The organism is Arthrobacter sp. Y3224198 (assembly GCF_059090025.1).
The window spans coordinates 1-41,055 of record NZ_JBNHFG010000024.1 but is presented as its reverse complement, the minus strand read 5'-3'; the positions used below and the strand labels follow the sequence as shown (position 1 = coordinate 41,055).

General features: G+C 66.9%; 39 protein-coding genes and 1 riboswitch. Of the genes, 27 read left to right on the top strand and 12 right to left on the bottom strand.

What is annotated here, in order from left to right; all coding sequences use genetic code 11:
• The first annotated feature begins 255 nt into the window (after window positions 1-255).
• The 5 genes from AC5RUF_RS12630 (at window position 256) to proC (ending at window position 7,626) form a co-directional block, all read left to right on the top strand.
• Window positions 256-1,878, top strand: a complete 1,623-nt coding sequence (locus AC5RUF_RS12630; RefSeq protein WP_494130794.1) for a DUF7059 domain-containing protein — start codon at window positions 256-258, stop codon at window positions 1,876-1,878.
• Window positions 1,879-2,059: 181 nt separating this feature from the next.
• A complete protein-coding gene (gene topA / locus AC5RUF_RS12625; RefSeq protein ID WP_493997189.1) occupies window positions 2,060-4,795 on the top strand; it encodes a type I DNA topoisomerase in 2,736 nt (911 codons plus the stop codon).
• A 27-nt stretch (window positions 4,796-4,822) separates the two neighbouring features.
• Window positions 4,823-5,842 (top strand): Ppx/GppA family phosphatase, encoded by a 1,020-nt coding sequence (locus AC5RUF_RS12620; protein WP_494130793.1) that lies wholly within the window; start codon window positions 4,823-4,825, stop codon window positions 5,840-5,842.
• A 1-nt stretch (window position 5,843) separates the two neighbouring features.
• Window positions 5,844-6,692: a sugar phosphate isomerase/epimerase family protein gene (locus tag AC5RUF_RS12615; RefSeq protein WP_493997191.1), complete on the top strand. Its 849-nt coding sequence runs from the start codon at window positions 5,844-5,846 to the stop codon at window positions 6,690-6,692.
• An 88-nt stretch (window positions 6,693-6,780) separates the two neighbouring features.
• A complete protein-coding gene (gene proC, locus AC5RUF_RS12610; protein ID WP_494130792.1) occupies window positions 6,781-7,626 on the top strand; it encodes a pyrroline-5-carboxylate reductase in 846 nt (281 codons plus the stop codon).
• 355 nt (window positions 7,627-7,981) lie between these two features.
• Here proC and AC5RUF_RS12605 read toward each other — a convergent pair whose 3' ends face one another.
• Together AC5RUF_RS12605 and AC5RUF_RS12600 are read right to left on the bottom strand one after the other, a co-directional pair.
• Window positions 7,982-8,620, bottom strand: a complete 639-nt coding sequence (locus AC5RUF_RS12605) for a potassium channel family protein (RefSeq protein WP_493997908.1) — start codon at window positions 8,618-8,620, stop codon at window positions 7,982-7,984.
• A 22-nt stretch (window positions 8,621-8,642) separates the two neighbouring features.
• Window positions 8,643-10,052 (bottom strand): TrkH family potassium uptake protein, encoded by a 1,410-nt coding sequence (locus AC5RUF_RS12600; RefSeq protein WP_494130791.1) that lies wholly within the window; start codon window positions 10,050-10,052, stop codon window positions 8,643-8,645.
• 173 nt (window positions 10,053-10,225) lie between these two features.
• Between AC5RUF_RS12600 and AC5RUF_RS12595 the strand changes: the two genes are divergently transcribed.
• From AC5RUF_RS12595 to AC5RUF_RS12575, 5 genes are all read left to right on the top strand, one after another.
• Entirely contained in the window at window positions 10,226-11,404 is a 1,179-nt protein-coding gene (locus AC5RUF_RS12595; RefSeq protein ID WP_494130790.1) for an acetoin utilization protein AcuC, read from the top strand.
• Between the two features lie 48 nt (window positions 11,405-11,452).
• Complete coding sequence (locus AC5RUF_RS12590) at window positions 11,453-11,932, top strand: ArsR/SmtB family transcription factor (protein WP_494130789.1); 480 nt, start codon at window positions 11,453-11,455, stop codon at window positions 11,930-11,932.
• Between the two features lie 105 nt (window positions 11,933-12,037).
• A complete protein-coding gene (gene gdhA / locus AC5RUF_RS12585) occupies window positions 12,038-13,378 on the top strand; it encodes an NADP-specific glutamate dehydrogenase (protein WP_493997525.1) in 1,341 nt (446 codons plus the stop codon).
• Window positions 13,379-13,554: 176 nt separating this feature from the next.
• Window positions 13,555-13,767, top strand: coding sequence for a helix-turn-helix domain-containing protein (locus tag AC5RUF_RS12580; protein ID WP_493997526.1), 213 nt, complete (start codon window positions 13,555-13,557; stop codon window positions 13,765-13,767).
• A gap of 165 nt (window positions 13,768-13,932) precedes the next feature.
• Window positions 13,933-14,031: a 30S ribosomal protein bS22 gene (locus AC5RUF_RS12575; protein ID WP_003792170.1), complete on the top strand. Its 99-nt coding sequence runs from the start codon at window positions 13,933-13,935 to the stop codon at window positions 14,029-14,031.
• Between the two features lie 130 nt (window positions 14,032-14,161).
• On the opposite strand, the gene AC5RUF_RS12570 is transcribed toward AC5RUF_RS12575, so the two are convergent.
• Window positions 14,162-14,974, bottom strand: a complete 813-nt coding sequence (locus tag AC5RUF_RS12570) for an HAD family hydrolase (RefSeq protein ID WP_493997527.1) — start codon at window positions 14,972-14,974, stop codon at window positions 14,162-14,164.
• A 66-nt stretch (window positions 14,975-15,040) separates the two neighbouring features.
• On the opposite strand from AC5RUF_RS12570, the gene AC5RUF_RS12565 reads away from it, so the two are divergent.
• Window positions 15,041-15,292 carry a glutaredoxin family protein gene (locus AC5RUF_RS12565; protein WP_493997528.1) on the top strand — a complete coding sequence of 84 codons (252 nt, stop codon included), beginning with the start codon at window positions 15,041-15,043 and terminating at the stop codon, window positions 15,290-15,292.
• 2 nt (window positions 15,293-15,294) lie between these two features.
• Complete coding sequence (locus tag AC5RUF_RS12560) at window positions 15,295-16,056, top strand: redox-sensing transcriptional repressor Rex (protein ID WP_493997530.1); 762 nt, start codon at window positions 15,295-15,297, stop codon at window positions 16,054-16,056.
• On the opposite strand, the gene AC5RUF_RS12555 is transcribed toward AC5RUF_RS12560, so the two are convergent.
• The 3 genes from AC5RUF_RS12555 to AC5RUF_RS12545 all read right to left on the bottom strand — a co-directional run bounded on the left by AC5RUF_RS12555 (window position 16,053) and on the right by AC5RUF_RS12545 (window position 19,123).
• On the bottom strand, window positions 16,053-16,532 hold the full coding sequence (locus AC5RUF_RS12555) for a hypothetical protein (protein ID WP_494130788.1): 480 nt from the start codon (window positions 16,530-16,532) through the stop codon (window positions 16,053-16,055). The genes AC5RUF_RS12560 and AC5RUF_RS12555 overlap by 4 nt on opposite strands.
• 1,126 nt (window positions 16,533-17,658) lie before the next feature.
• Window positions 17,659-18,336 (bottom strand): hypothetical protein, encoded by a 678-nt coding sequence (locus tag AC5RUF_RS12550; RefSeq protein WP_493997176.1) that lies wholly within the window; start codon window positions 18,334-18,336, stop codon window positions 17,659-17,661.
• 247 nt (window positions 18,337-18,583) lie between these two features.
• Window positions 18,584-19,123 carry a YceI family protein gene (locus AC5RUF_RS12545; RefSeq protein ID WP_493997177.1) on the bottom strand — a complete coding sequence of 180 codons (540 nt, stop codon included), beginning with the start codon at window positions 19,121-19,123 and terminating at the stop codon, window positions 18,584-18,586.
• 159 nt (window positions 19,124-19,282) lie between these two features.
• Here AC5RUF_RS12545 and AC5RUF_RS12540 point away from each other — a divergent pair, with 159 nt between their 5' ends.
• From AC5RUF_RS12540 to ccsB, 5 genes are all read left to right on the top strand, one after another.
• Entirely contained in the window at window positions 19,283-19,945 is a 663-nt protein-coding gene (locus AC5RUF_RS12540; RefSeq protein WP_493997178.1) for a histidine phosphatase family protein, read from the top strand.
• 59 nt (window positions 19,946-20,004) lie between these two features.
• Complete coding sequence (locus AC5RUF_RS12535) at window positions 20,005-20,634, top strand: TlpA family protein disulfide reductase (RefSeq protein WP_493997179.1); 630 nt, start codon at window positions 20,005-20,007, stop codon at window positions 20,632-20,634.
• A gap of 5 nt (window positions 20,635-20,639) precedes the next feature.
• Window positions 20,640-21,437, top strand: coding sequence for a cytochrome c biogenesis CcdA family protein (locus AC5RUF_RS12530; protein WP_493997180.1), 798 nt, complete (start codon window positions 20,640-20,642; stop codon window positions 21,435-21,437).
• Between the two features lie 76 nt (window positions 21,438-21,513).
• Window positions 21,514-23,274 carry a cytochrome c biogenesis protein ResB gene (resB, locus tag AC5RUF_RS12525; protein ID WP_493997181.1) on the top strand — a complete coding sequence of 587 codons (1,761 nt, stop codon included), beginning with the start codon at window positions 21,514-21,516 and terminating at the stop codon, window positions 23,272-23,274.
• Window positions 23,274-24,317, top strand: coding sequence for a c-type cytochrome biogenesis protein CcsB (ccsB, locus tag AC5RUF_RS12520; protein WP_494130787.1), 1,044 nt, complete (start codon window positions 23,274-23,276; stop codon window positions 24,315-24,317). Before resB ends, ccsB begins: the two co-directional genes overlap by 1 nt.
• Window positions 24,318-24,434: 117 nt before the next feature.
• Here the strand turns inward: ccsB and AC5RUF_RS12515 are convergent, their stop codons facing one another.
• Window positions 24,435-24,809: a PLD nuclease N-terminal domain-containing protein gene (locus AC5RUF_RS12515; RefSeq protein WP_494130786.1), complete on the bottom strand. Its 375-nt coding sequence runs from the start codon at window positions 24,807-24,809 to the stop codon at window positions 24,435-24,437.
• Window positions 24,810-24,892: 83 nt separating this feature from the next.
• Here AC5RUF_RS12515 and AC5RUF_RS12510 point away from each other — a divergent pair, with 83 nt between their 5' ends.
• On the top strand, window positions 24,893-25,198 hold the full coding sequence (locus AC5RUF_RS12510; protein ID WP_494130785.1) for a DUF4229 domain-containing protein: 306 nt from the start codon (window positions 24,893-24,895) through the stop codon (window positions 25,196-25,198).
• Here AC5RUF_RS12510 and AC5RUF_RS12505 read toward each other — a convergent pair whose 3' ends face one another.
• The 3 genes from AC5RUF_RS12505 to AC5RUF_RS12495 all read right to left on the bottom strand — a co-directional run bounded on the left by AC5RUF_RS12505 (window position 25,199) and on the right by AC5RUF_RS12495 (window position 28,245).
• A complete protein-coding gene (locus AC5RUF_RS12505; protein ID WP_493996743.1) occupies window positions 25,199-26,083 on the bottom strand; it encodes a 1,4-dihydroxy-2-naphthoate polyprenyltransferase in 885 nt (294 codons plus the stop codon).
• A 64-nt stretch (window positions 26,084-26,147) separates the two neighbouring features.
• Window positions 26,148-27,284 carry an AMP-binding protein gene (locus tag AC5RUF_RS12500; RefSeq protein WP_494130784.1) on the bottom strand — a complete coding sequence of 379 codons (1,137 nt, stop codon included), beginning with the start codon at window positions 27,282-27,284 and terminating at the stop codon, window positions 26,148-26,150.
• A gap of 7 nt (window positions 27,285-27,291) precedes the next feature.
• A complete protein-coding gene (locus AC5RUF_RS12495; RefSeq protein WP_493996745.1) occupies window positions 27,292-28,245 on the bottom strand; it encodes a 1,4-dihydroxy-2-naphthoyl-CoA synthase in 954 nt (317 codons plus the stop codon).
• A 137-nt stretch (window positions 28,246-28,382) separates the two neighbouring features.
• Here AC5RUF_RS12495 and AC5RUF_RS12490 point away from each other — a divergent pair, with 137 nt between their 5' ends.
• The 9 genes from AC5RUF_RS12490 to AC5RUF_RS12450 all read left to right on the top strand — a co-directional run bounded on the left by AC5RUF_RS12490 (window position 28,383) and on the right by AC5RUF_RS12450 (window position 39,708).
• Window positions 28,383-32,096, top strand: a complete 3,714-nt coding sequence (locus tag AC5RUF_RS12490) for a nitrate reductase subunit alpha (protein ID WP_494130783.1) — start codon at window positions 28,383-28,385, stop codon at window positions 32,094-32,096.
• A complete protein-coding gene (gene narH / locus AC5RUF_RS12485) occupies window positions 32,096-34,030 on the top strand; it encodes a nitrate reductase subunit beta (protein WP_494130782.1) in 1,935 nt (644 codons plus the stop codon). Before AC5RUF_RS12490 ends, narH begins: the two co-directional genes overlap by 1 nt.
• Entirely contained in the window at window positions 34,027-34,725 is a 699-nt protein-coding gene (gene narJ, locus AC5RUF_RS12480; protein WP_494130781.1) for a nitrate reductase molybdenum cofactor assembly chaperone, read from the top strand. The genes narH and narJ overlap by 4 nt, the downstream gene beginning before the upstream one ends.
• Entirely contained in the window at window positions 34,725-35,570 is an 846-nt protein-coding gene (narI, locus tag AC5RUF_RS12475) for a respiratory nitrate reductase subunit gamma (RefSeq protein WP_493997944.1), read from the top strand. The genes narJ and narI overlap by 1 nt, the downstream gene beginning before the upstream one ends.
• 56 nt (window positions 35,571-35,626) lie before the next feature.
• Window positions 35,627-36,853 (top strand): MFS transporter, encoded by a 1,227-nt coding sequence (locus AC5RUF_RS12470; protein WP_493997942.1) that lies wholly within the window; start codon window positions 35,627-35,629, stop codon window positions 36,851-36,853.
• Between the two features lie 62 nt (window positions 36,854-36,915).
• The gene (locus AC5RUF_RS12465; protein ID WP_493997941.1) at window positions 36,916-37,656 is read left to right on the top strand and encodes a histidine phosphatase family protein; all 741 of its coding nucleotides are present in this window, start codon (window positions 36,916-36,918) and stop codon (window positions 37,654-37,656) included.
• On the top strand, window positions 37,637-38,518 hold the full coding sequence (locus AC5RUF_RS12460) for an NAD(P)H-hydrate dehydratase (protein WP_494130780.1): 882 nt from the start codon (window positions 37,637-37,639) through the stop codon (window positions 38,516-38,518). The genes AC5RUF_RS12465 and AC5RUF_RS12460 overlap by 20 nt, the downstream gene beginning before the upstream one ends.
• Window positions 38,519-38,664: 146 nt before the next feature.
• Window positions 38,665-39,426, top strand: a complete 762-nt coding sequence (locus AC5RUF_RS12455; protein ID WP_493998143.1) for a CPBP family intramembrane glutamic endopeptidase — start codon at window positions 38,665-38,667, stop codon at window positions 39,424-39,426.
• Window positions 39,427-39,549: 123 nt separating this feature from the next.
• Entirely contained in the window at window positions 39,550-39,708 is a 159-nt protein-coding gene (locus AC5RUF_RS12450; protein WP_494130779.1) for a hypothetical protein, read from the top strand.
• Window positions 39,709-39,834: 126 nt separating this feature from the next.
• On the opposite strand, the gene AC5RUF_RS12445 is transcribed toward AC5RUF_RS12450, so the two are convergent.
• Together AC5RUF_RS12445 and AC5RUF_RS12440 are read right to left on the bottom strand one after the other, a co-directional pair.
• Entirely contained in the window at window positions 39,835-40,269 is a 435-nt protein-coding gene (locus AC5RUF_RS12445) for a VOC family protein (RefSeq protein ID WP_493998141.1), read from the bottom strand.
• A gap of 75 nt (window positions 40,270-40,344) precedes the next feature.
• Window positions 40,345-40,779, bottom strand: coding sequence for a hypothetical protein (locus tag AC5RUF_RS12440; protein WP_493998140.1), 435 nt, complete (start codon window positions 40,777-40,779; stop codon window positions 40,345-40,347).
• Between the two features lie 15 nt (window positions 40,780-40,794).
• Window positions 40,795-40,928, bottom strand: a riboswitch (SAM riboswitch).
• Window positions 40,929-41,055 lie beyond the last annotated feature (127 nt).

Below are 41,055 nucleotides of genomic sequence, written 5' to 3'. Positions count from 1 at the left end.
GCCGGGCCGCCGTCCACCATTCCCGGACCGCCGTACCCGTACGCCGGGCGGCAAGCCGGGCCGCCGTCCACCATTCCCGGACCGCCGTACCCGACCGCCGGGGTTTCTCCGCGGGCGGCAAGCCGGGCCGCCGTCCACCATTCCCGGACCGCCGTTCCCGACCGCCGTACCTGCCGGCGGGCAGCAGGCCGTTCCCGACCGCCGGGGTTTCTCCGCCTGCGCGGACCACGGCCGGTACGGCCATAGACTGGGATTGTGAGTGATTTCTCAAATGTTCCCGCCGCGCCGCGCAGCACGGATACCTGGCTGCTGAAGGCCCTCGCCGCCGATCTGGGGGAGGCCGGGTACACCGTGGACGGTGTGGCCGGGCTGCTGGGCGAGGAGGCATCGGCGGCCCTGCAGCGGGACCAGCTGGTGCCCGCCCTGCTGGCCTGCCGTGCCGAAGCGGAGGCCGCCGAGCCGCGTCGCGTGGCGCTGCCGGTATTGCTCTGGCTGCTGGGCGAAACAGTGGAGCGTGCCCAGTTGGACGCGGCGCTGCCCCGCACCGGCACCGAAGGCCTGCTGGAACTGGGACTCATTGAACGCGGACGCATCTTCGGCACCTTCCGTGCCGCCGTGGACCTGCGCCCGTACGGTGCCGACGACGGCGCCGCCGGCACCGAGGGAAACCCGAACGGCGATCTCTGGGTGGCCAGCGATCTGGGCAGCCACCAGCGTCCCGGTGTGCTGCGCCGCGACCATGTCCTGGGTATCGGCCAGGCGTCCCTGAGCCTTGCGCAGCTCACGGTGCGCGTACCCGTGGACCGCGCCCTGGACCTCGGCACGGGCTGCGGTATCCAGACCTTCCACCTGTTGCGACACGCGGACCACGTCACCGCCACGGACATTTCCGAACGCGCCCTGGGGTTCGCCCGGTTCAACCTGATGCTCAACGCCACCCAGCTGGACATTGACCCGGACCAGCCCGACGAACGGTTCAGCCTGCGTCTGGGCAGCCTGCTGGAGCCGGTGGCCGGTGAGAAATTCGACCTGGCGGTCTCCAACCCGCCCTTCGTGATCACTCCGCGGACCGGGACCGAGACTGAAAGCGACCGGTTCACTTACCGGGACGGCGGGATGGCCGGGGACGGCATTGTCTCCGCGTTGGTCTCCGGGCTTGGGGAGGTGCTGCGCCCCGGCGGCACGGCGCAGATGCTGGGCAACTGGGAGATCCCGGCCGGAGAAGAGGAGAATTGGTCCGCGCGGATCCAGCAGTGGGTGCCCGGAGGCACCGACGCATGGGTCATCCAGCGCGAGACGCTGACCCCCGCGGAGTACGCCGAAATGTGGCTGCGGGACGCCGCGCAGGGCAGGGACGGCGGGGAATACGCCGCCGCGTACGCCGGGTACCTGCAGGACTTCGCTTCCCGCAACGTGGGTTCTGTGGGATTCGGCTCACTCTGGTTGCGCCGGCGGCGTAAGCCGGACGCCGAACCGCTGCGGCGGTTCGAGGAAATCACCCACCCCGTGGAACAGCCCATGGGCCCGCACCTGGAGGCAGCGGTCCGCCGCTTCGACTGGGTGAGCACCCGCACCGACCTGGCGTCCGCCCATCTGACCGTGGCCGACGACGTCACCGAGGAACGCCACCAGCGGCCCGGAGCCGAGCATCCCGGTGTGATCCTGCTCCGGCAGGGCGCCGGGCTGCGCCGGACCAACCTCATGAGCACGGAGCTCACCGGTTTCGTTTCAGCCTGCGACGGTGAGCTGTCCGTCGGGCAGATTACCTCGGCGCTGGCGGCGCTGCTGGACCGTTCCGATTCCGAATTCGGCGCAAGCCTGATCGGGGAAGTGCGTAATCTGGTGGAGGACGGCTTCCTCGTTCCGCTGTACAGGTAGGCTCCCGGCCGATCCTGGGAACAGATCAGTGCGCGCCGTGCTTTATGGTTACCCTAGTGCTGGGGCATCGCGCATACTGTCTGTGGATGAAGCCGGACAGCGAATGCCCGGAGCGTGGATGCACCGGACAGCCGGATAAGAACCGGCCCCAATCATTTGATACCCGTTACGTAGGAGAACAGTGCCAGTTAAGGCAACGGACAAGAAGACCGGCAAGAAGAAGCTTGTAATTGTCGAGTCTCCGGCCAAGGGCAAGACCATCGCCGGATACCTCGGCGAAGGCTTCGAGGTGACGGCGTCGATGGGGCACATCCGCGATCTTCCGCAGCCCTCCGACCTGCCCGCCGAGCTGAAAAAGACAGCTGTGGGCAAGTTCGCCGTGGACCTCGACAAGGACTTCGAGCCCTATTACGTGGTGTCCGCGGACAAAAAGAAGAAGGTGGCCGAGCTCAAGGCTGCCCTGAAGGACGCCGACGAGCTTTACCTCGCAACTGACGGTGACCGCGAAGGCGAAGCCATTGCCTGGCACCTGCTGCAGGTACTCAAGCCGAAGGTCCCCGTTCACCGGCTGACCTTCCCCGAAATCACCCGCGAAGCCATCCAGCGGGCGCTCCAGGAGATGCGCGACGTCGACGTGGCCATGGTGGATGCCCAGGAGACCCGGCGCATCCTGGACCGCCTCTACGGCTACGAAATCTCCCCGGTGCTGTGGCGCAAGGTGGCCCGCGGCCTGTCCGCCGGCCGCGTGCAGTCCGTCGCCACCCGCCTGGTGGTGGAACGCGAGCGTGAGCGCATGGCGTTCCGCGCGGCGTCGTACTGGGACCTCGTGGGTACCTTCGCCACCGAGGCAGCGGAAAAGTTCAAGGCCCGGCTGGTCTCCGTGGACGGAGCCCGTGTGGCCACCGGCAAGGATTTCACCGACCGCGGTGTCCTGAAGTCCAAGACTGCCGTCCACCTGGATGAAGCCTCGGCAGTGTCCCTGGCCGCCGGCCTGGAAGCGGCGGCGTTCACCGTCCGTTCCGTGGACACCAAGCCCTACACCCGCCGTCCGGCCGCGCCGTTCACCACCTCCACCCTGCAGCAGGAGGCAGGCCGCAAGCTGCGGTTCTCCTCGCGGGTCACCATGCAGGTGGCCCAGCGGCTGTATGAAAACGGCTACATCACCTATATGCGTACGGACTCTCCGGCACTGTCGGACCAGGCGATCAACGCCGCCCGCCGGCAGGCCTCGGAACTCTACGGACCCGAGTACGTGCCGGAGGCCCGGCGCGTCTACAAGGGCAAGTCCAAGAACGCCCAGGAAGCGCACGAAGCCATCCGGCCCGCGGGCGACTCCTTCCGCACCCCCGCCCAGGTGGCTTCCTCGCTTCGCGGCGACGAGTTCCGGCTGTACGAGCTGATCTGGAAGCGTACCGTCGCCTCCCAGATGGCGGACGCCAAGGGCTCCACCGCCTCCGTGCGGCTCGGTGCCGTGGCCGCGGACGGCCGCGACGCCGAGTTCTCGGCCTCCGGTACGGTCATCACCTTCCGCGGTTTTATGGCCGCCTATGAAGAGGGGCGCGACGCCGTACGCGAGGACGACGAGGCCGAGGGCACCGAGGGTGCACGCCTGCCGGTGCTGAAGGCCGAGGACCGGCTGACGGCTGCCGACATTGCCGCCGGCGGGCACGAGACCTCCCCGCCGCCGCGGTACACCGAAGCGTCGCTGGTGAAGATGCTCGAAGAGCTTGGCATCGGCCGCCCGTCCACCTATGCCGCCACCATCTCCACCATCATGGACCGGGGCTACGTCACCAGCCGCGGCCAGGCACTGGTGCCCAGCTGGATTGCGTTCTCCGTGGTCCGCCTGCTGGAGGAGCACTTCACGGACTACGTGGACTACGACTTCACCGCCGAACTCGAAGAGGACCTGGACCGCATTGCCCGCGGCGAGGCCGGACGCGTGGAGTGGCTGAACCGGTTCTACTACGGCGACCGCGTTGAAACCGGCCTCCACACCATCGTTAATGACCTGGGCGAGATCGATGCCAAGGCCATCAACTCCATCGAGATTGCCGACGGGATCATGCTCCGCGTGGGCAAGTTCGGCCCCTACCTGGAGCGTCCGCTGCCCGCCGACGCCCCGGAAGGCACCGAGCCGGAGCGGGCCAACGTGCCCGAGGACCTGGCTCCCGACGAGCTGACCGCCGAAAAGGCCATCGAACTGATGGAGACCGCCGCGCCCGAGGAACGGGTGCTCGGCACCGATCCGGAGACCGGACGGACCATCGTGGCCCGCAACGGCCGCTACGGCCCGTACGTGATCGAGCTGATCCCGGAGCCCACGGAAGAGGAACTGGCCAACCAGCCGGTGGAGTACTACAAGAACGGCAAGCCGAAGCCGCCGAAGAAGCCGGTCAAGGTCAAGCCGCGCACCGGCTCGCTGTTCAAGTCCATGAGCGTGGAAACGGTCACCCTGGAAGAGGCGCTGAAGCTGATGAAACTGCCGCGCGTCCTGGGTACCGACGCCGAGGGCAACGAGATCACCGTGCAGAACGGCCGCTTCGGTCCGTACCTGAAAAAGGGCACCGACTCGCGTTCCATCGGCTCGGAAGAGGAGATCTTCACGATCACCCTGGAGCAGGCGCTGGAGATCTACTCCCAGCCCAAGCAGCGCGGCGGCCGTCAGGCAGCGGCACCGTTGGCGGAGTTCGGCACCGACCCGGTCTCGGAGAAGCCCATTGTGGTGAAGGACGGCCGGTTTGGTCCCTACATCACGGACGGCATCACGAACATCACCGTGCCGCGGTCCACAGCCATTGAGGAGCTGACCCGCGAGCAGGCGATCGAGCTGCTGGCGGAGAAGCGGGCGAAGGGCCCGGCCAAGAAGCCCGTGCGTAAGCGTGCAGCCCCCAAGAAGGCTGCGGCAAAGAAGTAGGGAACGGGATAGAGCCATAATGGGAACATGCGCCTAGGCGTCCTCGACATCGGGTCCAATACCGTCCACCTGTTGCTGGTGGACGCGCACCCCGGTGCCCGTCCGGCTCCTTTCGCCTCGCACAAGCGGCCCCTGCAGCTGGTGTCCTACCTGGATGCCGACGGGGCCATCAGCGACGCCGGCCAGGACGAGCTGATCGGGTTCGTCAACGAGGCGTGGGACTTCGCCCGGCGGCACGGCGCCCAGGACCTGCTGGCGTTTTCCACGTCCGCCGTCCGGGAATCCGCCAACGGCACCGAGGTCCTGGCCCGGGTGCACCGGGAAACACCGGTACAGCTGGAGGAACTGTCCGGGGGAGACGAAGCCGCGATGACGTTCCTCGCCGCCCGGCGCTGGTACGGATGGGGGGCCGGGTCCATCCTGGACCTCGACATCGGCGGGGGATCCTTCGAAATGGCCATGGGCCCGGACGAGCTGCCAGCCATTGCCCGGTCCCTGCCCCTCGGGGCCGGGCGGCTGACGCGGGACTGGCTGGCCGAGGACCCGCCCACCCCGAAAAGCGTCAAGAAGCTGGGCAAGTACATTCGCGGGCTGGTGCGGGAGACCGCTGAGGAGTTCGGAGCCGTGGGACGTCCGGACCTGGTCACCGGAACCTCCAAGACCTTCCGTTCCCTTGCCCGCATTGCCGGAGCCGCGCCGTCGGCCGCCGGGCCCTTTGTGCCCCGGCAGCTGACCCTGGATGATCTGTCGCTGTGGACCAAGCGGCTGGGCGCCATGAGCTCCAAGGACCGCGCCGGGTTGGACGGAGTCTCCGCGCTGCGGGCTCCGCAGATGCTGGCGGGGGCCCTGGTGGCGCAGGCCGCCATGGAAGCCTTTGACATTCCGGTGGTGAAGATCTGCCCCTGGGCTCTGCGTGAGGGGCTGATCCTGCGGCGCTTCGACACCCTGAGATTCGAAACCACCGGCGAACTTCCCAGCAGTCCCGCGGACGGCGAGGAATTCCTCGTACCCGCCGGAGCTGCCTCCCCGAACGGAAAGCCCAGCTGATATGAGTCCGTCCCCTGTCCCGTCTTCCGCCGAGCCGCTGCCCGCACCGGCCGTCGACATCCCGGTGGCCCTGTCCAGCGCCTCGGTCTATCCGCTGTCGGTGCATGACGCCTTTGCCGTGGCGCACGACCTCGGGTACGACGGCGTCGAAGTCATGGTGACCAACAGCGCGATCAGCCAGAACCCGGACACCCTGCGGGACCTGAGCGAGCGGTACCAGCAGCCCATCCTCGCCATCCATGCCCCCACGCTCTTGCTGACCCAGCAGGTCTGGGGCAAGGCCTGGACCAAGATCGAGTTGTCGGCGGCCATGGCGGCGGAGGTGGGGGCCTCCACCGTGGTGGCCCACCCGCCGTTCCGCTGGCAGACCGGCTATGCCGAAAACTTCGCCGAGGGCGTTCAGGCCATTGCCGAGCAATACGGGGTCACTATCGCGGTGGAGAACATGTATCCGTGGCGGGTGCGTGGTCGGGAGGCCAAGGCCTACCTGCCGCACTGGAACCCGGTTCCGGAACCCTATGAACACGTCACCTGGGATTTCTCCCACGCGGCCATTGCCGGGATGGATTCCTTCGAACAGATCCGCAAGCTCGGGGACCGGCTCAGCCATGTGCACCTTACGGACGGAACCCCCAACGGCAAGGACGAGCACCTGCTGCCGGGTGAAGGCACACAGCGCTGCGCCGAGGCACTTTCCTACCTGGCGGGGTCCGGTTTCAAGGGTGTGGTGGCCATTGAGGTCAGCACCCGCAAGACCAAGGTGGCCGGAGAACGCGAAGAGCAGTTGAAGCAGACGCTGGACTTTGCCCGCGAGCATCTCCGGCCCAAGGCGCCGCTGGTGCAGCGTTGACGGCATAGGGACGCTGCGTCAGATCCGGCGTCGCGCTGACCGGGACTCGCTGACCGGGACTGCGGTCCGCCGTGACAGAATCGAAGCCATGGACAGCGCACAGAATCCCCGACTGACATTCCTTGGCTGCGGCTCGATGAACGAAGCCATCCTCGGCGGCATCCTCGCCGGCGGCCTGCCTGCCGGGCAGGTCACGGCCACCGTCCGGCGGCCCGAACGGGCGGTAGAGCTGCGTGCGGCCCACGGCATCACCGTGCTTGCCGAGGGTGACGACGCAGAGGCCAACCGGAAGGCGGTGGCCGGAGCCGACCTGGTGATTGTGGGCGTCAAGCCAGTAGGCGTGGCGGACCTGCTGCGGCAGGTGGCCGACGCGCTGCCCGCCGGAGCCGTGGTGCTCAGTGTGGCCGCTGCGGTACCGCTGTCCCTGATGGAATCCCTGCTCCCTGCAGGTCAGCCGGTCATCCGGTCCATGCCCAACACCCCGTCCCGGCTGGGCCGCGGCGTGGTATCGATTTCCGCCGGAACCCATGCCGGACAAGAGGCAATGGACCTGGCCCGCCGGGTCCTTTCGGCTACCGGCACGGTGGTCGAGGTGCCGGAGGAGCAGGTGGACGCAGTCTCCGCGGTCAGCGGGTCCGGCCCCGCCTACGCGTTCTACCTGGCGGAGGCAATGGCCCGTGCCGGCGTCGAACTGGGCCTGGATTCGGACCTGTCCGCCCTCCTGGCGCGTGAAACCGTGGCCGGTGCCGGGTACATGCTGGCCGAGCCCGACGCCGACGCCAGCGCCCTGCGGCGTGCGGTCACCAGCCCCAACGGCACCACGGAAGCGGCCATCGCTGCCTTCGACCAGCACGGTCTCCCGGGCATCATCGAAGCGGGCGCCCATGCTGCGGCGGCCCGCGCCCAGGAAATCACCGCCCAACTCTCCAAGTAGGACCCGGCCCCGGGAACCTGTCGCGCAGACGGTGCAGCGGCCGCCGGGCCAGGCGGAGGAGGCGGGCGCGAGTGCTGCTACGGGAGGGTCGTAGGGCCCGGCGCGTTGCGCGAGGGCTGCAGGGCCCGGCGGAGGCGGCTTTAATATTCCGCGAGCTCTGCGAGCAAGGAATTTCGTTGCCGCCGGAGCCGGGCCCGGAGGCCCGCCACCCGGGGACACCCGGAACCCGCCCGGAACCCACACGGAGGCCCGTCACCGGGGACACCCGGAACCCGCCCGGAACCCACCCGGAGGCCCGTCACCCGGGGACACCCGGAACCCGCCCCGCCCCGGAGGCCCGGACAGCCGGCAACGCCTACGGCCGCGCGGCGAACCGTTCGAGCAGATCCACGTGCCCGGCCACAATCAGGGTGTCGCGGCTGGAGACCTTGGTGTCCGGCTGCGCATAGGTGAAGTCCTCGCCCGGCGATTTCACGCCCACCACGGTCACGCCGTACTTGGCCCGCACATTGGCCTCGCCGAGGGTGAAGCCCTGGGTTTCCTTGGGCGGGTACATCTTCACAATCGCGAAGCCGTCGTCGAACTCGATGAAGTCCAGCATCCGTCCGCCCACCAGGTGCGCGGCGCGCCGGCCGGCGTCGGCCTCGGGGTAAATGACGTGGTTGGCGCCGATCCGGGTGAGGATCTTGCCGTGTGCCGGCGTGATGGCCTTGACCCACAGATGCTCAATGCCCAGGTCCACCAGGTTCACAGTGATCAGCACGCTGGATTCGATCGAGGTGCCCACGCCGACGACGGCTGCGGAAAAGTCCTCCGCGCCGAGTTGCTTGAGCGCTTCGATGTTGGTCGCGTCCGCCTGCACCACGTGGGTGAGGATGCTGGAGGCCTTCTGGACCAGGGCGGGGTCGCGTTCCACGGCGAGGACTTCGCGGCCCTGCCGGACCAGCTGTTCGGCGGTGGCGGCACCGAAACGGCCCAGTCCGATAACGAGCACCGGAGCGTTGTGGGCGGGTCTGTCAGCCAATGATCGGCCTTTCTTCAGGGAAGTGGTACAGGGTGTTGCGCTGGCGCACGGCCAGGGCCGCGGCAAGGGTAATGGTGCCGACGCGGCCGGCGAACATCAGCAGGGAGAGCACGTACTTGCCCGACGGTGGCAGTACCTCGCTCAGGCCGGTGCTCAGCCCCACGGTGGCGAAGGCCGAAATCACTTCGAACAGTACCGGCTGCAGCGTTTCGTTGGTGATGACCAGCAGGGCCAGGGTGGCCACCGCAACCAGGGTGGCGCCCAGGATGGTCACGGAGATGGCCACGCGCATGGCGCTTTGCGGGATGGTCCGGCCGAAGGCCCGAACGTCCGAGTCGCCGCGGGCCTCGGCCACAACGGCCAGGAACAGTACGGCAATGGTGGTGACCTTGATGCCGCCGGCGGTCGACGCCGAGCCGCCGCCGGCGAACATCAGCATGTCGGTGACGAGCAGCGTGCTCGAGTCGAGGTCGGACATGGAGACCAGGTTGAAGCCGCCGGAGCGGGTCATCACGGAGGCGAAGATGGCATGGATGATTTTGTCCGGGACGGAGAGGTCGGCGATGGTGCGGGTGTTGAACCATTCGAACGCACCCCAGACCACCGCGCCCACCACCAGCAGGATAAGGGAGACCAGGACGGTGAGCTTGGTGTGCAGGTTCCACTTGCGGATCCGGTGGCGGGTGCTGAGCAGGACCATGATCACAGGGAAGCCCAGCGATCCGATGAACACCCCCAGCATCAGCGGAACCAGGATCCACAGGTCCTCTTCGTAGGGCACCAGGCCGTCGGAGTGCGGGGTGAAGCCGGCGTTGTTGAAGGCGGAGATGGAGTAGAAGACGGCATGCCACACCGCCTGCCCAAAAGATTCGCCCAAAATCATAAAGCGCGGGGCCATGACAGCTGCCAGCGCCAGTTCAATGACGACGGCGGTACTGAAGACAATCCGCAGCAGGTGGCCCACTTCGCCCAGCCGGCCGGTGTTCATGCTTTCCTGGGCCAGCAGCTTGCCGCGCACGCCCAGCCGCTTGTTCACGGCCAGGGCCAGCAGTGAGGCGAGGGTGAGGATGCCCAGGCCGCCCACCTGGATGGCGATCAGGATCATCACCTGGCCGAACGCGGACCAGTACGTGGCGGTGGAGACCACGGTCAGTCCGGTGACGCAGACTGCGGACACCGCAGTGAAAAGGGCATCGTGCAGGGGAGTGGCCTCGCCGCTGCTGGACGCCACAGGCAGGCTCAAAAGGGCGGTGAAAAGCAGGATGACCAGGGTGAAGACGGTGAGGGCCAGCCGAGCCGGACGGCCGCTGACCATGTTGTCCACGAAGTCGCGGATGCCGGCAATGAACGAGCGCTCGGTGCGCTGTTTCGATTGCAAAAGTGGCTGCCGAGGGAGTGCCATTGTCTCTTTGTTCCAGTTCCCGTTCTTGTCCGCGGATGATTGAGCACAGAAAATATTTCCAGCACAGCGGTAAAGCTTCTCATCCGGCAGCTGGGCGCGGACACCAATATCAGGGTAACCCCCTGATCGCGTACCCTGTCTGCATGATCAGTTCCGGGCTCAGCCTCCCTGTTATGCCCACGTGCATTGTCTGGGACGAATCCCTGCTGGCCTACAGCTTCGGGCCGGGCCACCCCATGAGCCCGGACCGCCTGGACCTCACGGCGCGGCTGGCCCGCGAGCTCGGCCTGTTCGACGTCGAAGGGGTCCGGCTTGCCGAGCCCTACGTCGCGGCCGCGGCGGACCTGCTGACCGTGCACAGCTACGACTACGTCAGTGCGGTGCAGGCCGCCAGCGCCGATCCCGCGGACTGCAACGAGGCCATGGGCCTGGGGACCGAGGACACTCCGGCCTTCGCCGGAATGCATGAGGCAAGTGCCCGGCTGGTGGGCGGTTCCCTGGCCGCTGCCGATGCCGTGCTCTCCGGCAGCGTGCTGCATGCCGTGAACTTCTCCGGGGGAATGCACCACGCCGGCCCTGAGAAGGCAGCCGGGTTCTGCATCTATAACGACGCCGCGGCCGCCGTTGCCCGGCTGCTGGCCAAGGGCGTGCAGCGGGTGGTGTACATCGACGTCGACGCCCACCACGGCGACGGAACGCAGAACATCTTCTGGGACGATCCTCGGGTGATGACCATCTCCCTGCACGAAAGCGGCCTGACCCTGTTCCCCGGGACAGGCTTCGCCAATGAAACCGGCGGCAAGGGTGCCGAAGGCACGGCAGTGAACATTGCCCTGCCGTCCGGCACCAACGACGCCGGCTGGCTGCGGGCCTTCCATGCCGTGGTGCCCCAGCTGACGGAAGCCTTTGCCCCGGAAGTGATTGTCAGCCAGCATGGCTGCGACAGCCACAAGGATGATCCGCTGACCGGGCTGAGGACCAGCGTGGAGGCCCAGCGCCAGGCTGCCCTGACCATCAGCGACCTGGCCGGCCGGCTCTGCGAAGGCCGCTGGATCGCCACCGGCGGCGGGGGGTACAACGTCGCCTCCGTGGTTCCCCGGTCCTGGTCCCTGCTGATGTCCGTTGCCGCCAACGGCCGGATCCGCCCGTCCACACCGGTCCCGGCGGCCTGGCGGGACTACGTGCTGGAAAAGCACGGGGTGAAATGCACCGACACCATGGGGGACGGAGTGGATCTGTGGTGGCGTTCCTGGGAGGTGGGGTATGACCCCAATGACGGGATTGACCGCACGGTAATGGCCACCCGCAAGGAGCTTTTCCCCCTGCACGGGCTTGATCCGTGGTTTGACTAGCCCCGGCCCGAAGATGCCCGCGCCCGCTGATGCGGTTAGGCTGAATCCATGGTTTGTGACGATGTATTTGCTGTAATCGCGGAAGGCACGCGCCGTGAGATCCTCGGTGCGCTGCGCACCGGCGATAAATCGGTGGGGACGCTGGTGGAGGAACTCGAGGTCAGCCAGCCCACCGTATCCAAGCACCTGAAGGTGCTCCGTGATGCAGGTCTCGTCTCCATGCGCGCCGAAGGGCAGCGCCGCTACTACTCACTGCAGTCCGCACCCCTCGAGGAACTGGTCCTCTGGCTGCGGGCATTCGAGCTGCCTTCCCTGAATGCGCAGACACCCCGTCTGGCCTCCGTGGGCGCCGGACGCAGCACCGCAGCCGCTGCCGCCGCCGGTGCCCTGGTGCCCGGCGCCGCCGAGGCGCGGCCCCTGCCCCTGGACGCCGGGGTGCAGAACCTTGGCCGTACGGTTGGGCGCGCCGCAGAGCGTGCGGCCGACCTTTTCGGCCAGCTGCCCAAGTTCCGCCGCCGCCGCCCCTAGCCGGGGCCTTTCACGCCGGTTCATTACGTGCCGCATCGCGCCCGCGGCGGGTGCGGACTAGCGTAGTGGGGACCGGGGGACGCGACGCAAAAGGAGCAGCAGCATATGGAACGTGTACTGACACGCGTGCGGGACGACGTTTTCCGCCGCAATCCCGGGGAAACGGAATTCCATCAGGCAGTGGTCGAAGTTTTCGACTCCCTGGCCCCGGTGCTGCGCAAGCACCCCGAGTTCGCCGAGGCTGCCATCCTGCAAAGGATCTGCGAACCGGAGCGCCAAATCATCTTCCGTGTGCCCTGGGTCGATGACAAAGGGCAGGTCCGGATCAACCGCGGTTTCCGGGTGGAGTTCAACTCTGCGCTGGGCCCCTACAAGGGCGGACTGCGGTTCCACCCCTCCGTCTACCTCGGCATCATCAAGTTCCTCGGATTTGAGCAGATCTTCAAGAACGCCCTGACCGGCATGCCGATCGGCGGCGGCAAGGGCGGCTCCGACTTTGATCCGCGCGGAAAATCCGACGCGGAGGTGATGCGTTTCTGCCAGTCCTTCATGACCGAGCTGTACCGGCACATCGGCGAGTACACCGACGTGCCTGCCGGCGACATCGGCGTGGGCGGACGGGAGATCGGCTACCTGTTCGGCCAGTACAAGCGGATCACCAACCGTTACGAGTCCGGGGTGCTTACCGGCAAGGGCGTGAGCTGGGGTGGCTCGCTGGTCCGGCCCGAAGCCACCGGCTACGGCGCGGTGATGTTCGTGGAGGAAATGCTCAAGACCAAGGGCATGAGCCTGGACGGCCAGCGCGTGATCGTCTCGGGTTCGGGCAACGTGGCCATCAACGCCATCGACAAGGCGCAGATGCTCGGCGCCACGGTGGTGGCCTGCTCCGACTCCTCCGGCTACGTGGTGGACGAAAAGGGCATTGACGTCCCGCTGCTGCGGCAGATCAAGGAAACCGAGCGCGGGCGCATCTCCGAGTACGCGCAGCGCCGCGGGCACACTGTGAACTATGTGGAGGGCGGTTCCGTCTGGGACGCGGGTGCCGGCGTCGCCCTGCCCTGCGCCACGCAGAACGAACTGGACGAGGCCGACGCCCTGGCCCTGATCAAGTCCGGAGTCCGGGCGGTGGCGGAGGGCGCAAATATGCCGTGCACCCCGGCAGCCATTTCCGCGTTCCGCGATGCCGGCGTGCTCTTCGGGCCGGGCAAGGCCGCCAACGCCGGAGGAGTGGCGACTTCCGCCTTGGAAATGCAGCAGAACGCCAGCCGCGATTCCTGGTCCTTCGAGCATACGGAACGGCGGCTCACCGAGATCATGGTGAACATCCACGAGCGTTGCGCGCGCACCGCGGAGGAGTACGGGGCGCCGGGCGACTACGTGGTGGGGGCCAACATCAGCGGGTTTGTGAAGGTGGCGGACGCGATGCTGGCGCAGGGCGTCATCTAGCGGTTCGGGGTGATCGGAGGCCGTAGCGGAGAAAGAACTTCCACTATGGTTACTCCAGCCACTACAGTAGGGACAAACGGGGCCATCCGTGTGATGCACGCGATGTCTTTCAGCTCTGGTGTTCCCCAATGCCGGGCTGCGGGAGCGGCAGCTAATGAGCAAAGGAACAGGAATAAATGGCAGACGAGGGCAACTTCTCGGATGTGCGGTTTCTGACGGTGTCGGAAGTCGCCGATGTCATGCGCGTGTCCAAAATGACGGTGTACCGGCTGGTGCACTCCGGCGAGCTGCCGGCCGTGCGCTTTGGCCGGTCCTACCGGGTGCCGGAGTCCGCCGTGCAGAAGGTGCTCCGCGACGCCGTCATTGACCGGCGTTCGGACTCCGCCTGAGCAGGCCGCGCCAGCGGCCTCGGCGCTGTCATTTCCCACAGCGCCGAAGCTGTACCCTGTTAAGGAACGTTTTAATCGTCGCAAGTAACTACCGGTGTATGCCCCTTGAAGCCTTGGCTGCAGGGAGTGCACACCGGTGACTCCTAATAAGTTTGTGAGGACTCTGTGGGTTCAGTAATCAAGAAGCGCCGCAAGCGTATGGCAAAGAAGAAGCACCGCAAGCTGCTTCGCAAGACCCGCCACCAGCGCCGCAATAAGAAGTAACCACTTCTTCGCGACCGCTGTCAGCGGCCGGTGCAGTTCGCCGGTCCGCTACGGCAGAGCCCGCCAGTCCTCACGGATGGGCGGGCTCCGGTATTTAACGGGTGTGAGGTATTTACCGGGCCTGAGGCATTTACCGGGCCCGGACCCAGGAGAAGCCCCGCCACAGACCATAGGCCGCACCGGCTACGGTGGCGGACTTCAGGCCCAGGGTTGCTGCCCTGCGGCCGGAGCGGAAGTCATAGACAGGCCAGTTCCGTTCACGGGCGTGGCGGCGCAGTCGCGCGTCCGGGTTAATCGCCACTGGATGCCCCACCAGGGTCAGCAGCGGCACGTCGTTATACGAGTCGCTGTAGGCCCAGCAGTCTTCCAGCACCAGGCCCTCTTTGGCGGCCAGTGCCAGCACGCCGTCGGCCTTGGCCTGCCCATGGAGGAACTCGCCCACCAGACGACCGGTGTACAGCCCGTCGGTGACTTCACTGACCGTACCCAGCGCTCCCGTCAGGTTCAGCCGGGACGCGATCACCGAGGCGACTTCCACCGGGGTCCCGGTCACCAGCCAGACGGGCCGGCCCGATTTCATGTGCTGTTCGGTAAGGGCGCGTGTTCCGGGCCAGATCTTCGAGACAATCATCTCGTCGTAGACCTCTTCGCCTAGGGTACGCACGTCCTCGGCAGACAGTCCGGTAGCGAAGGCCAGCGCGGCATCCCGGACCGAGTGGACGTCCTTGAGGTTTTCGCCCTGGATCATAAAACGCAGCTGTTTGCGGGCGAACCCGGCTGCTTCGCGCAGGGTGAATACCTTGCGCTGGTACATCTTGCGCGCCACGTGGAACAGGCTCGCTCCACGCATCAGTGTGTTGTCGACGTCGAAGAAGGCTGCTTCGCCGGGTCTGCCCACCGCATCCGGGGTTCCGTTGGCGCGGACTGCAGTGGCTCGGGGCATGCTTTGAGTCTACGCAAATACCGGCCTCCGCGCGGAAATCCGACGCTTTGGCGCTATTTTGGACATATGAGCGAAACCGCCGGACCGGAAGTTGTCCTCCTGACCCGACCGGGCTGCCATCTGTGCGAAGACGCCAGGCTGGTGCTCAAACGCGTAACCGGGGATCTCGGTGTCCCGTGGCAGGAACAAAATGCCGAGGAATACCCCGAACTGGCCGAACGGTTTGGCGAAGAGATACCGGTTCTCTTCATTGACGGTGTGCAGCGGGACTTCTGGACCATCGATGAGGCGCGCCTCAGGCGGCTGCTGGAGGCATGATGATGCCCGAGGATGCCCGATCCACCGACGAACGGACCGCACTGGAACGGGAAACCGCCAACAGTGACCAGGCTCCGGCCGCTGCCGGGTCCGGGGGCCAGCGGCGCATCCCACCGGCGTCGCTGGCCCGGTTGACCATCTACCTTCGTGCCCTGTCCGCAATGCTGGCCGACGGGATCGAGCGGGTTTCCTCGGAGGAACTGGCGGAAGCTGCCGGGGTCAATTCCCCCAAGCTGCGCAAGGACCTGTCTTATCTGGGTTCTTACGGTACCCGGGGCGTGGGTTACGACGTTCCCTATCTGAGCGGGCAGATCTCGGCGGCCCTGGGACTGACCCTGAACTGGCGGGTGGCCATAGTCGGGGCAGGCAACCTGGGACGGGCACTGGCCGGATACCCCGGGTTCGGCAGCCGGGGGTTCGAGGTGGTTGCGTTGTTCGATGCGGACCAGATGGTGATTGGCCAGGAAGTCGGCTGGCTGAAGATCAGCCCGGTGGAATCCCTGGAAACGGTGTTGGAGAAGACACAGGCGAACATGGCCGTGCTGTCCGTCCCCGCTGAGGTGGCCCAGGACCTCTGCGACCGGCTGGTTGCTTCCGGCATCACCAGCATCCTCAGTTTTGCCCCCGTGGTGCTCCAGGCGCCGCCGCACGTCCAGATCCGCAAGGTGGACATGGCCACGGAACTGCAGATCCTTGCCTACCACGCCCAGCGTGCCCAGGTTTCGGAGATCGCCTCCGATGCGAGGGCGCGCCTGACCCGCTAGACCGGATCGGCCTGCAACGGCTGCGGCTCCCGGCGACGGAACCAGGGGGAGACCCCCTTGGTGAAGGTGATGCCCGTCCCCAGCGCGGCGAGTGCAGCGGCGGTCAGTTGGAGACCCGTACCCGCCGCGAGCGCGTAACAGAGCGCCGCCAGCACCAGTACGGCAGCGGCTATCCGCGCCCACCGGCGCCGGTCCTTAAGTGTCTCGGCGAGGAGCAGCGCCAACCCCAGGACCACCAGCGCATAGGCAATGTCTATTGCCGCCACGGCTTTTGCATAGAGGGAAGTGTCCACCCCAAACCGCCCGAGCAGGGATAACGCCGGCGGCAACGCGTCGGGCACCGGGAGCCGGGAAACAGTGACAAGGGTGCCGCCGAAGTTCATCAGCCCGGCACCGGAAATCAGGATGCAGGCCACCGCCATGGCCGGGGCAGGGTTGCCGGTCCGGCTGGGCAGTTTCGCCTGTACGGTGCGCACCGACCTCAACATCATCGCTGAGGCGGCATGTGCTCCGCCACGCACCCGCACAACCGTTCTGCGGGTGCCCGCCCGGGTCCGGAGATAAGCACTCTGCGCGCCTTGGCGGGTTGTTGCGGCTGCTGCCCGCACAGGCGCGTACGCGCTGCGGGCATATCCACGGACCCGGAGCCCGGCTGCGTGCGCACCGTTTCGGACCCGGGCGGCTCCGGCTTGGGCTTGTCGCGCGGTGGCGTGCGCTCCGTTTCGGACCCGGACTGCTCCGGCTTGGGCCTGTCGCGCGGTGGCTTGGGCTCCGGCCTGGACCCTGAGGCTGGCGGCGTGTGCTCCGTTTCGGACCCGGACTGCTCCGGCTTGGGCCTGTCGTGTGGTGGCTTGGGCTCCGGCCTGGACCCTGAGGCTGGCGGCGTGCGCACCGTTTCGGACCCGGACTGCTCCGGCTTGGGTAGCTTGAGCGCCGGCTCGGGCCTGTCGGGCAGTGGCTTGTGCCCCGGCCTGGACTCTGAGGCTGGCTGCGTGTGCTCCGTTTCGGACCCGGGTGGCTCCGGCCCGGGCCTGCCGCGCCGTCGCTTGTGCTCCGGCCTGGACTCGCAACCGGGCAGCCTGCGCCTTGGTACGGACCAGGGCGCGGCCCTCCAGCCATCCCGTCCGGGCCCAGGCATAAAAGCCCAGCCAGCCCGTACGGAGCCATTGGTATGCGCCCCCGGTGCCGGCGCGCAGCCAACCGTAGAGCCCGAGGAGCCCGCTGCGGATCCACAAGAGTGTGGCCAGCACGCCGCTGCGCAGCCAGCGGTATGCCCCATGCACGCCTTCACGGAACCAAGCTGAACCCGGCGATGGCCGGGGCGCCGGAGCCGGTGGTCCGGCTTCCGCGCCGGTTCCTGTAACGGCGGGTGACGCCGGGGAGTGCGGCTTCTGGGAATGGGGGTTGGGAAGCAGTGCGGCCATGGTCGTCCCTTCACGGCGTAACGTGCGTCCTCCGGCTGAGCGGGAATCGGCGCTTTCTGCCGGGGAAGAACACAACGCTACGCGGACCGCACCTGCCTGTGACCCCTTCGGGGCGGAACCTGCTGCGCCAACGGAAAAGTCCCGCCGGGAACCCGGCGGGACTTCCCTTTGGTCCGGCTCAGTACGGGTACAGGGGCGCCCTGCGGAAGTACGGATTGGACGGCTGAAGGTAGAGCATCACTATCCCTGCGATCCCCAGCAGGCTCGACACCAGGGAGATCAAACTCAGCGGGGAGGTGAAGTAGGCGCCCAGCATGGTGAAGATGCCAATCAGTGCGAAGGCCGCAAAAACGGTGCCCAGGATCCGGGCCCAGTTCTTCCCCCGCCGGACAAAGATCGCGACGAGCACGTAGAAACCGAAACCAATGAAGGCAATAACAATCCCGAAGCTCACCAGGAAGGAATTCACGTTGGTCGCTTCCATGCCGGAATCGGCCAGTGTCTGCTGCTCTTCGGCGGTGAGCAGTGAGGGAAGGTCAAAGGAGGTGATGATGTTGTTGATCAGGCTCAGGACACCCGCGGCCAGGATCAGCCAGGAGCCGATGACCACCTCGCGCGGTGCCGGACCCTTTGGCGGGCGCTGTCCCATGCCTCCGGGGTAGGCATACCCGGACGGCTGCGCGGCCTGGTAGCCGTACGGCCCGGAAGCGTATTGGCCGTACTGAGGTTCCGGCCGCGGGCCGCTGCCGGGCTGGCTGGAGGAGCTGCCGGGCTGGTTGGAGGATCCGTACGGGTCGGGACCGGGAGGAAGATTCGGGTCACGGCCGGGATCAGGGGTGTTTTCAGGTGTAGTCATGTCCGCCTGCCAGATGGTTGGAGTCTTGCCGGACGGACTGATCCCTCAGGGCACGAGCCGCCGGCCCCCCGCAACCAGCCTATCGCGGCAGGGCCTGCGGAGGCAGGGCCTGCCGCAAGGCAAGAGGCGGGGCACGGTCCGGGGCACGGTCCGGAAGCACGGGCGGGGTGGAGAAATGCCGGACCGGCAGAAGGCAAAAAGCAGCCCCGGACCAAACGGGCCGGGGCTGCTTGGGGGTTCTTCACCGTTACGCTGCTACGAAGGCAGCTTCAACGTTGATGGTGACCTTGTCGCCCACCAGCACGCCGCCGGTTTCCAGCGCAGCGTTCCAGGTCAGGCCGAAATCCTTGCGGCTGATGACGGTGCTGGCGGAGAAGCCGGAGCGGGTGGCGCCGAACGGATCAACGGCAACGCCGTTGAATTCGGTGTCCAGGACCACCGTGCGGGTGGTGCCCTTGATCGTCAGGTCGCCGGTCACCTTGTAGGTGGAGTCGGAGCCCTCGATGCTGGTGGCGGTGAACGTCAGTTCGGGGAACTGCTCGGCGTCGAAGAAGTCGGCGCTCTTGACGTGGCCGTCGCGGTTGGCGTCGTTGGAGTTGAAGGAGTCGGCGGCGATGACGGCGGTGGCCCGCGTGTCGGCCAGGGTCTCGCCGACCGTCAGGGTGGCTTCGACCTTGTCGAAGTTGCCGCGGACCTTGCTGATGCCAGCGTGGCGGACGGTGAAGCCGACCTCGCTGTGCGATGCGTCGAAGTTCCAGGTGCCGGTGGTGAGACCGCTGGGGATCATGGGAAAACTCCTTCTGTTAGCGTGCCGGGGGAGGGGTTCCTCCGGCATGTTCATGCATTTGCATTTAGTGTTGCACGGTTTGGTTAAAGGTTCAAGTTATTTGGGTCTGCCGATTCGGACAATTTAACGGCTGGCTCCAACTCTGCGAAACTGGGACACATGTCCCGCTCATCCATACATCTCGTCCGCCATGGTGAAGTCTTCAACCCGGACAAGGTTCTCTACGGCCGCCTTCCGGAGTTCCATCTGTCCGAGCTGGGCCGTCAGATGGCGGACCGCGTAGCCGGTCACTTTGCCGAACAGCGCAGCCAGGGTGCAAACCTGGTGCACCTGGTTGCTTCGCCGCTGACCCGCGCACAGGAGACGGCGGCACCGGTTGCAGCGGCCCTGGGACTGGAGATCACCACGGATGAGCGGATCCTGGAGGCAGAAAACCGCTTCGAGGGAATGTCCCGGATCCAGAGCAAGCTGCGCAACCCGCGCTACTGGCCCCTGCTGCGCAACCCCATGCGTCCGTCCTGGGGCGAGCCGTACGCCAAGCAGGTGGCGCGCGTCATGGCTGCCGTCGACGACGCGCGGCTGCGGGCCGTGGAACTGGGCGGGGACAATGCCGAGGCCATCCTGGTCAGCCATCAGCTGCCCATCTGGGTCACCCGGCTGGCTGCCGAAGGGCGGAAGCTCTGGCACGATCCGCGCCAGCGCGAATGCACACTCACCTCCGTGACCACCTTGGACTTCGACGGCGCCGTCCTCACCGGTGTGCGCTACGCCGAGCCCAGCGCGGACCTGCTGCCCGGGGCAGCAAATGTGCCGGGCGCATAATACAATTACTACGCGTTGTAGAAGTGGCTCCGTCCTGCCGCGATGAAAGCTGGAAATCCTTGAAGAACCGTCAGAGCCCTGCTGGGGACCTTGGTCGCCGCTCCTTCCTGCGCCTCGGCGCCGGACTTGCCCTCGGCGTCCCCATCGCTGCAACCGTTGCCGGCTGCTCCTCGGATGACCCGCTGGCCGAGCAGGCGAACGCCGGAGACAACAAGAACTACATTGCCGGCGACGGTTCCGTCACCGAATACGACCCCGCCGACCGCGGCGAGGCCGTCCAGTTCAGCGCCACCCTCTTTGACGGCACCGAAGTGAACTCCGCGGACTGGGCCGGCGACGTCGTGGTCCTCAACTTCTGGTACGCGGCCTGCGCGCCGTGCCGGAAGGAAGCCCCTGACCTGGTGGAACTGCACAACACTTTTGAACCGGACGGAGCCCGTTTCTACGGCGTGAACATCCGGGATGAAAAGGCCACCGCCGAGGCCTTCGAGCGGAACTTCAACATTCCCTACCCCAGCTTCATGGACAAGGACGGCGGAGTGCTGCTGGCCATGACCAGCTACGTCCCGCCGCAGGCCGTACCCACCACCCTCGTACTGGACCGGCAGGGCCGCGTGGCCGCCCGGATCCTCGGACTGGCTGAAAAGGGCACCCTGAAGGCCCTGATCAGTGACGCGCTGGCTGCGTAAGGGCCGTGTCCTTCGTCCCCGCTGCGGTGCTCCCTGCTGCTGAATCCACCGCTAACGCCTTTGCCGACACAGTCCTGAACGGTTCCGTGCTGCTGGCCATCCCGGTGGCCGCCCTGGCCGGACTCGTGTCCTTCCTCTCACCCTGCGTGCTTCCGTTGGTGCCGGGATACCTCGGGTACGTCACCGGACTGACCGGCGTCGACCTGCAGAAGCAGCGCCGCGGCCGGATGTTCGCGGGCATCGGCCTGTTTGTGCTGGGCTTTTCCGTCGTTTTCGTCGCCCTGGGTGCAGGCATCGGCCAACTCGGGGCCTGGCTGAAGGGGTCCGAGCAGGAATGGATCTCCCAAGTCCTGGGTGTTGTGGTGGTGCTGCTGGGCATTGTTTTTATGGGCGGGATGAGCTGGTTCCAGCGGGACCGCAAGATTGAAGCCAAGCCGCCTGCCGGGCTCTGGGGTGCGCCGGTACTGGGCATCACCTTCGGCCTGGGCTGGGCGCCGTGCATTGGCCCCACCCTTTCCGCGGTCCAGCTGCTTTCCTTCTCCGGCAGTGACGCCAGCGCAGCCAAGGGGGCACTGCTGACCTTCGTGTACTGCCTCGGACTCGGCCTGCCCTTCCTGCTCATTGCCATGGGCTTCCGCCGCGGCATGGGTGCCCTGGGCGTTTTCCGCCGCCACCGGCTGGCCCTCCAGCGTTTCGGCGGGGGCATGCTGATTGCACTCGGTGTGCTGATGATCACCGGTGTGTGGAACCTGTGGATCAACCAACTCCAAGGTTGGTTGGGTAACGTGACCCTGCCGATCTGATGTGGCCCATGACAGACAGTGAGACCCGACGAACCATGAGAACACCTTGACCCCGGAATCGGATGACGTGAAAGCACTGAAGGACCGCCCGTCCAAGACCCGCCCGCCCAAGGGCCGCCGGGACGACGTCGCGCTGCCGGCACTTGGCCTGTGGGGCACGCTGCGCTGGGCCTGGGGCCAGCTGACCAGCATGAAGACGGCACTGTTCCTCCTGCTGCTGCTCGCCGTTGCGGCCGTGCCGGGCTCCCTGTTCCCGCAGCGCCCCGCCAATCCCTCCGTGGTCACGCAGTACATCAAGGACAACCCGGGGACCGGCCCGTGGCTGGACCGCTTCCAGCTCTTCGACGTCTATTCGTCGGTCTGGTTCTCGGCGATCTACCTGCTGCTGTTCATTTCGCTGATCGGCTGCGTCATTCCCCGGGCCAAGGCACACTTCAAAGCCATGCGCTCCAAGCCGCCGCGCACCCCCAGCCGGCTGTCGCGGATGCCGGAGTACGGAACCCTGGCCATCCCGGCCGGCACGGTGACGCCGGCCGACGCTGTCCGGGACGCCGCCGCGATCCTGCGCAAGCGCGGCTACCGGGTGGACATCCGGGATGCGGACGGCGACCGGCCGTCGGTGGGAGCCGAGCGCGGCTTCGCCAAGGAACTGGGCAACCTGGTATTCCACACCTGCCTGATCGGCGTCCTTGCCTCCGTGGCGGTGGGCGGCCTGTTCGGTTACAGCGGCCAGAAGATCGTGGTGGAGGGTGAGTCCTTCGTCAACACCCTGGTCAGCTACGACACCTTCACCCCCGGCTCCAACTTCACCGAGGACCAGCTCAGCCCCTACTCGCTGACCCTGGACAAGTTCGACGTCGAGTTTGACCGTGAGTCCCAGACACACTTCGGCCAGCCGCTGGACTTCACCGCCCACATGACCGTCAAGGACGGCCCCGATGCCGAGGCGCGCCAGGAGGAGCTGAAGGTCAACGCGCCTTTGACGCTCGGCGGCACCCGGGTCTACCTGGTGGGCAACGGTTATGCGCCCATGGTGACGGTGCGCGACGGCGAGGGCAACGTGGCCTTGGAAGGGCCCGTGGTGGCCGTGCCCACCGACGGCGTATACACCTCGCTGGCCGTGATCAAGGCACCCGATGCCAAGCCGGACCAGCTCGGCTTTGTCGGCTTCTTCCTGCCCAGCGCCGCCATGGACAGCAGCGGAGTGAGCTACTCCTACGATCCGGATCCGCTGGAACCGCAGCTGAACCTGAACTCCTACTACGGTGACCTGGGCCTGGACGAGGGCGTTCCCTCCAACGTCTACGTGCTCGAAACCGAGGACCTGACGCCGCTGAACAACCGCGACCTGGACGCCGGCGGCATTGTGCTGGACGCCAACGAGACCTACGAGCTGCCCGACGGCAAGGGTTCCATCACCTTCGACGGACTCAAGCGCTACGCCGCCCTGGACGTCCACTACGACCCGGGCAAGGCCGGCGCGCTGGTGTTCTCCGTCCTGTCCCTCTCCGGCCTGGCTGCATCGCTGTTCCTGGCCCGGCGCCGGGTCTGGGTACGTGCCGGACAGCATCCGGACGGCCGCACCATGGTGGAATACGGTCTGCTGGCCCGCGGCGAGGACGCCCGTCTGACCAGCGAGTCCGCGGCGATCCGCAGCCTCCTGACCCAGAAGTGGCTGGCGCCGCGCACCGCAGGAGGACAAAATGTTGAGCGGGTCGACGCGCCCGCCGCCGCGGCAGGCGACAGCCCGGCAGAGCGCGACCCCGCCGCTCCCGCATCGAACGACCATGTTTCGAACAACCCCGCATCAAACGATGAACCAGGTAAGGACCGGTAATGGACCCCATCGATTACGACCTCGCGCGCTATAGCGAGTTGTTTATGCTGCTCGCGGCCTTCACCTACACGGTCGCCTTCCTGGCTTTCGCCTGGGACCTGGCCAAGAGCAGCAAGACCATCCAAGCGGTGGAGAACCGGCTTGAGCAGAAGCAGGCCGTACGCCAGAGTGTTCCTGCCGGTGCCGCGGGGGCGGACCTGGACAAGGGCATTGCCCGGGACTGGGATGCGGAAAGCAGCCGGGAGGCGCAGACCGCCGACGCCGGGATGGGTTACTCCGGGCCGCGCCGCAACGCCGCACGCGTGGGCGTTGCCCTGACCGTGCTGGCCGCCGCCATCCACGCCGCCGGCGTCATCAGCCGCGGTATGGCCGCACACCGTGTGCCGTGGGGCAACATGTACGAATTCTGCACCACCGGCGCCCTGGTGGTGGCCGTGGTCTTCCTGCTGGTGCTGACCCGGCGCGACCTGCGCTTCCTGGGCACGTTCGTCCTTGGGCTGGTCCTGGTGATGATGATGGCAGCGACCATCGGATTCCCCACCCCGGTGGCACATCTGGTGCCCGCCCTGCAGAGCTACTGGCTGATCATCCACGTGTCCGTGGCCGTGCTTGCTTCAGCGTTGTTCACGCTGACCTTCGCCATGTCCGTCCTGCAGCTGCTCCAGTCCGACCGCGAGTCCCGTATCCGTGCAGGCCGGCCCGAACGCCTGCGCTTCATGCACATTGTGCCCTCGGCGCAGAGCCTGGAGAACCTGTCCTATCGCATCAATGCGGTCGCCTTCGTGCTGTGGACCTTCACGCTGATGGCCGGCGCCATCTGGGCCGAGCAGGCCTGGGGCCGGTACTGGGGCTGGGACACCAAGGAAGTCTGGACCTTCGTGATCTGGGTGGTCTACGCCGGTTATCTCCATGCCCGCGCCACCCGCGGCTGGACCGGGACCCGCGCAGCGTGGCTTTCGATTGTGGGTTACCTGTGCGTGATCTTCAACTTCGGCATCGTGAACGTGTTCTTCTCCGGACTGCACAGCTACTCCGGCCTGTAGGCCCTACCGGTCCAACCCAAAAGACCCGCCCCGGATTCTTCAGGGGCGGGTCTTTTGCTGTCTGGACTGTGTTTTGTTGGACTGTGCAGGCTGGGAGCGTCTGGCCGGGCGGGAGCGTCAGGCGCCGGGCAGCCCGTCGTCGTTCTGCTTTCCGCGGCCCTCTTCGCGTGCCCGGAGTTCGGCTTCGCGGCGCTTGAGCTCGGCTTCCTTCTGCGCCTGGCGCCGGCGGACCTCGAGGTTCCGCAGGAACTCCGGGTCGTCGTCGGGCGCTGCGGGACGACGGCGGGGCTCACTGGGACCGGCGCCGCCCGTGGGGCGGCCGAACAGGAACCAGAGCAGCGCACCCAGGACCGGGATCAGGATGATGGTGAACAGCCAGGAAACCTTGGAGATACTGCGCACCTCGTCGGCCCGGGACATGATGCAGTCGATAACGGCGTAAATGATCACGGCAGCGACAACGATGACGCCGAACAGTACGAGACGAGGCATACCAACAGTGTAGTTGAGGGGCGGCCGGCGGGTGTCAGGGAACGGAAGGAACCGGCCGGGCATCCACCGCCTAGAATGGAGGCGTGGCTTTCTGGAAATTTACCGCTCTCCGCCTTGGTTTGGTGGCCGTTTTCTTTGTGATCAGCTTGTGGCTTGGCCTGGGCATTGTGCTTTCGGCGCTTGTGGCCGCAGTGCTGGCCTGGTGCGTGACCTATCTCTTCGCCCGCAACATGCGCGATGAGGCTGCCCGTACGGTGCAGCGGCGCTTCACCGAGGAGCGGGCGCCCAAGCGCAACCGTTCCGAGCTCGACGACGCCGCGGCCGAAGACGGCATCGCGGCGGACACCGCCCAGCCGGAAGCGGACGCAGACCGCCGGCGGGACGCCTAGCTAGCCGAGCAGGCGGGTGATCACCAGGCCGGCGCCGTACAGCACGCTGAAGCCCAGGTTGATCAGTCCGGTGTGCTTGAGCACCGGGACCAGGCTGCCGCGCTTCTTGCCGGTGAGCATCAGCCAGGCCGGCAGGATGCAGGCCGGCAGCAGCAGCAGCACCAGCAGGACCCACGGATAGCTGCCGGCAATAAACAGCGGCAGCAGCAGCGCCAGGGCCAGCATCATTACGTAGCTGATCCGGGCCGGACCGTCGCCCAGGCGGACGGCCAGCGTGCGCTTGCCCGCTTCGCGGTCCGTGGGGATGTCGCGGACGTTGTTGGCCATCAGCAGGGCCATGGCGATGAGTCCGGTGCTGATGGCGCCGAGGACCGCTGCGGTGTTGATTTCCAGGGCCTGCGTGTACGTGGTGCCCAACGTGGCGACCAGCCCGAAGAAGACAAAGACAAACACGTCGCCCAGGCCCAGGTAGCCGTAGGGGTTCTTGCCTCCGGTGTAGCCCCAGGCGGCGGCGACACAGCCCACGCCCACCAGGATCAGCGGCCAGGTTCCGGCGAGGACCACCAGGACAACCCCGGCCAGCATGGCGGCGCCGAAGCAGGCGAACGCCGCGTACTTGACCTGCTTGGGTGTCGCCAGCCGCGATCCGGTCAGCCGCAGCGGCCCCACCCGGTTGTCGTCGGTGCCCCGGATGCCGTCCGAGTAGTCGTTGGCGTAGTTCACGCCGACCTGGAGCAGCACGGCAATCAGCGCGGCCAGGACGGCGCGGGCGGGGGAGAAGCTTCCCAGGTCATAGGCGGCGGCGGAACCGATAATCACCGGCGCCACTGCCATCGGCAGCGTCCGGGGCCGGGCGCCTTCCATCCATTGGGCGGCTGTAGCCACAGTGTCAGTCCTTAGTTCGGTGAAGAGTTGTGCAACTGTTTCGGGTGTTCAGACGGCAAAGCGGTCAGTGCCGTGCGGCGGCCAGCAGCCGCAGCAGGGTCATCCGGTCCGCTTTGCCGTTGGGCAGCAGGGGAAGGGATTCCAGCAGCAGGACCACCTTCGGAACCGCCGCGGGGCCCAGCGTGGAGCGGACGGCGGTACGCACCAGTTCCGGGTCCACGCTGCCGACGACGGCGGCTCCCACCCGGGAGCCCCATTCGGCGTCGTCCAGGCCCAGGACAAAAGCCTGCTCCACGCCGGCCACGGTTTCCACGGCCTCGGCCACGGCCTGCGCGGACACCTTGATGCCGCCGCTGACAATCACGTCATCCAACCGCCCCGAGACGCTGACCCGGCCCTCGCCGTCCACCGTTCCGGTGTCATCGGTGCGGAACCAGCGGCGTCCGGAGTTGAAGCGGAACCGGTCGCGGGTCAGCTCCGGGCGTCCCATGTAGCCGTCGGCCAGCACGTCCCCGGCAATCCAGAGGCGGCCCTCGTCCCGGATCACGTCGACGCCGGGCAGCGGCAAGCCGTTGTAGACGCAGCCGCCGCAGGTTTCGCTCATGCCGTACGTGGTCACCACGTTGAGTCCGAGGCCTCGGGCCTTTTCCAGCAGGGGAGCGCCGGCAGGTGCCCCGCCGAGCAGGATGGCGTTGAACCGCCGCAGCACGCGCAGCGTCTGAGGTTCCGGGTCCTGCAGCAATCGGTGCAGCTGCGTGGGAACCAGCGAGGTGAAGCGGTTGCGGTCCGTCATCTCGGTGGCCGCAGCGGTGAAGGCATCCGCGCTGAACGGGACGGACAGATCCATAAACACCGGCTGCGTGCCGGCGTAAAGGGAGCGCACCAGGACCTGGATGCCGGCAATGTAGTTCACCGGAAGGGCGGCCAGCCACTGGCCGTCGGCTTCCAGCGCCACTGCCGTGGCCAGCGAGGACGCGGCAAGGGCATCGGTGCTGAGCATGGTCTGCTTGGGTGTGCCGGTGGACCCGGAGGTGCTGATCACCAGGGCAATGTCGTCATTGGGCAGTTCGCCCTCGAACTTCTGGTTCGGGTCCGTGTGAGGCGCGACGGCGGGACCTTCCCCGGCCAGCGCGTCGGCCAGCGGGGCGAGCAGCATGCCGGCGTCGAAACCGGGTTTCGTCAGGACTGGGAGCAGTTCCAAGGACGTCCTAGAAGTAGTAGGGGAACGAGGACCAGTCCGGGTCGCGTTTGGCCAGGAACGCTTCCTTGCCTTCCACCGCCTCGTCGGTCATGTAGGCCAGGCGCGTGGCTTCGCCGGCAAAGACCTGCTGCCCGGCCAGGCCGTCGTCGGCCAGATTGAAGGCGAACTTGAGCATCCGGATGGCCTGCGGGGACTGCCGGGCAATGTCCGCAGCGTATTCCAAGGCCACCTTTTCCAGGTTTTCGTGGTCCACGGCTTCGTTGACGGCGCCCATTGCCACCATGTCCTCCGCGGAGTACTCCCGGGCCAGGAAGAAGATTTCGCGGGCCTTTTTCTGGCCGATCTGCCGGGCCAGCAGCGCCGACCCGTAACCGGCGTCGAAGCTGCCCACGGTAGCGTCCGTCTGTTTGAACTTTCCATGCTGCCGGGAAGCGATGGTGAGGTCGGAGACCACGTGCAGGCTGTGCCCGCCGCCGGCTGCCCAGCCGTTCACCACGGCAATAACCACCTTGGGCATGGTGCGCATCAGGCGCTGGACTTCCAGGATGTGCAGGCGGCCGGCACGGGCCGGATCAATGGTTTCCTTTGTTTCGCCCTCTGCGTACCGGTAGCCGTCGCGCCCGCGGATGCGCTGGTCGCCGCCGGAGCAGAACGAATGGCCGCCGTCCTTGGGGGAGGGGCCGTTGCCGGTGAGCAGCACGGTGGCGACGTCGGGGGTCATGCGGGCGTGGTCCATGGCCCGGTAAAGCTCGTCCACGGTGCCCGGACGGAACGCATTGCGCACCTCGGGCCGGTTGAACGCAATCCGCACGGTGGGCAGGTCGCGCAGGACGGCGCCCTCGGCGTCGCGTTCCACCTGCCGGTGGTACGTCATGTCCTGCAGGTCCTCGAACCCGGAGACAAGACGCCACTGCCGCGGGTCGAAAATATCGGACACCTGTGCTGGAAGTTCTGTGCTCACAAACCGAGTTTATCGCCCGGCGCGGTTCCCGCCGGACACCGCGCTGGGGGTCCCGGACCCGGCGGGAATCGGCCGATAGGCAGAAGAACAGGCGTGACCTCTGTCCGTAAGCGCCCGAAAGCCCCAAGCTTGTACCTATGGCTGGCTCCGTTTCGGGGATTGATGGCCCCGCATCAGACGCAATGCTCTCCCTTGGCCGGTTCTTCACCCGATGGGATGAAACCGATGACGGCCGGGCGGTGTTCCGCGAAGGCGGACGGGAAGGGGACGCCTTCTACCGGAACCGGTGGAGCCACGACAAAGTGGTGCGTTCCACACACGGGGTGAACTGCACCGGCTCCTGCTCCTGGAAGGTCTACGTCAAGGACGGGATCATCACTTGGGAGGCCCAGGAGACGGACTACCCCACGGTGGGCCCGGACCGGCCGGAGTATGAACCCCGCGGCTGCCCCCGCGGAGCGGCGTTTTCCTGGTACACGTATTCGCCCACCCGGGTGCGGTTTCCCTACATCCGCGGAGTGCTCCTGGAGATGTACCGGGAAGCCAAACAGCGCACCGGTGACCCCGTGCTGGCCTGGGAAGAGATCATGGATGACCCCCAGCGGCGCCGGACTTACCAGCAGGCCCGCGGCAAGGGCGGACTGGCCCGCTCCAGCTGGGCCGAAGCCGTGGAAATGACGGCTGCCGCCCACGTTTCCACCATCAGGAGGTACGGTCCGGACCGCTGCACCGGGTTCTCGCCCATCCCGGCCATGTCCATGGTGTCCCACGCGGCCGGCGCCCGGTTCATCAACCTCATCGGCGGGGTGATGAACAGCTTCTACGACTGGTACGCGGACCTGCCGGTGGCAAGCCCGCAGGTGTTCGGCGACCAGACCGACGTCCCGGAATCCGGGGACTGGTGGGATGCCACCTACCTGATGATGTGGGGTTCCAATATCCCCGTCACCCGCACCCCGGATGCGCACTGGATGGTGGAAGGACGCTACCGGGGCACCAAGGTGGTCTCCGTCAGCCCGGATTATGCCGACAACACCAAGTTTGCCGATGAATGGCTGCCCGCTGCTGCCGGTTCCGACGCGGCACTGGCCATGGCGATGGGGCATGTGATCCTCAAGGAGAACTTTGTGGACCGCAGGGTCCCGTTCTTTGAGGACTATGTCCTGCAGTACACCGACCTGCCGTTCCTGGTGGGTCTGGAGGAACGCGGCGACGGGACGGTGGTGCCCGGCAAGTTCCTGACCGCGTCGGACCTGGGCGGCGCGGGGCGGACCACCGACGCCGCGTTCAAGACCGTGCTGCTGAACCGGGAGACCGGCGCCCCGGTGGTGCCCAACGGCTCTGTGGGCTTCCGTTACAACGACGACGACGCCGGCAAATGGAACCTGGACCTGCAGGGCGTGGTGCCGGCCCTGTCGGTTGCTGATGCCCGCACCCGGCAGCGCACCAGCCGGGTGGACCTGCCCGCGTTTACGGATGCCTCCGGCACGGGTTCCGTGGTGACCCGCGGAGTTCCGGTCACCACGGTCGCGGGCCGGACGGTCACCACGGTCTTTGACCTCATGCTCGCCCAGTACGGGGTGGGCCGGGACGGGCTGCCGGGGGAATGGGCCGCAGGTTACGACGACGCCGCCACCCCCTACACGCCGGCCTGGCAGCAGGAAGTCACCAACGTAAAACCGGAAGCGGTCATCCGCACCGCCCGGGACTTTGCCGCCAACGCGGAGAAATCCAATGGCCGGTCCATGATCATCCTCGGCGCCGGCATCTGCCAGTGGTACCACGGCGACGTGACCTACCGGGCCATCCTGGCCATGCTGATGCTCTGCGGCTGCCAGGGCCGGAACGGCGGCGGCTGGGCGCATTATGTCGGCCAGGAAAAGTGCCGGCCCATCACCGGGTGGGCGGCAATGGCCTCCGCGGGGGACTGGAACCGGCCGCCGCGGTTCATGATCGGCACCGCGTTCTGGTACATGCATACCGACCAGTTCCGGTCCGACGGCTATTCTTCGGATGCCATGCAGTCCCCGCTGGCCGCAGGCCACCTGCGCGGGCTGCACACCGCGGACGTCATTGCGAAGTCCACCCGGATGGGCTGGATGCCGTTCTTCCCGCAGTTCGACGCACGGAATTCACTGGACGTGGCGGACGACGCCGCAGCGGCCGTGGCGCGCGGCGAGGCGGACAGCGAGGCGGCCTGGGTAGCACGGCAGCTGAAGGAGGAGAAGCTGCGCTTTGCGGTGGAGGACGTGGACGCTCCGGAGAACTGGCCGCGCACCCTGGTCCTCTGGCGGTCCAACCTCCTGGGTTCCTCCGCGAAGGGTGAGGAGTACTTCCAGAAGCACCTGCTGGGCACCTTGAACAACGTGATGGGCAAGGACCACGAGCAGGCGCGGCCCCGGGACGTGGTGTGGCGCGAAGAGGCACCGCAGGGAAAGCTGGACCTGCTGGTCTCCGCGGACTTCCGCATGACAAGCTCCACGCTGCTCTCCGACGTCGTGTTCCCGGCTGCCACCTGGTACGAGAAATACGATCTGTCCTCCACGGATATGCACCCGTACGTGCACGCCTTCACCCCGGCCATTCCGCCGCCGTGGGAAGCCAAAACCGACTATGACCTGTTCCGGCTGCTCGCGGAGGAAGTCTCCCGGCAGTCCGCCACGCACCTGGGCGTGCGGAAAGACATGGTCGCCACGGCGCTGACCCATGACACCCCCTCAGAGATAGCGCAGCCCGGCGGGCACGCCCCGGACTGGAAGGGTACGGACATCCCGGCGGTCCCGGGAAAGAACCTTCCCTCGCTGGCGGTGGTGGAGCGGGACTATACGGCCATCGGGGAGAAGTTCACCGCCGTCGGACCGCTGGCGGACAAGCTGGGGTTCACCACCAAGTACGTGACATACGATGTGTCCCGGCCGCTGGACCAGCTGGCCCGCAAGCACGGGGTCTTTGACCGCGGTGCTGCCATGGGGCGGCCGGCGGTGGACACGGATGCCCGGATGGCCGAAGCGATCCTGATGCTTTCGGGCACCACCAACGGGGAACTGGCGGTCCAGGGCTTTAAGACCTTGGAAAAGAAGACCGGAATTCCGCTGGCGGACCTGGCCGAAGGGGCGGAGGACCGGCTGATCACCTTCCGCGACACCCAGGACCGGCCCACGCCGGTCATTACCTCCCCGGAATGGTCCGGATCGGAGACCGGCGGCCGCCGCTACGCGCCGTTCACCATCAACATCGAGCGGCTCAAGCCCTTCCACACCCTGACCGGCAGGATGCACTTCTTCCTGGACCACGACTGGATCCTGGACATGGGGGAGGCGCTGCCGATCTACCGTCCGCCGCTGGACATGCACCGGCTGTTCGGCGAGCCGCAGCTGGGTACCCGAGGCGAACTCTCCGTGGCCGTGCGGTACCTGACCCCGCACAACAAGTGGTCCATCCACTCCGAGTACCAGGACAACCTGCTGATGCTTTCCCTGTCCCGGGGCGGAACGTCCGTATGGATGAGCGAGGAGGATGCCGCGCTCATCGACGTCTCGGACAACGACTGGGTGGAATGCGTGTCCACCAACGGGGTGCTCGTGGGCCGGGCCATCGTCAGCAGTCGGATGCCCGCGGGCGTCCTGTACGTCTACCACGCACAGGAACGGATCATCGACGTGCCCAAGTCCGAAGCCACCGGCAGGCGCGGCGGCATCCACAACTCGGTGACCCGGATCCTGGTCAAGCCCACGCACATGATCGGCGGCTACGCCCAGTTGTCCTGGGCGTTCAACTACCTCGGTCCTACGGGCAACCAGCGCGACATTGTCAGCGTGGTCCGCAAGCGTTCCCAGGAGGTGCAGTACTGATGCGAATCATGGCCCAGACGGCAATGGTGATGGCGCTGGACAAGTGCATCGGCTGCCACACCTGTTCGGTGACCTGCAAACAGGCCTGGACCAACCGGGCCGGCACCGAATACGTGTGGTTCAACAATGTGGAGACCCGCCCCGGGCAGGGCTACCCGCGCCGGTACGAGGACCAGGAACGGTGGAAGGGCGGCTGGGAGCTGAACAGCCGCGGCAAGCTGAAGCTGAAGGCCGGCGGCCGGCTGGCGAAACTCTTCGGCATCTTCGCCAGCCCGGTCCAGCCGGAGCTGAACGACTACTACGAGCCGTGGACCTACGACTACGAGAACCTGATCAATGCGCCCGCCGGCAAGGATTTCCCGGTGGCCCGGCCCAAATCCCTGATCACCGGGGAAAACATGAACATCTCCTGGTCCGCCAACTGGGACGATGACCTGGGCGGATCGGAACGGACCAACCGGCAGGACCCGGTGCTGGAAAAGCTGCGCAGCGAGGCCGAGGTGAAGGTCAAAGCCGATTTCGACAACACCTTTATGTTCTACCTGCCGCGGATCTGCGAGCACTGCCTGAACCCGTCCTGCATGGCCTCCTGCCCGTCCGGCGCCATCTACAAGCGCGAAGAGGATGGCATTGTGTTGGTGGACCAGGACCGGTGCCGCGGCTGGCGGCAGTGCATCACCGGCTGCCCGTACAAAAAGATGTACTTCAACCACCGCTCCGGCAAGGCCGAGAAGTGCACGTTCTGCTATCCCCGCATCGAGGTAGGCATCCCCACTGTCTGCGCGGAGACCTGCGTGGGCCGGCTGCGGTACATCGGGATTTTCCTGTACGACGCCGACCGGGTCACCGAAGCGGCGGCCGTGGCGAATGAGCAGGACCTCTACGAGGCACAGCTGGACCTGATGATGGACCCCAATGATCCGGAGGTGATTGCCGGCGCCCGGGCCGAGGGGATCCCCGAGGACTGGCTGGACGCGGCGCAGCGCTCACCGGTCTACGCGATGGCGAAGGTCTTCCGGGTGGCGCTGCCGCTGCACCCCGAATACCGGACCATGCCGATGGTCTGGTACGTGCCGCCGCTGTCCCCGATCGTGGATGTGCTTAACGAACAGGGGCACGACGGCGAGAATGCGGACAACCTCTTCGGCGCGATCGAGGCGCTGCGGATTCCGGTGGAATACCTGGCGGAGCTGTTCACTGCCGGGGACACGGACCTGGTCACGGGAGTACTGCGCAAGCTCGCCGCCATGCGGGCCTACATGCGGGACATCACCCTGGGGGACGTGCCCAATGAGCAGATCGCGGCCGACGTCGGCATGACCGGGGAACAGGTTGTGGCGATGTACCGGCTGATGGCTGTGGCTAAATACGAGGAGCGCTATGTGATCCCCAGCGCCCACTTGGAGGACGCACACAACCTGGAGGAGATCGGCTGTTCCCTGGATGTGGAGGGCGGTCCGGGCATGGGACAGACCGGAGTGTTCGGTGAAGCCTCCGGACGGCCTACTCCGGTGGCGGTGGAGAACTTTGAGGCGCTGCAGGCCCGGCAGCGCGGTGATGATCCCACCGGAAACGGGAATCTGGGCGGACGGGTGAACCTGTTGAACTGGGACGGCCGCGGATCACCCAAGGGACTGTTCCCCGCGAACAACAACCGGGGGGCGGCCGATCCGGACGCCGGCGAGGGCAAGGGAGCGGTATACGACCAGGCCCCCGGCGACGGCCCGGCGTCGGACCTGGGGAGGGCCGACACCGGCGGCCCGGAGCCGGGAAGACCTGACGGCCGGCCCGGCGGCAGGCACAGCGGAGGGCCGGACGGCGGTGAGCCGGGTGTCTCCGGAGCGTCCGGCACATCCGGCTCCCCGGGCGGAGGTCACCCCGGCGGGGATCCCGGCGACCCCGGCGGCGGCCCGGAACCCCGGGAGCGGCCGTGAGCCTGCTGGAGAAGCTGCTGGGCAAACCGGGGAAGGGCACGCTTACGCCCGAACCGTATGCCGACGCGCACCCGGACCGCAGCCGGATCATCCGGCAGGCCGCCGCCCTGCTGCTTGAATACCCGGAACGGGAATTGGTGGACCTGGTGCCGGGAATCCGGTCGGCCCTGGCCGAAGCAGGTGCGCCGGCGGACAGCCTGGAGCCGTTGTTCACCTGGTTCACGTCCACGCCCCTGCGGGAGGTGCAGGCCGCCTATGTCCAGGAATTCGACCTTTCCAAGCGGCACAGCCTGCACCTGACCTACTGGACCGACGGTGACACCCGCCGTCGGGGCGAGGCGCTCGCCGCGTTCAAAGAGGTCTACCGCTCGCACCGGGTGCTCCCCGAGGGCACCGAACTGCCGGACTACCTGCCGTTGGTGCTGGAGTTCGCCGCCAAGGTATCCCCGGAGGACGGCTACGAGCTGCTGCAGCGCTACCGCCCCTCGGTGGAGTTGCTCCGGCTGGCGCTGCGGGATGACGGACTGCCCTGGGAAGGGGTGCTGACCCTGCTCTGTTCCACCCTTCCCGGAGTGTCGCCCGAGGATTCCGCAACGGTAATGCGCACCGCCGGATACGGTCCGCCCACGGAAACCGTGGGGCTGGAACCCTACAGTTCCCGGCTGCTGCCGGTGAGTGAAAGGAACGGTCCGTGATGCACACCGATTTGCTGCGGCCGGAACCCGGAACGGTGGTGCCGCTGGACGTCCCGCCGCCGGGAAACGTGCAGGTGGGCCTGGATGATGTGATGCTTTGGGGCGTCCTGCCCTACCTTGTGGTGGCCATCCTGGTTTTGGGGTCCATCTGGCGGTACCGGTATGACCAGTTCGGCTGGACCACCCGCTCCTCGCAGCTCTATGAGTCCCGGCTGCTGCGCATCGCCTCGCCGCTGTTCCACTTCGGAATCCTGGCGGTCATTGTGGGGCATTTCGTGGGACTGGTGATTCCGAAGAACTGGATGGACGCCATCGGGGTAAATGAGGACACCTACCATTTCTTTGCCCTGACCGTGGGGACGATTGCCGGCGTCGCGACCCTGGTGGGCATCGTGCTGCTGATCTACCGGCGCCGCACCACCGGTCCGGTGTTTATGGCCACCACCCGCAATGACAAGGTGATGTACATTTTCCTGCTTGCTGCCATCCTCGCCGGACTGGCCACCACGGTTTTCTCCGTCTTCGACACCAACATCGTCAATTACCGGGACACGGTGGCGCCGTGGTTCCGCTCTATTTTCATCCTGCAACCGGACATCCTCGGGATGACGGCTGCCTCAATGTCCTTCAAGATCCACACCATCACCGGGCTGGTGCTGTTTGCCCTCTGGCCTTTCACCCGGCTGGTGCATGCGTTCACCGCACCGCTGCACTACTTGTTCCGGCCCTACATCGTCTACCGGTCGCGGGGAAAGCGCCCGGCACGGGGCGCAGTCCCGCCGCGCCGCGGCTGGACTCCGGTAGGCACCCCCGACCGGGACCGCCGCGGCGTCCCCCGGAACTAAGGCCGTCCACCCACTGAATTTCCGCGACCCCGGCAGCAAAAGGCAGGAGGCCCGCCATGCCGGCTACATCCGATTCCCCGGCTCCCACCTTAAAGTCCGGGCAGCTGAAGAACCTGATAGTTGCCACCATTGCATCCACGGTCGGGTTCTGGGCCTGGACGATCATCGGTCCGCTCTCCAGCCGATACGCCGCGGACATGGATCTGGGTGCCGGGCAGACCTCCGTCCTGGTGGCCATGCCCATCCTGGTGGGCTCGGTGGCGCGCATCCCGGTGGGCGCCCTGACCGACCGCTACGGCGGTCGGATCATGTTCACCGTGATCCTGGGTGTTACCGCGCCGCTGGTGCTGCTGACCGGCATCATCGGACGGCTGGGCAACTTTCCGTTCCTGGTGGTGGTCGCCTTCTTCCTGGGCATTGCCGGCACGGTGTTCGCCATCGGCATTCCCTTTTGTTCGGCCTGGTACGAACGCAGCCGGAAGGGTTTTGCCACCGGCATCTTCGGCGCGGGCATGGTGGGAACGGCCGTCTCCGCCTTCTTCACGCCCCGGCTGGTGGGCGCCGTCGGCTACATGGGCGCCCACATCACCATCGCCGTCGTTGTTGCCGTTATGGCAGTGATCAGCTGGCTGGTCCTGCGTGAGTCCCCGGCCTGGTCCACACCCACGGAACCGGTGCTGCCCAAGATCACCCATGCCTTCACCCTGCGTGTCACCTGGCAGTTGTGCTTCCTGTACGGCGTGGTGTTCGGGGCCTTCGTAGCGTTCTCCAACTACCTGCCCACCTATCTGGGCAACGTGTATGACTACGATGCGACCGCTGCCGGAACCCGGACCGCCGGGTTTGCGGTGGCAGCCGTTATTGCCCGTCCCATCGGCGGCACGATTGCCGACAAGGTAGGACCGAAGCTGGTCACGCTGGCCTCCTTTGCCGGGACGGTGGTGCTGGCGGTGATCGTGGCGCTGCGGCCGGAGGAGGAGCGGGTCTACGGCACGGCGTTCATCCTGATGGCCCTGTTCCTGGGGCTCGGTACCGGCGGTGTCTTCGCCTGGGTAGGCCGGGCCGCACCGCCGCAGGACACGGGCACCATTGGCGGAATCATTGCCGCCGCCGGCGGGCTGGGCGGCTATTTTCCACCGTTGGTCATGGGTGCGACTTACGACCCGGAGAACCGCAGCTACTTTGTCGGGCTGATGCTGCTGGCCGCCTTTGCGGCCGTGGCGTTCCTGCTGACGTTCACCGTCCGCAACGGCGGGCGGGTGGATGAACGGGTGCGCACCTGAGCTTCCGCCTGCCCCTGCCTTCCTCCTGCCTGTGCCGGCCGGTCGGGCGTACAGTCGGGTGCATGGGTGCAACTGAACTGATCCTGATCCGGCACGGTGAGAGCGCAGGCAATGTTGCCGCCACCCGGGCCAGCCGCGAAGGTGCCGAGCGCATCGAGATCCAATGGCGGGACCCGGATGTGCCGCTCAGTCCCAACGGTGAGGAGCAGGCGTCTGCCCTGGGCCGCTGGTTCGCCGGGCTGCCGGCCGAAGAACTCCCTGACGCCGTGTGGTGCTCGCCGTACCTGCGGGCCCGGCAGACGGCGGAGCTGGCCGGCCTGGCCGGAACCGCAGGGGGTATGCGTATGGACGAACGCCTCCGCGACCGGGAACTCGGCGTTCTGGACCTGCTCACCTCCGCCGGCGTCGCCGCCCGCTACCCGGAGGAAGCGCAGCGGCGTGCCTGGCTGGGGAAATTCGTCTATCGGCCGCCGGGCGGGGAGTCCTGGGCCGACGTCGCCCTGCGCCTGCGTTCGGTCTTCCGGGACCTGGACGAGGAAGAGGACGGCAAGCGGGTGGCCGTGGTCTGCCACGACGCGGTGATCATGCTGATCCGCTACATCTGCGAACGGTTTTCCGAGCAGGAGCTGCTGGACCTGGCCGCCGCCAACAGCGTGCGCAACGGATCGGTGACCCGGCTGGTGCGGCCGGACGGCACCGGGCCGTGGAAGCTGCACACCTTCAACAGCGTGCTGCACCTCGAAGAGGGCGGAGCGCCGGTCACCGAACACGCAGGAGATGAACATGACATCCACCCCCGCTGACATCGTCACCCCCGACCTGCTGCGCGGCTGGCAGCTGTCCACGGACACCGCCGGCAAGGAGGAGCGCGGCACCGTGCTGGTGATCGGCGGGGAACGCCGCACCCCCGGCGCGGTGATGCTCACGGGCCTGGCCGGTCTGCGTGTGGGTGCGGGGCGGCTGACCATGGGCCTGGCGGACTCGGTGGCAGCAGCCGTTGCCGTGGCGATTCCGGAATCCGGCGTTGTGGGCCTGGCCGAGGCCGGTGGCGGCATCGACGGGGCGGCGGCAGGGGCGGCGCTCCAAGCGGACCTTGAATCCGCAGCGGCGGTGGTGATCGGGCCGGGGATGGCCGACGCCGGACAGACCGCCGAGCTGTTGAAGACCGTGGTGCCGCTGCTGGGGGAGAAGGTGCAGGTGGTGCTGGACGCGTACGCCCTGGGTGTCCTTCCCGGACTCCCGAAGCTTTTCGAGCCGCTCGCGGGCCGGCTGGTGCTCACGCCCAACCGCACCGAGATCCTGCACCTGCTCGGTGAGGAAGACGCGGACGAAGACGACCTGGACCTGGCGGAGGCCTCCCTGGAGGCAGCCCGCAAGTACTCTGCCGTGGTTACGGCACAGAACCTGATTTCGGCCCCGGACGGTTCCAGCTGGGAAGTGCCGGCCGGCAACCCCGGGCTGGGCACCTCCGGCTCGGGCGATGTCCTGGCCGGAGCGGTAGGCGGCTTCCTGGCCCGCGGCGCAACGCCGGCGCAGGCAGCCTGCTGGGGCACCTACCTCCACGCGGTGGCGGGGGACCGGCTCTCGGCGTCGCGCGGACCGCTGAACTTCCTGGCCCGCGAACTGCTCGAGGCCATGCCGCCGGTAATTGCCGAGCTGCGCTGACGGGATTACCCGGCGTCGTTGGCGCGGAGTCCACGGGTCCCGACGGCGGGGACACCGGGTTTCGCCGCCGGGCTGGATGCCGGGCTGCGCCTTGGAAGCACCGCACGGGCCTGCACTGGACGGACGCCGGCCCATATCCTGAAGGAATGACAGCAAACCAATACCGGGCGGATCCGCCGGAGCCGCCCCAGACCCGGATTCCCTGGCTGCCCTACCGCTTCACCCGGAGCGATGCCGTCGCGGCGGGGTTCTACGTCCTGTTCCTGCTGCTGTTGAGCTTTGTGCCGATCAACATCCCCGGGCTCGCGGCGCTGCTGCCGGACCCGGTGGTTGCCGCGTACGTCATCAATCTCGCCTTTTACGCCATCGCCGGTGTCCTGGCCTTCATAGCTGCGCGTAAATATGTGGCACGCGAGTCCCGGATCCTCGCCACCCGCCCGGTGCTGACCGCGGCGCTCATTCCCCTCGGCGTGATCCTCACGATCATTGCCAGCATGGTGGGCGTGATTATCTCCGGCTCTGCCGAGACCGCCGTTAACCAGGAAGCGGTTCAGGGGCTGGTCACCGAGATGTCGCCCTGGCTGGTGGTGCCCCTCGTGGTGGTGCTGGCGCCCTTTGTGGAGGAGTACATCTTCCGGCACCTGCTGATCGGCAAACTCAGCCGTTACTGGAACATCTGGGCCTGCAGCATCCTGTCGGTCCTGCTGTTCGCCTCGATTCATATTGTCGGCAAGGAATCCCTCTCCCTGCCGGTGCTGATGCCGTACATTGCCACCGGCGCCGTCCTGGTGGGGATGTACGTCTGGGCGGGAAACAACTTCATGCTTTCCTACGGGGTGCATGCCGCCAAGAACCTGCTCAGCGTGGTGCTCATCTACGCCATCCCGCCGGAGCTGCTGCAGCAGTAGCCGGAACCGGATCCCACGAGCCCTCGAGCGTGTTCCGGCATGCCGTGGCGGAGTCCATTAGGATCGGGGCACTGACCGGACGGCAACGGTTGTCCGGCCCTAACGAGGGGGAGTTCCACGGCTGTGGGTTCGGGTATTGGCGCGGTTGTCGTGATTTTGTACTTCCTGGCCGTGGCAGCACTTGCGGTTCTGGTTGTCTGGGCCCTGATCCTGGTGATCACTTACCTCCGGCTGCGGATTGCCCAGCTGCGCGGCGGATCCGCCGGTACCGGAACGTCCTAGGGCAGGACCCGCGGGGCCTCCGCAAGGACCCCCAACACCTGGCTGCGTCGGGCCCGCCCGGATAAGGGGGCCGGCCCGACGTCGGCGAGGCGCCGTCCACGACTGCCGACCCAGCCGGGCAGTAGATCAGCTGATGCAGAACTCGTTGCCCTCGGGATCTGCCATGGTGTACCAGGTATGTGGTCCCTGCCTGGCCTCGTAGAGGAAGGACGCGCCCCGCTTTTCCAACGCGGCACGCTCCTCGTCCTTGTCCCGGCCCTCCAGGCGCACGTCCAGATGGATCCGGTCCTTTACCGTTTTGGTCTCGGGGACCGGCTGGAACAGGATACGCAGCCGGTCCTTCTGTCCCACCTGGTCCGTGGGGCAGATGGCGGCACCGTCCCGCCAGACCCGGACACCGTTGTGCTTAATGACGTCCTCGGGCGTTGCGAACCCCTGGTCCAGGGCGGACTGGATGAAGTCCTGGTCGGTGGGCTCCAGCGTCCATCCCAGGGTTTCCGCCCACCAGTCCGCCTGGGTATGGGCGTCGGTGCAGTCAACACAGATCTGTATGTTCGTCATGGAACAGAGCCTAGGGGAGCCGTATCACCCCAGGGACGCGATCGCGGTCAGCTACGGTCCGCAATTGCAATTCCGTCAGGAGTCCGCCCTTTCGATCCGCTCACTTTCGGGGGCCCGGACCGGAGCGCCGTTGCACGGCAGAACCCGCTCCGGCCGGGCCAAGTAGAAAAAAGAGCTCCGGGCGTCCGAGCCGAACCCGCCCGGCACCATCAGCGTGGAGTAGCGCTGGCACCACTGCGGCGTGTCGACGGCGGCGGCCAGGGCGGTGGCGACGGCGGCAACGTTGTGGAACCACATCAGCTGCTGCTCACCTTCCGAGATCAGGGAGATCAAGTCCAGTTCGGGATCCGCCGAGACCTCGGCGTCGCTCCACTGCTCCCAGCCCTGAAGCCGGCGGCCGTGGATCCAATGAATGTTGTGGCCGGGCGCGAAGCCCGAGCAGTTGCTCAGGGCTGAACTGCTGAAGTCGGGGTTGTTGAAGCCGGAGTTGCTGACACTGGAAATGCTCACAGTGGGTTCCTTTTCAGGTTGTCCTTGCCTGCAGCGGATGAAGCAGGCCGCTTCGTCATCCGAACCACCCGCCGAACAGTGGGGTTGGTGTGGGGCCAGTCGGAGCTTTTGTGTCCGGGGAAACCGGACGGAGGCCACATCTCGTGAAGCTGAAAACTACTGTAGCCGAGGGCGCTGACATTTCGACAGGGGTGACGTTTTGCCTTCGGACGCCGGACGCCGGACGCCGGACGCCGGACGCCGGACGCCGGGCACCGCGCACCGGGCACCGGGTGG

What these genes read in the sequence shown, in the direction of transcription:
- AC5RUF_RS12620 (WP_494130793.1), top strand. Translation starts at nt 4,823, where the DNA reads ATGCGCCTAGGCGTCCTCGACATCGGGTCCAATACCGTCCACCTGTTG.
- AC5RUF_RS12615 (WP_493997191.1), top strand. Translation starts at nt 5,844, where the DNA reads ATGAGTCCGTCCCCTGTCCCGTCTTCCGCCGAGCCGCTGCCCGCACCG.
- proC (WP_494130792.1), top strand. Translation starts at nt 6,781, where the DNA reads ATGGACAGCGCACAGAATCCCCGACTGACATTCCTTGGCTGCGGCTCG.
- AC5RUF_RS12600 (WP_494130791.1), bottom strand. Translation starts at nt 10,052, where the DNA reads ATGGCACTCCCTCGGCAGCCACTTTTGCAATCGAAACAGCGCACCGAG.
- AC5RUF_RS12595 (WP_494130790.1), top strand. Translation starts at nt 10,226, where the DNA reads ATGCCCACGTGCATTGTCTGGGACGAATCCCTGCTGGCCTACAGCTTC.
- AC5RUF_RS12590 (WP_494130789.1), top strand. Translation starts at nt 11,453, where the DNA reads ATGGTTTGTGACGATGTATTTGCTGTAATCGCGGAAGGCACGCGCCGT.
- gdhA (WP_493997525.1), top strand. Translation starts at nt 12,038, where the DNA reads ATGGAACGTGTACTGACACGCGTGCGGGACGACGTTTTCCGCCGCAAT.
- AC5RUF_RS12580 (WP_493997526.1), top strand. Translation starts at nt 13,555, where the DNA reads ATGGCAGACGAGGGCAACTTCTCGGATGTGCGGTTTCTGACGGTGTCG.
- AC5RUF_RS12570 (WP_493997527.1), bottom strand. Translation starts at nt 14,974, where the DNA reads ATGCCCCGAGCCACTGCAGTCCGCGCCAACGGAACCCCGGATGCGGTG.
- AC5RUF_RS12565 (WP_493997528.1), top strand. Translation starts at nt 15,041, where the DNA reads ATGAGCGAAACCGCCGGACCGGAAGTTGTCCTCCTGACCCGACCGGGC.
- AC5RUF_RS12560 (WP_493997530.1), top strand. Translation starts at nt 15,295, where the DNA reads ATGCCCGAGGATGCCCGATCCACCGACGAACGGACCGCACTGGAACGG.
- AC5RUF_RS12550 (WP_493997176.1), bottom strand. Translation starts at nt 18,336, where the DNA reads ATGACTACACCTGAAAACACCCCTGATCCCGGCCGTGACCCGAATCTT.
- AC5RUF_RS12545 (WP_493997177.1), bottom strand. Translation starts at nt 19,123, where the DNA reads ATGATCCCCAGCGGTCTCACCACCGGCACCTGGAACTTCGACGCATCG.
- AC5RUF_RS12540 (WP_493997178.1), top strand. Translation starts at nt 19,283, where the DNA reads ATGTCCCGCTCATCCATACATCTCGTCCGCCATGGTGAAGTCTTCAAC.
- ccsB (WP_494130787.1), top strand. Translation starts at nt 23,274, where the DNA reads ATGGACCCCATCGATTACGACCTCGCGCGCTATAGCGAGTTGTTTATG.
- AC5RUF_RS12515 (WP_494130786.1), bottom strand. Translation starts at nt 24,809, where the DNA reads ATGCCTCGTCTCGTACTGTTCGGCGTCATCGTTGTCGCTGCCGTGATC.
- AC5RUF_RS12490 (WP_494130783.1), top strand. Translation starts at nt 28,383, where the DNA reads ATGGCTGGCTCCGTTTCGGGGATTGATGGCCCCGCATCAGACGCAATG.
- narH (WP_494130782.1), top strand. Translation starts at nt 32,096, where the DNA reads ATGCGAATCATGGCCCAGACGGCAATGGTGATGGCGCTGGACAAGTGC.
- narI (WP_493997944.1), top strand. Translation starts at nt 34,725, where the DNA reads ATGCACACCGATTTGCTGCGGCCGGAACCCGGAACGGTGGTGCCGCTG.
- AC5RUF_RS12470 (WP_493997942.1), top strand. Translation starts at nt 35,627, where the DNA reads ATGCCGGCTACATCCGATTCCCCGGCTCCCACCTTAAAGTCCGGGCAG.
- AC5RUF_RS12465 (WP_493997941.1), top strand. Translation starts at nt 36,916, where the DNA reads ATGGGTGCAACTGAACTGATCCTGATCCGGCACGGTGAGAGCGCAGGC.
- AC5RUF_RS12460 (WP_494130780.1), top strand. Translation starts at nt 37,637, where the DNA reads ATGACATCCACCCCCGCTGACATCGTCACCCCCGACCTGCTGCGCGGC.
- AC5RUF_RS12455 (WP_493998143.1), top strand. Translation starts at nt 38,665, where the DNA reads ATGACAGCAAACCAATACCGGGCGGATCCGCCGGAGCCGCCCCAGACC.
- AC5RUF_RS12445 (WP_493998141.1), bottom strand. Translation starts at nt 40,269, where the DNA reads ATGACGAACATACAGATCTGTGTTGACTGCACCGACGCCCATACCCAG.